Origin of the sequence: Amycolatopsis dendrobii (genome assembly GCF_014145675.1) — a bacterium.
Classification (GTDB): Bacteria; Actinomycetota; Actinomycetes; order Mycobacteriales; family Pseudonocardiaceae; genus Amycolatopsis; species Amycolatopsis dendrobii.
This window is the reverse complement of the sequence record NZ_JACGZW010000025.1, coordinates 1-57500: the sequence shown is the minus strand read 5'-3', so window position 1 is coordinate 57500 and position 57500 is coordinate 1. Positions and strand designations below refer to the sequence as shown.

Sequence of the window (57500 nt, the reverse complement as noted above, 5' to 3'; positions counted from 1 at the left end):
CCCCACCAGGGATCCTAGGCACTTCGGCCGAGCCGCGCCCACCACCTGAGGTCGCTGTCGCGTCCGCCTAAAGTTGCGGGCGCCGCGCGGCACGTAGGATCGGATCCGACATGGCCGACACCACGGGACGCCCAGCGCGCAAGCACCACGGGCTGTCCGCGAAAACCCTGCGCAGCCTGGAGCACGCCTCCGGGCGGCTGGCGAGCGCGAGCGTCGCGGAAATGGAACGCCGCCTGGTGTGGTTCGCGCGGCTGCCCGCCGACCAGCGCGCCAGCGTCCTGCTGATCACGCAGACCGGGGCCAGCGGATTCGTCGCGTGGCTGCGGGATTCGAAGGAAGCGCTGAAGCTCACCACCGAGGCCTTCCGCGACGCGCCGACCGAAGTGTCGCGCTGGATCAGCCTGCGCCAGGCCGTCGCGATGGTGCGGCTCGCGATCGAAGTATTCGAAGAGCAACTCCCCGAATTCGCCGCCTCGGAAGCCGAACGTGCCGCGTTGATCGAAGGAATTCTGCGCTACGGCAGGGAAATCGCTTTCGCCGCGGCCAATTCCTATGCCGCGGCGGCGGAAGCGCGCGGCGCGTGGGACGCCCGGCTCGAAGCGCTCGTGGTCGACGGAATCGTCCGCGGCGACGCCGAAGAATCCGTCCTTTCGCGGGCCGCGGCGCTCGGTTGGGATCCGGCGGCGGCAGCGACTGTGCTGGTGGGAAATCCGCCCTCCGACGACCCGCCGACGGTGGTTTTCGACGTCCGCGCCCGCGCCGCACGGGTCGGCCGCGCGGTACTGCTGTCGGTTCAGGGCTCGCGGCTGGTGATCGTGATCGGCGGCCCCACCGAGGGCGGGCCGAAGGAACGCGAAATCCTCGCCCGGATGTCGACGGTGTTCGCCGACGGCCCGGTCGTGGCCGGTCCGACGGTGCCGACGCTGGCCGAGGCGCACCACAGCGCGGCCGAGGCGTTGTCCGGCCTGCGCGCGGTGGTCGGCTGGCCCGCCGCACCCCGCCCGGTGCGGTCTGACGATTTGCTCCCCGAACGCGCTTTGTCCGGCGACCCCGGCGCGGAGCGGCTGCTGGTCGACCTGGTGGCCCGGCCCCTGGAAGAAGCCGGGGCGGCGTTGCAGCGGACGGTCGAGACCTATCTGGACACTGGCGGGGTGCTGGAACGCTGCGCGCAAACGCTGTTCGTGCACCCGAACACGGTCCGGTACCGGCTGCGCAAAGCCGCCGAACTGACCGGCCGCAACCCGACCGACGCCCGCGACGCGCTGGTGCTGCGGGTCGCGCTCACGGTCGGTCGGCTAGCCCGCGCCCGCGGGCTGTGGTGATCGCCTGGCCGGGCCGCTTGGCTCCCTGCTCCGGCAACCGTCCGCGGCGCGACACCAGTCGAGGACAACTGCACGCGCCCTCGGACACGGCGTCCGCTGCGGAGAAACCCCGACGCCGCGTTGAGTGCGTCCCTGCCCGAATCCGCTCCCGCGTCCGGCGGAGGCGCTGCCGACCTCCGGCCCACACCCGGGCCCGCTCCGCCATCCTCCGAGCCGAGGCGCGAGCACGGCGTGACAGGGGCGTGGCGAGCGCGTGGCGGGTGACAGACTTCACGGCAAGCGCTGGTTGAATCCCACAAGGCGGATGGGTTAAGGACCGGGTTCTCCGGCGGGTCTTTGGAGGTTTCCTCCAATAACGTCGCGCGGACTTGGTGACCGCCCGCAGCCGAAGCGCGAGGGGTCCCGTGGTCTCATAGACAGCGTGACAGTTGCAGTCCTCTCCCCCGGCCAGGGTTCCCAAGCCCCCGGCATGCTCGCTCCGTGGCTCGAACTCGACGGCGCCCGCGCGCGCGTCGAAGAGTGGTCCGCCCGTTCCGGGCTCGACCTGATCCGGCTCGGCACGGAGGCCGGAGCCGAGGAGATCCAGGACACCGCTGTCGCGCAGCCGCTGATCGTCGCGCTGTCCCTGCTGTCCTTCGAGCACCTGCCGGTCGCCGACGACGCGCCGGTCGCCGGCCACTCCGTCGGCGAACTGGCCGCGGCCGCGATCGCCGGCGTGCTCAGCCCGGCCGACGCCGTCGCGCTCGCCGCGGTCCGCGGCGCGGAGATGGCCAAGGCGTGCGCGCTCGAGCCGACGTCGATGGCCGCGGTGATGCTCGGCGACCCCGAGGAAGTCTCCGCGTGGCTGGAAAGCCAGGGCCTCGCCGCCGCGAACCGCAACGGGGCCGGGCAGATCGTCGCCTCCGGGTCCGCCGCCGCGATCGAGCGGATCATCGCCGAGCCGATGGAGGGCACGAAGATCCGCGCCCTCAAGGTCGCCGGCGCCTTCCACACGCCCTACATGGCCCCCGCGGAAGACGCCCTCCGCGAGCACGCCGCCGGTCTCTCCCCGGCCGACCCGACGCGCCCGCTGCTGTCCAATGCCGACGGTCAGGTCGTCACCAGCGGCGCGGAGTACCTGCGCAGGCTCGTCGCCCAGGTGACCCGCCCGGTCCGCTGGGACCTCACCATGGACGGGCTCGTCTCGCTCGGCGTGGACCGCACCGTCGAACTGGCGCCCGCGGGCACCCTGACCGGACTGGTCAAGCGGCAGCTCAAGGGCGTCGTCACCACTACCACCGCGCTGAAGTCGCCCGCCGAGCTGGCGAAGCTGCGCGAGGAGGACGCCCAGTGACCGCCCGCCCCACCCTTCGCCTCGCCCAGGGCGCCCCCGCCGCCCGCATCCTCGGCTTCGGCAGCTACCAGCCGGACCGGATCGTCACGAACGACGACCTGTCGCAGGTCATGGACACCAGCGACCAGTGGATCCGCGACCGCGTCGGCATCATCGAGCGGCGGTTCGGCGAGAAGGACGACGTGCTGGTCGACTACGCCGTCGCCGCCGGGTCCGAAGCGCTCGCCGACGCGGGCATCGACGCGTCCGAAGTGGACACCGTCATCGTGCCCAACTGCACCATGCCGTCCCCGATCCCGAACGCGGCCGGGCAGGTCGCCGCGCGGATCGGCGTCCCGAGCCCCGGCGCGTTCGACCTCAACGCCGCGTGCGCCGGATTCTGCTACGGCCTCGGCGTCGCCTCCGACCTCGTGCGCGCGGGCTCGGCGAAGAAGGTCCTCGTGATCGGCGCGGAGAAACTCACCGACGTCGTGGACCCGACCGACCGCGCGAACGCGATCATCTTCGCCGACGGCGCGGGAGCCGCGGTGGTCGGCGGATCCGACGAGCCGGGCATCGGCCCGGTCGTCTGGGGCAGCGCGGGCGACCTCGTCGACCTCATCTACATGCGCGACCACCAGTGGATCTACCAGGAGGGCCAGTCGGTCTTCCGCTGGGCGACCACGCAGATCGCGCCGATCGCGCTGCGCGCGCTGGAAGCCGCCGGGCTGCAACCGTCCGATGTGGACGTGCTGGCCCCGCACCAGGCGAACCTCCGGATCGTCGAGTCGATCGCCAAGAAGCTGCGCGCCAAGGGGGCGCGCGAGGACATCGTGGTGGCCGACGACATCAAATACTCGGGCAACACCTCGTCCGCCTCGATCCCCATGGCGCTGGACCACATGCGCAAGGCCGGGACGGCGAAAAGCGGCGACGTGGTGCTGGCGGTCGGCTTCGGAGCCGGGCTTTCCTATGCCGCGCAGGCGTTCGTCCTGCCCTGAGCGATACTTCCCCCGCGGGCGCCGTGCCCGCGAGCGGACCTCCAGAAGAACCGAGAAGGGAACAACACCGATGGCTGACAACACTGAGATTCTCGCCGGCCTCGCCGAGATCGTCGAAGAGGTCGCCGGCGTGGCTCAGGACGACGTCACCGAGGAGAAGTCGTTCGTGGACGACCTGGACATCGACTCGCTGTCGATGGTCGAGATCGCCGTGCAGGCCGAGGACAAGTTCGGCGTCAAGATCCCGGACGACGAGCTGGCCAACCTGAAGACCGTCGGCGACGCGGTGAACTACGTGTCCGCCAACTCGAAGTAAGTCCTCTTCGTACCCGGGCCCCGGTCCGGAGCCGACCTTGGGGAGACACCCATGAGCAACATCGACGTCGTGATCACCGGCATGGGCGCGACCACGCCGCTGGGCGGGGACGTCGCGTCCACCTGGGACGGTCTGCTGGCTGGCCGCAGCGGGATCCGCACGATCGAGGCGGACTGGGCGGAGGAGCTGGACCTGCCGGTGCGGATCGCGGCGCAGCTCGCCGTCGAGCCGACCGACATCCTGCCCCGCGTGCAGGCCCGCCGGCTCGACCGGTGCGAGCAGGTGGCGATCATCGCCGCCCGCCAGGCCTGGGCCGACGCCGGGTTCGCCGAGCAGACCGACGAGCACGCCGACGTCGAACCGGAACGCCTCGGCGTCTCGATCGGCACCGGGGTCGGCGGGCCGGTGACCCTGCTGACCCAGAACGATCTGTTGCACCAGCAGGGTCTTCGCAAGGTGTCGCCGCTGACCGTGCCGATGCTGATGCCGAACGGGCCCGCCGCGCACGTGGGCATCGACCTGAAGGCGCGGGCCGGGGTGCACTCGCCCGCGTCGGCGTGCGCGTCCGGGGCCGAGGGCATCGCGAACGGCTTCGAGATGATCCGGTCCGGACGGGCCGACGTGGTGGTCGCGGGCGGTTCCGAGGCCTGCATCCACCCGATCACCGTCGCCGGGTTCGCCCAGGCGCGCACGGTGTCGACCCGCAACGACGACCCGGCCGCGGCGTCGCGTCCGTTCGACGTGAGCCGCGACGGCTTCGTGCTCGGCGAGGGCTCCGGCGTCGTCGTGCTCGAGCGGGCCGACCGCGCGAAGGCCCGCGGCGCGCGGATCTACGCGAAGCTGGCCGGCTACGGCCTGACGTCCGACGCCTACCACATCACGGGCAACCACCCGGAGGGCATCGGGCAGATCGCGGCGATGCGCGCGGCGATGACGATGGCCGGACTGTCCCCTTCGGACATCGGCCACGTGAACGCGCACGCGACGTCCACTGTGGTCGGCGACATCGGCGAGGCGGCCGCGATCCGGTCGGCGATCGGCGAGCACCCGGTGGTCACCGCGCCGAAGGGCGCGCTCGGCCACCTCGTCGGCGGGGCGGGCGCGGTCGAGGGCATCGCGACGATTCTCGCGCTGTACGAGGGCGTCGTGCCCGCGACGCTGAACCTCACCGAACTGGACCCGAAGGTGCAGCTCGACGTCGTGGCCGGGGAGAACCGCAAGGTCGAACTCGCCGCGGCGCTGTCCAACTCGTTCGGTTTCGGCGGGCACAACACCGCGCTGCTGTTCACGCCGGCGAACTGAGTTTCCTTTTCACGCTGAAGGGCCCCGCGGGAATTTCCCGCGGGGCCCTTCAGCGTTTCAGCGGAGTTTTCAGCACTTGTCGTGTTCGGTGGCCGTGCCGTCGACGGTGTCGATCCGGTACGAACCGTGCTCGTACTTCATCGGCAGCACCAGCCGCCAGTGGATGCACTTCTCCTGGAAGTCGACCGGGGCCTCGTTGAGCGACTGCGTGCTGGTGAACCCGACCAGCGCCCGCAGCGTTCCCTGCGCACCCGGTTCGATCCGGTACAGCATGACGTCGACGTCCTTCGTGGACTGGAAGCTCCGGTGGAAGTCGTACTCCGGCATCTTGCTGCGGCGCGCGTCGCTGACGGTCTCCGCCCAGGCGTCGTAGTCCTTCTGGTTCACCGCGGTGAAATACGCCTTGAGCACCGTGCGGACGGCCTCGTCCTGCGGGTGGTTCTGGGCGTCCGGGGTGACCCCGACCTCGATCGCACCGGACTTGTCGGCCGCACCGCCGCTGGTCGTGGCGGACGGCGCCATGGCTTCGCCGTCGGCCGCGCGAGGGGAATCGGGGCGGCGGTACAGCTCGCGGGCGAGCAGACCCCCGGCGACGGTGATGGACAGCACCACCACGAGCACGGGGATCAACCACCGCTGACGGGACGGCGGGGCCGGGTGAACGCTCACCCGGGTGAGGGTACCGCCCTCGCTCACCCGACCTGGTGCAGCCAGGTGACCGGGGCGCCATCGCCCGCGTGCCGGTACGGCTCGAGTGCCTCGTCCCAGGCCGCGGCGAGGAGTTCGTCGAGTTTGTGCGCGAGGGTTTCGCCGCCGCGGGTCATGCTGACGAGCGCGCGCAGCTGGTCCTCGCCCACGACGATGTCGCCGTTGGCGCTGGTCCGGCCGTGCCAGAGCCCGAGTCCGGGCGCGAAGCAGAACCGCTCGCCGTCGACGCCCGCGCTGGGTTCCTCGGTGATCTCGAAGCGCACCATCGGCCACGCCTTGAGGGCACCGGCGAGTTTGCCCGCGGTTCCCGCGGGCGCGCTCCAGCTGCATTCGGCCCGGAGCTGTCCCGGACTGGCCGGCTGGGCCGTCCACTTCAGCTCGACACGGGCACCAAGGGTGCCCGAAATAGCCCACTCGACGTGCGGACATACCGCAGACGGCGACGAGTGGACGTACACCACGCCTCGGGTGCTGCCACGGGTGCTCACTGCTGACCTCCGCTTGTTCGACGAGGGACGTCTTCCCCTACGACCTCTCGAACCTTGCGCAGGTTGCGTAGCCTCCACGGCAGTTCCCGACCTGTGTAGCACATTCTGCACCCCAACCGTGCCGTTTGGCCACATGAACACCACAAGTCGCAGCGGACGACCCATTGTGGTGAGCCACGCCGACGCGAGGGCGCGGAGCACGGTTCCGGCGGCCCGGCACGCTAGCGTGGTGCACCGGAAACGCTGCGGATTCGACAGGAGAATTTCGGTGCGACTGGTCCGTCTCGGGCAGCAGCCCTCGCGCGTCGCGGAAGACGTGCGGGCCGCACTGGCCTCCCTCGGCCGGGGGAGCACGGTGATCGGCGGCGTAGCGCTCGTCGGCGCCCGCCCGACCGGAGACCGTCCGGTCGAGGCGGTGGTCGTGCTGCCCGCGGGCGTGCTGGTCGTGATCGGCGTGGACCTGCCCGACCCGGCCCTGCGCCTCGAAGCCCCGCTGAGCGGCCCGTGGAAAGCGGACGGCTGGCCGCTGGTCCACGGCGACGACGTCAACCCCGCCACCGAAGCGCTCGACCTGTCCCAGGAATGCGAACGCCGCATCGCGGAACTCGGCGGCGGCCCGGTCGGCACGATCGTGGCGGTCGGCCCGTACGTGGAGACTGTCGACCAGCCGCCGGGCGACCTCGCAGGCCCGGTCCGGGTGCTGCACCCGACACCGACGACCATGCTGGCCGCGACGGTGTCTCTGGCCACGGCGCGGCATCCGCGGTCGGTGGACCAGGCACGCGCGTTGATCGCGGCGCTGGCACCGGACGCGCCGGAGCTTTCGGACGAGGTTTTGCGCGGGGAAGGGTTCGTGCGGTTCGCGGACGACGTTCCGGTTCCTCCTGGGCCTCGGTCCGCTGGGGCTGGTTCTGGTGCGGCAGCGAGCCAAGGCGGCAGTGGCCCGGCGAGCAATGGCGCTCCCGTCGCGAACTCCGGTTCCCCGACGGGCCCTGCTTCCCGAGGCAACGCCGGGTCGAGCACAGCCGCCGCCGGCCTGGGAACGGCCGGGGTCTCCGCAGGAGCCGCCAGCGCCGCCGCGGCGATGTCCGGCCCCGCAGGAACCGCTGCCACGGGTTCGGACTCGCCTGGTCCGGGAAACTCCGCTCCAGCCTCGGCCAAGGCCAATGCCGCCGGGCCGGGCACCGCCAGTTCCGGCACAAGCTCCTCCGGCGCGGCCGGATCGAACGCGGCCGAGTCCGGCACCGCTTCCTCCGGTGCCGCCGGATCGGGCGCAGCCACCTCCGCAGCCACCTCCGGAGCCATCGAGGCGAACGCCGCGGCTCCCTCCGCTGCCACCGGACCGGGCGCCGTCGCTCCAGGCGCCGTCGGGGTGAACGTCGCCGGTTCCGGTTCGGCCGAGCCCGGCGCTGCTGGGCCGGGTCCGGCCGGTTTCCTCAGCGCCGGAGCCGATGCCGCGGCTGGACGATCCGCTGGGGATGCCGTCCCCGGCGCCGCGGGGCCGCAAACCCCAGCCGGCACCGCGGATACCCGAGGGCTTCCCGTCTTCCCCGGCGCCAGCAACGGCACCACGGCGCCGAAGGCCGCCGCTTCCCCCAGCAACCCTTCCCCCGCACCGAAATCCGCCGCTTCCCCGGTGCCGCGGCCGAAGATCATCGCGGTGCGGCCGCCTCGGCCGGAGATTCCGTCGATCGAACTGGAGTCGCTTTCCGAAGCGCCTACCGAGTCGGCTGACCCGCCCGAGGCTCCGACCGAGAAGATGCCGTCTCCGGCGAAGCCGCAGCCTGCCGGAGGTCCGCGCGGAGCCGTTCCGCCGGCCGGGCCCGGGCATGTTCCCGGGCCGAGCAGCCCCCCGCGAGGTGCGCCTCAGCCTGCGCGACCGGCTCCTGCCGCGGGCGCGGGAGCCGGATCGAGGACAGTCAGTCCCGGAGCTGGAGCAGGGGCAAACACCGCTGCAGGACCTGGCACCAGGACAGCCGGAACAGGGGCAACCGCGGGTGCGGGAACCGGAGCCGGAGCCGCCGCGGCAGGACCCAGCACCGGGGCAGGCGGAGCAGGAACCGGCGCCGGAGCGGGCCCGAACTCCCCGGCCGGGCCTGGAAAACCGGCCTCCCGGACGGTCAAGTGGGTGCCGATCGCGGCGATCGTCTTGCTGGTCGTCCTGGTGGTGTCGGCGATCGTCGTGGCAACCAGCGGCGGCGACGAGACAACGGCGGCACCGCCCGCCAGCAGTGCGCCGCCGAGCAGCGTTCCGAGTCCGGTGCCGAGCAGCGCGAAGTCGAGCGCCCCGCCGGCCCCGACTCTCGCCTTCGAACCCCGCGCGAGCAGCGCCGACCAGAAGTGCGCCTCGCACGCTTTCGGGGACGTCCAGGCGAGCCTCCAGCAAACCAGCTGCTCCGCGGTCCGCCGCGCGAGCTACACGGCGCTCGTGGACGGGCGGCCGGCCGCGGTCACTGTCGCGGTGGTCGAGTTTCCCGATGCCGGGCAGGCCGATCACCTGAAGCAGATCGCCGACAACCCGGGCGGCGGCGGAATCCTGGACGTCGCCACGGAAACCGGCAAGTGGCCTTCGGGGCCGCCGCAGTTCGACGGCGCCGCCTACGCCAGCAAGATCGACGGGAACGGCGTCCGGATCGTGCAAGCGGTCTGGCAACCCGGACCGTCCACTGCGGACGATCCCGGCCTCGCCCGCGCGGCGAAAGGCGCGCTCGACTTGCAGCTGCCGTCCTGAGGGAACGGCCCACCGGCCGAGACCGCGTTCAGCTCGCCGCTGCCTTGCCGAGCGAACGCCTCACTGCCACCCGTTCTCCAACAGGTCGAACGCCACGTCCACAACCCGCGGCGGATCGTCCGACCGATCGGCCAGCACAGCCGTCTCCAGCGCGAAATGGGCCAGCACCGCACACCGCGAATCCCCCTCCGGCGCGCCGGTTTCCTCCGCGATCACGCGGCTCAGCGTGTGCTCGTGGCCCATCCACATCTTGTGCCAGTACTCGGCTAGCGCGGGCGTCTCCCGCACCAACCGCAGCAGCGGCGCGGCTTCCGCGCGGATGCCGGAGGTCGCCCGCACGTGGATGTGCGCGCGGAGCGCCTCCAGCACCGACGTGCCCTCCGGCCGGTCGCGGACGGCCGAGACCAGCGCCTCGTCCACCTCGGGCTCCCGGTCGAAAACGAGCGCTTCCTTCGTCGGGAAGTGCTTCATCAGCGTGGTGGTGGACACGTCGGCGGCGTCGGCGATCTCGCGCACGGTCACCTGGTCGTAGCCGCGCTCGAGGAACATCCGCAGGGCAGCGTCGGCCAGCGCCTGGCGGGTCGCCGCCTTTTTGCGTTCACGACGGCCGGGAACGGGGGCGCTGGTCATGCCCCGACGTTACCGGACCGGCACCGCCATTCAGAGCCCGTAAGCCTCCAGCAGCCGCAGCCACACCTCGCTGATCGTCGGGAACGCGGGGACCGCGTGCCACAACCGGTCCAGCGGCACCTCGCCGACGACCGCGATCGTCGCCGAGTGCAGCAGTTCCGCCACGTCCTGGCCGACGAACGTGACACCCAGCACGACGCCGCGTTCGGTGTCGACGACCATGCGCGCTTTGCCCTGGTACCCATCAGCGTGCAGGGAGGAACCGGCGACCGCGATGTCGATGTCCACCACCCGGTCCGCGGATCCGTCGCGCGCCTCGGTGAGGCCGACTGACGTCACTTCCGGGTCGGTGAACACCACCTGCGGCACCGCGTGGTGGTCGGCGGTCGCGCTGTAGCGGCTCCACGGTTCGGTGGAGATCTCCTCGCCGCGGGCGCGGGCGGCGACCGAGTCCCCGACGACGCGAGCGGCGTATTTTCCCTGGTGGGTCAGCAAAGCACGACCGGTGACGTCACCCGCGCCGTACAGCCAGCCACCCTCCACAGCAGACACTCGGCCGCTTTCGTCGACCTGGAGCGGACCGTCGGCGGGCAGGCCGAGGACGTCCAGCCCGATTGTGCCGGTCGCGGGCGCGCGACCAGTGGCGACCAGGAGCTCGTCGACGACGATCTCGCCGCCGCCGGACAGTTTCAGCCGAGTTCCACCGTCCACACTGGACACTTCGCTCAAGCCCGAGTTCGGGTGCACGCGGACGCCTGCCTCGCGCAATCCGTCCAGGACCAGGTCTCCGGCGAACTCCGGCAGCCGAGGCAGCGGGCGTTCGCCGGTGATCACGAGGTCGACCTGCGCGCCGAGCCGGGCCCACGCCTGCGCCATTTCGACGCCGACCACGCCGCCGCCGAGCACGCCGAGCCGTCCGGGCACCTCGGTCGCCGACGTCGCTTCCCGCGAGCCCCACGGCTTGATGGTGTCCAGCCCCGGAATCCGCGGCGTGCGCGGGACGCTGCCAGTGCACACGATCACCGCGTGCCGGGCGGAGAAAACGCGGCCGTCGTCGAGTGTGACCTCGCGCTCGCCGGTGATCCGGCCGTAGCCGCGCACGGGTTCGATGCCCGCGCCGCGCGCCCATTCGACCTGTCCGGAGTCGTCGCCCTTGCCGGTGAACCAGTCGCGGCGCGCGAGCACTTTCTCCGCGTCGAGCCCGTCGCCGATCGGCACGCCGGGCATCCGCTTGGCCGCGGCGAGCAGGTTTCCCGGGCGCAGCAACGCCTTGCTCGGGATGCACGCCCAGTACGAACACTCCCCGCCGAACCGTTCGTGTTCGAGGAGCGCCACCTTGAGCCCGCCCTTGGCGGCCCGTTCCGCCGCCACTTCCCCGACCGGACCCGCCCCGATGACCACGACGTCGAAAGTCTCTGCTGCCATGGGCACAGCGCACACCACCGCGCAGGTTCGCGCAAGCCTGCCGGTATTCTCGTACGAGAGCTGCAAGAAACCGGCGGCACCGCGGAATCCGGGTCGTCGCCGTGCCGGTTGCACGCACGACCACGATCGAGCACGGGAGGCTCCCATGGCGAGGAACACTGCTGTCCGCACTCAGGACGACCTGACCGGAGGACGCGCGGCCGAGACCGTCGCGTTCGCGCTGGACGGCGTCGAGTACGACATCGACCTCGGCGCCCGCAACGCGGCCGCGCTCCGGCGGCTGCTGGAGCGGTACGCCAAGGCGGGCCGCCGGACGGGCGGGCGGAAGCTGCGGCCGCGGCTGGTCGCCGGCGCGAAGAAGGCCGAGGCGAAGCCGGTGGCGGAAAAGGCCGCCGCGGCGGGCAAGGCCGGGAAAGCCGTTGCCGGCAAGAAGACCGCTGCCGCCGGTACCGCGAAGGCCGCGGCGAAGACTGCCCGAACGGGTGGCGCGACCGGGACCGCCCGCAAGGCCCCGGCGAAGTCCGCGGCAGCCAAGCCCGCCGCGACCAAGACCACGGCGAAGTCGACGAGCGCCGCGGCAACCAAGACCGCCGCCAAGTCGGCAAAGGCCGCTGCGGTCAAGGCTCCCGCCGCGAAGACCGCGACTGCCAAGGCACCCGCACCCGCGAAGACCGCGACCGCCAAGACCTCCGCAGCCGCGAAGTCCGCCCCGGCGAAGACCGCCGCTCCGGCAACGGCCAAGTCCGCCGCCAAGCCGCGCCGCCGTGCGGCCGGCGCGGTGCCGCAGGTGCTGTTCTCCTCCTCCGGCAACTGATCCGTCCGTGCGGGGAACCCTGCGGGACTCTGATTCCGCAGGGTTCCCCGCACGGACTTTCGGCCAGGGCAAGGCGATTACGAACGCTGCCGTCCCTCGGCATGCCACTCCGGGTACTCGTAACGGCTCCACAGCAATGCCCGCTGCCGTTCCAGCTCTCCCGCCGTCGGTTCGCGCGGCGGGAGCGGACCGAGCAGTCCCGCCGCGGCCGCGCGGACGGTGTCTTCCACTTCCGCCAGCGGCAGCCGTACCCCGTGCTCAAGCAGGGACGCGACCTTGCTCCGGTGCGAATCCAGCGGCTTCGGGTCCGGCGGCGGACCGGTGAGATAAGCGCCGACGCGAGCGGCATCGGTGTCGACCAGCAGCGTCGAATGCGCCAGCAGCACGTCTTTGGTCCGGAACACCGCGAACCCGCACAGTTTCGCGTCGCCGACGAAGATCCCTCGGTCGCCGATCCTGGCCGGGAGACCGAGTTTCTCCACCGCGGCGGACATCACGAGGCCGAGCATTTCCAACGGACGCGGCACCGGGCCGGGCAGCACGAGCGTCACGTTGAGATTGCCCGGGTCGTGGAACACCGTGCCGCCGCCACTGGCTCGCCGCAGCACGGGAACCCCGTCACGAGCGCATTCGGCCACGCGAACTTCGCGCGCGATTCGCTGGCCACGGCCGACCACGACGCACACTGGATTCCGCCACAGCCACACCACCGGGCCCGTCGGGCCCTCGCGCAGCAGTGCTTCGTCGAACGCCAGGTTTTCGGCTGGGTCGGTGAATTCGGCTCGGACTTCCGACCCGCTCGGCATAGCGTTCCTCCACGATCTGCTGGACCCCGGGATCGTAGAACAGGCTCAGGAAGCGGCCGGTCCGAGCAGGTCCCAGCGGTTGCCGGCGATGTCGCGGAACACGACGACCCGGCCGTAGGGCTCGGTCCGCGGTTCGCCGAGGAACTCCACCCCGGCGTCCCGCATCCGCTCGTAGCTGGCCGCGAAGTCGTCCACCCGCAGGAAAAACCCGACCCGGCCGGCGTGCTGGTCGCCGACCGCGCGGGACTGCCGTTCGCCGTCGGCCTGAGCCAGGAGGATGCCGGTTTCGCCGCCGGGCGGGCGGACGACCACCCACCGTTTGGGGCGGCCGTCGTTGGTGAGCGACGGCGAGTCCTCGGCCAGGTCGAAGCCGAGTGCGCGGGTGAAGAAGTCGATCGCCTCGTCGTAGTCGTCGACGATGATCGCGGTCAGCTGCAGGAAGGCCATGCCGCTAAGGCTGCCAGTGCGGCACGCCGAGCAGGATCATCCGGAGCCGTTTTTCGGCCGCGACCAACGTGCGCTCGTCGGCCGCGGTGTCCCCGGGGCGGATTTCCAGCAGTTCGGCGACCGTGCCGAGCATCGCGGTGACGATGAGGTCGGCCAGCAGGTGCAGGTCCTCGGTGGGCCAGGTGCGCAGCGGATCGAAGCGCGCCAGGTCCAGCGCCAGATCGCTGGAGAACATCCGCATCTCGACCGCGATCGCCCGGGACACCGCGCCGGGCCCGGCGTAGCGCTCGCGCGTGATGAACCGGAAGTGGTCCTCGTGCTCGCGGACGTGCCGGTGCAGCGTGTGCACCGAAGCCCGGATCATCCCGCCGTAGCCGCGCTGCTCGGTGCGCGCGCCGCGAAGGAGGCCGCGCAGCGTGCGCGTGGTCTCCTCGACCAGCGCGACGCCCAGCTCCTCCATCGACGAGAAATGCCGGTAGAACGCCGTCGGCACGATGCCCGCGCCTTTCGCGACCTCGCGCAGCGAAAGGCTGGCGAAACTCCGGTCGGCGAGCAGGTCGAGCGCCGCGTCGAGCAGCGCCTGACGGGTGCGCTGTTTGCGCTCCTGCCGGCTCACCGGGCCGGCCGGCTCCTCGGCTGCGGACACGTCGAGCAGCGTACTGGCGATCGCCGCATGGCCCACGTCACATCACCTCGCTTCCGCGTTGACAGGCCCCGGGGCCTTGCCCCCACACTAGTCAGTGTACGACTGTGCACTCAAACTTCTGGAGGGGTGATGACCGCACTGCTCCCGCGCCGCGTGCGCGGACTCGTCTCGCTCGCCGAGGCGCTGCTCACCCCGCACGGCGCGGACCGGTACCTCGAACTGGTCGACCCGATGCTGGTGCGGCGCGAGATCCGCGGCCGCGTCACCGCCGTGCGGCATCAAACGCCGGACACCGTCACCTTCACGGTGCGGCCGAGCCGGGCGTGGCAGGGCTTCCGCGCCGGCCAGTACGTGCGGATGCAGGTGGAGATCGACGGCGTGCGCCGGACCCGCTGCTACTCGCCGTGCGGCGCGCAAGGCAGCGGCGACCTGGAGTTCACCGTGAAAGCCGACCCGAAGGGCCTGGTGTCGCGGCATCTGCAGAACACCGAGGTCGGCGCGGTGGTCGGTCTTTCGCCCGCAGATGGCGAGTTCACCCTGCCGTCGCCGCGGCCGGACCGGATCGTGCTGATGAGCGGCGGCAGCGGGATCACGCCGGTGCTCGCGATGGCCCGGACGCTCGTCGCCGAGGGACACCCCGGCGAGATCGTGTTCCTGCACTACTCGAACACCCCCGCGGACGCGCTCTACCGGGCAGAACTCGCCGAACTCGCTGCCCGGCACCCGGCGTTCCGCGTGGTCCACGCCCACACCCACGCCCGCCGCGGCGGCGACCTGCACGGCCTGTTCTCCGTCGAGCACCTGGAGAAGGCCGCGCCGTGGTTCCGCGAGGCCGAGACGTTCCTCTGCGGCCCCGCTCCGCTGATGGCCGCCGCCCGTGAACTCTTCGGGAACGAGGGGTTGAGTGCACAACTGCACACCGAAGAGTTCACGGCAGCACCGTTGACCTTCGCCGCGGAGGCCGCCGAAGGCCGGGTGCGCTTCGCCCGCAGCGGCCGGGAGTGCGACAACTCCGGCAAGCCGCTGCTCGAACAGGCCGAGGACGCGGGCCTGACGCCGGAACACGGGTGCCGGATGGGCATCTGCTTCTCCTGCACGCAGCTCAAAACCGCCGGACGCGTCCGCAACGCCCGCACCGGCGAGGTCTCCGGCGAGGAGAACGAAGAAATCCAGCTCTGCGTCAGCGTCCCCGTCGGGGACGTCGAAATCGACGCCTGACCACCGGAGGAAGCATCATGACCGGTCTGCAGGACCGCCTGACCCCCGAACAGGTCGAGGAATTCGGCCGCGAACTCGACGCGCTGCGCCAGCGGATCGTCGACGACCTCGGCGAGGAAGACCTCGAGTACATCCGCAAGATCATCAAGACCCAGCGCGCGCTGGAGGTGACCGGCCGGGGCCTGCTGTTCGCCGGCTTCCTGCCGCCCGCGTGGCTGGCGGGCGTCGCGGCGCTGTCGGCGGCGAAAATCCTGGACAACATGGAGATCGGCCACAACGTGATGCACGGCCAGTACGACTGGACGCGCATCCCGGAGCTGAGCTCGCAGCGGTTCGAATGGGACACCGTCGCGCCGTCGGAGAACTGGCGGCATTCGCACAACTACATCCACCACACGTACACCAACATCGTCGACAAGGACCGCGACGTCGGCTACGGAATCCTGCGGATGGACCCGGCGCAGAAGTGGCATCCGTACTACCTGGGCAACCCGGTGTACGCGACGCTGCTCGCGCTGCTGTTCCAGTGGGGCGTCATGCTGCACGACCTGGAGGTCGACCGGGTGGTGAAGGGCGAGCGAACCTGGGCGGAAAACGTCCCGGTGCTGCGCCGGATCGTCCGCAAGGCCTCGCGCCAAATCGGCAAGGACTACGTCCTGTTCCCGCTGCTCACCGGCCCGCTCGCGCCGCTGACGCTGCTGGGCAACGCGAGCGCCAACCTGGTCCGCAACCTGTGGGCGTTCTCGATCATCTTCTGCGGCCACTTCCCGGCGGACGTCGAGAGCTTCACCGAAGAAGAGACCGAGAACGAAACGCGCGGCCAGTGGTACCTGCGCCAGATCCTGGGCTCCGCGAACATCACCGGCGGCCCGCTGTTCCACATTCTGTCCGGGAACCTGTCGCACCAGATCGAGCACCACCTGTTCCCGGACCTGCCCGCGCGCCGCTACCCGCAGATCGCGGGCGAGGTGCGGGAAATCTGCGAACGCTACGGCTTGCCCTACAACACCGGCCCCCTGCACAAGCAGCTGTGGTCGGTGGCCAAGAAGATCGCGCGGCTGGCCCTCCCCGGAACCCCGGCCCCGCCCGCTACCGTGGACCCCGAACGGCAACTCCGAGCAGCCTGAGGAAGCCCATGGTCGGCCCATTCGAAAGTGGCAAGGACACCGTGCAGGAGCTGACGGAGTCCGCGGCCACCCACATCGGCAACATCGCCACGATAATTACGGGCGCGGTCCGCGACATAGCCCGCGAAACCGGCGACTGGTTCACCGACGTCATCGAAATGCGCGAAGCAGCCCAACGCGCCAAAGAAGACGACGCCCGCCTAGACCAATCCCACGAAACAGACTGACCCGCAGCAAGTGCGTGAGGGGAACCCTGCGGAACTCTGATTCCGTCAGGGTTGCCCTCACGACACTCCACCGGCAGTGAGGGGCCCCTTCCCGGACCGCCGCCCGCCAGCCGGATGCGCCCCAATGCGGCATTGGGTGCATCCCACGCACCGAACGCCACATTGGGTGCATCCGACGCACCCAATGCCACATTGGGGCGCAAGCCCGCCCCAGCCACTAACCGCAGCCGACGCACCCACCCATCGAGGCACCCAGCCCCTCCCCCGCACCCCGATACGAAGCCTCCCTGCGGGCGGCGGGTGCTTGTCAAGGCATCTTTCCCGCCTTGACAAGCACCCGCCGCCCGTCAGCACAATCAAGCTTCGGGGTGCCCCACGCAAGCCCGAGCCAATGTCGCCGCCAGGCGACGAGGTAGGGCTATCCCCCACCCCAACCCACCAGCCACCCCGCTACCCCCGCGCGGCACAACCCGGCACACTCACCCCAGTGACCACCACCCCGCCCCGCCCCGCGCGGACCCCAGGTCACCAGATAAACCTCACCGACCTCCGCCGCCTCTGGCCCCCAACCCCTCGCCAGGCCCTCACCGAAGCCGCCTGGACAGCCGCCACCGGCCTCATCCCCCTGCTCTCCGTAATCATCCTCCTGGCGGGAACCACCCTCGGCCTGGCCCTGACGCCGATCTTCCTAGGCCTCCTCATCCTCACCACGGTCCTCAAAACCGCCAAGCTCTTCGGCGGCCTCCACCGCCGCCTGGCCGCGAAACTCCTGAACCTCCCGCTCCCGCCCCCGCCGAGAACCGACCTCAAACCAGGCCTCTGGAACTGGCTGACCGCCCGCCTCTCCGACCGCACAGCCTGGCGATCCGTCGCGTACCTCCTGGTCCGCCTCCCCACCGCGCTGCTGTCTCTCCTGGGCACCGGCACCCTCGGCTTCTACGGCCTGGCCTCCTTCACCTACCCCTTCACCTGGCTCCTCGAGACCAGACCCGGCCACGGCCTCCCGGTCTTCAACATCCAGAGCGACAACTGGATCGGTTCCCTGGCCTGGTGCATCTCCGGCATCCTGATCCTGGCGGTCTGGCCCGCCGTAGTGCACCTCGTCACCGGCGTAGACCGCCTCCTCCTCCGCACCCTGGTCGCCGACCCGGGCCTGCGCGAACGAGTCCGCTTCCTCGAAGAGACGCGCGCCACCGCACTGGACGAAGCAGCGGAACAACTCCGCCGCATCGAACGCGACCTCCACGACGGCGCCCAAGCCCAACTGGTCGCCATGGCCATGAAACTAGGTCTGGCAAAAGAAGAACTGGCCACCGACGTCGTCGACCTCGACCAGATCCGCACCTTGGTCGACGCGGCCCACAGCAACGCCAAACAAGCCCTCACCGAACTACGCGACCTGGCCCGCGGCATCCACCCCGCGGCACTGGACAAGGGCCTGAGCCTCGCACTGTCCACATTGGCCAGCTCTGCCGATTTCTCCGCGACAGTCACCGTGGAACTGAGCCGCCGCCCGCCGCCGTCGCTGGAAACGATCGTCTACTTCGCGGCCGCCGAGCTCATGACCAACGCGTCCAAACACGGCGCCGGACGCTGCACAGTCCTGGTCGAAGACCGCGAAGACGTCTTGCGGCTGACCGTAATCGACCACGGCGCAGGGGGTGCCGCGGTCATCCCCGGCGGCGGACTGGCCGGCATCGCCGAACGCCTCCGCCCGGCCGACGGCGAACTGTCCGTCTCAAGCCCGGCAGGCGGCCCGACCGTTGTCACCGCCACGCTCCCGCTGCCCCGCTAAGCTCGGTGAAATGAGGGGGAAATCGTGCGGATCGTGATCGCGGAGGACTCGGCCATCCTGCGCCAGGGTCTCGTCGAATTGCTGGGCCTGCGCGGCCACGAGGTAGCAGCGGCAGTGAAGAACGCCGACGACCTCCGCACCGCCGTCCGCGAGCATCAGCCCGATGTGTCCATTGTGGACATCAGAATGCCGCCGACCCACACCGACGAAGGCTTGCGCGCGGCAATCGACCTCCGCGCCGAACGGCCCGGCTGCGCGATTCTCGTCTTCTCACAGTACGTCGAGACCAATTACGCCAAGCAACTCCTCGCCGGAGAAGCGGGCGCGGTCGGCTACCTGCTGAAGGACCGCGTCGCCGAGGTGTCGGACTTCCTCACCGCGCTGGAACGTGTCGCCGCCGGAGAGACGGTGCTCGATCCGGAAGTCGTCCGCCAGCTGTTCGCGACCACCGGCCAGACCGGTCCGCTCGCCGAGCTGACGCCGCGCGAACGCGAGATCCTCGGCCTGATGGCGCAGGGCCGGTCGAACTCGGCGATCGCGGCGGAGGCGTTCCTGTCCGCGGGCTCGGTCGAGAAGTACGTGACGAGCATCTTCGGCAAGCTGGGCCTGCCTCCGTCGGACGGGCACAACCGGCGCGTCCTCGCCGTGCTCCGCTATCTCGATTCCTGACGCCTACCCTGGCGGTATGTACTCCACCGAGATCGAGGTGCACACCGGCAACACCGCGGTCGTGCACAACCTGACCCGGGAGGCCGAGAGGTTCCTGCGCGACGCCGACGCCACCGACGGCCTGCTGCACGTGTGGGTGCCGCACGCGACGGCCGGGCTCGCCGTGCTGGAAACCGGCGCGGGCAGCGACGACGACCTCCTCGCCGCACTCGACGACCTGCTCCCCCCAGACAGCCGCTGGCGCCACCAGCACGGCACTGGCGGTCACGGCCGCGACCACGTGCTTCCGGCGTTCCTGCCGCCGTATGCCACCGTGCCGGTGCTCGGCGGCGTGCTGCTGCTCGGCACCTGGCAGTCGGTGTGCCTGGTGGACACGAACGTCGACAACCCCGTCCGCCGGGTCCGCTTCAGCTACCTCACCGGCTGATCCCGCCGTAGCATCGCTGCTGTGACGGCCATTCGCGCGCACCGGCTGGTGCTCTGGGACATCGACCACACGCTCGTCGACTACACCGGGCTCGGGATCGGCTGGTACGGCGCCGCGCTCTCCGCCGCGACCGGCGCGGAGTTCCGCACGCCCCCGGACTTCGGCGGCCGGACCGAACGCGCGATCACCGCCGACGTGCTGACCCTGCACGGGATCGAACCGGACGAGGACACCATCCAGCGGATGTGGCGGGAGCTGATCGCGGCCGTCGAACGCGCCAGGGAAACCTTGCCCGAGGAAGGCCGGGCACTCGACGGCGCGGCGGCCGTGCTGGCCGACTTCGCCGAGACCGACGGCGTCGTGCAGAGCCTCGTCACCGGAAACCTGCCGGAGATCTCGCTGCACAAGCTCGCCGCGCTCGGTCTCGACGAACATCTCGACCTGGAGATCGGCGGCTACGGTTCGCTTTCGGCTCGCCGCGCGGATCTCGTTCCGCACGCCGTCAAAGCGGCGGAAACGAAGCATGACACGGAATTCCCCGCTGAATCCGTAGTGATTCTCGGGGACACGCCCCACGACATCGAGGCCGCGCTCGAGTACGGCGCGGTGGCGATCGGCGTTGCTACTGGCCGGTTTTCCGCCGGGCAACTGGCCGCCGCCGGAGCGAACCTGGTTTTGCCGGACCTCGCCGACCTCTCCGCGGTCCGCGCGGCGGTGCTCGGAGCACCCTGAGGCAAGCGACCGGGATCACTCGTTCGAGCGCATTGGGCGTCAACCCCTGTTCCGGGTCGGATACGCCGCCAATTAGCCGAATGCCAGCCCATTTCCGCTGGTGAGCGTGCTGCCGTACGCCGGGGGTCAGCCTTGGGGCCAGGGTCGGGTCCCCCTGGGGTAGCAGTCCCTTAGGGGGAGAAGTAGGTCCGACGGCCGATGACCGCTTAAGATCGCCGCGCCAAACTTTCCCCATGACGATCGCACAGGGGGGAACCGGCCTCACGGCCGGAGAAGCACGCGGACGGCTAGCAGTGCTGTGGCACCGGATTCCGTTCACGACGACCGTCGTGCTCGCCATCTTGATCGTGGGGGTCGCGACTGGTTCGCTGTGGCACGCCGCCGAGCACCAGCACGCTTTCCACTATTACGCCTACGGCCTTCCCTCGCTCGAACACGGCCGCTGGTGGACGCTGTTCACCGGGCCGTTCTACGCCCTGCGCCCGTGGTTCTACCTGCCGATGGCGGGCAGCTTCGCGCTCATGGCCGGATTCGCCGAATGGCACCTCGGCACCCGGCGGGCGATGGCGGTGACCATCGGCGGGCAATTGGTGTCGACGGTCGTGGCGGTGCAGTTCCTCGAGCTTTCCCGCAATTCCGGCTGGGCGTGGGCCGACCGGATCTCCGGCACGCTCGACGTCGGCTTCTCCGGCGGCGCGCTCGCCGCGATCGCCATCACCAGCGCGACCTTGCGCACGCCATGGCGGCTGCGCCTGCGAGCCGGGCTCTGCGTGTACGCCGGGGTAGCGATCGTCTATGTCGGCACGCTCGCCGATCTCGTGCACTTCTTCGCGCTCGTTCTCGCGCTGCCGCTGGGCCGGCGGCTCGCCGGGCCCGCCGCACGCAACGCCAACAAGCCGTCGCTGCGCGAATGGCGGCTGCTCGCGTCGGCCGGTTTGGTGCTGCTGGTCGTCGCCGAAGTGGTGATGTGGCTGGTCCCCGGCGACGGGCCGTTCGGATCGTCGGATTCGATCTCGTTGTCCGGCAACGAACTTCTCCCGCTGTGCATCGTCGCGGTGCCGATCCTCAACGGGCTGCGCCGCGGTTCGCGGTTCGCCTGGCGGTGCGCGATCGCGCTGTGCGTGCTCGCCGCGTCGCAGATGGCGGTGCTGGCCGGGCTCGTCGCGATCACGCAGCTGATCCGCGAGGACTACGACCTCAGCAGCCCGCCGCTGTTCATCGTGGACAATCTGCTGTGGACAGTCGAACTCGTGTTGCTGATCTCGGCCCGGCGCGCGTTCCGCGTGCCCTCGCGGCGCAGGCGGCGCAAACTCTTCCGCGGCGGGCCGGACCCGGCTTTCGCCCGGCTTCTGCTGGGCCGCAACGGCGGCAGCACCATCTCGTGGATGACGACCTGGCCGCAGAACACCTACTTCGTCGCCTCCGACGGCACGTCGTACCTGGCGTACCAGCGGCACGCCGGCGTCGCGGTGGCGCTCGGCGACCCGGTCGCCCCGGACGGGACGAGCGACCGCACGCTGCGGGAGTTCTCCGCGATGTGCGAGAACACCGGGCTCGTGCCGTGCGTCTTCTCCGCGACCGCGGGGACCGTCGCGCAGACCGAGAAGCTGGGCTGGAAGCACGTGCAGGTCGCCGAAGACACGTTGGTGGACTTGGAAAACCTTCAGTTCCGCGGCAAGGCCTGGCAGGACGTGCGGACCGCGCTGAACCGCGCGAAGAAGGACGGGATCGAGTTCCGGCTGGTGCGGCTGGCCGAACAGCCGTGGTCGATTCGCGAACAGGTGCGGGCGCTGTCCGAGGAATGGATTTGTGACAAGGGCCTTCCGGAAATGGGCTTCACGCTCGGCGGCGTGGACCAGGCGATGGACCCGGCGACGCGGGTCGGCCTCGCGGTCGACGCGGACGGCACGGTGCACGGCGTGACGTCGTGGCTGCCGGTGCACACCGGCGACGGCGAGGTCGGCGGCTGGACGCTCGACGTGATGCGCCGCCGCGCGGGCGGTTTCCGGCCGGTGATGGAATTCCTGATCGCCTCGACGTGCCTGGCGTTCCGTGAGGAGGGCGCGAAGTTCGTGTCGCTCTCGGGCGCGCCGCTGGTCCGCAGCAACGACAGCACGCCGCGGCAGATGGTCGACCGGATGCTGGACGCGCTGGGCTCGATGATGGAGCCGTACTACGGATTCCGTTCCCTGCACGCGTTCAAGGCGAAGTTCCAGCCGCGGCACGAGCCGTTGTACCTCGCTTACCGAGACGAGGCCGATCTGCCGCGGATCGGGATCGCGCTCGGCCGCGCGTATCTGCCGAACGCCGGGCTGATGGACTTCGCGAAGCTGGCGCTGCGGCGTCAGCGCGTGGTCGGCGGCGGCGTGGTCGTGGACCGGTCCGCGGCCGGAACGCCGCGGTAACTGTGCAGGATCCGGACGAGGTCGTCCCGGGACGCGGAGCCCGGGCGGCCTTGTTCGGAATACGCGACCAGCACAGCCGACTTTTCGCCGGCGCCGAGCGCGAGCGCCCCGACCAGCACACTCCGCGGCTGGCACGGCGCGTTGCTCGGCACCACGTCGGCGACCACGAGCGTGCCTTCGCGGCTTTCGTTCTCGATCTTGACTTCGGCCTTCTCCGGCGCACCAGGCGTCACCTTCGCGGCCGGAGCGCCTTCGCCGGTGTACGCGCTGACGCCCAGGTCAGCGACGGCCTTGCGGGCGGCTTCAGCGGCGTCGCTGGTCTTCTCGGTGGTGAAGCCAGCGCCGCCGACCTGGCCGACCGGGTCTTCCTTGCAGCTGCCCTTGCCGAGGAACGCGCTGGTGGACAGGTTGATGCCGGGCGATCCAGCGGCCGGGTCCCAGCCGTGCAGCGTGGTCGGAGCCGGTTCCCAGGACCGCGGCACGTCGTACGCGTAGCTGCCGTCTTTGCTCGCCACTGACTGCCATCCCGCGACCACCGGCGGCACGACGACCCGGGGGTCGGGCTGATAGGTGTACGGGGCGCGCGGAGTGTCGTCCGTGCTGGCGGAATGGTGGCTCTTGCCGGAGAAGGCGTTGTAGCCGAACACCCCGATCAGGATGACGATCGGGACCGCCTTGACCAGGCGGAGGTTGACCTTGCGGGGCGTGGATCGCCGGAGCTGTGCCGGGGTGAGGGTCTGCCGCATGGGGTCCGGTTCAGCCGGAGTTTCCCGCGGCTGCGGGGCTGGTTCGGACGGCCCCGGCACCGGGTCGGTTTTCCCGTACCCGGCGCTGGGGAACTTCGGCGCGTCGGACGGCTCGTACCCGCCGAAGCCGCTCAGCGCGGCGTTGTCCCGGTACCCGCCGTCGTCGCGGCGGTTGCGTCCGAACCAGCCCACCGGCTTCAGCCGCGGACGAGCTTCGCGAGGTGGTCGACGACCGAGTCGACGGCGATTTCCTCGCGTTCGCCAGTGCGCCGGTCCTTGACCTCGACCAGCCCGTTCGCGAGGCCGCGGCCGACGACGAGGATCGTCGGGACGCCGACCAGCTCCGCATCGGCGAACTTCACGCCAGGAGTCGCCTTGCGGTCGTCGAGGATGATTTCGAGACCGGCGGCGTCGAGTTCGGCGGCGATCTTCTCCGCGCCCTCGCGCACCGTCTCGTCCTTGCCCGCGATGACCACGTGCACGTCGAACGGCGACACCTCGCGCGGCCACACGAGGCCCTGCTCATCGTGGTTCTGCTCGGCGAGCACGGCGACCAGGCGGGAGACGCCGACGCCGTAGGAGCCCATGGTGATCCGGACCGGCTTGGAGTCCGGGCCGAGCGCGTCGACCTCGAAGGCGTCGGTGTACTTGCGGCCGAGCTGGAAGATGTGCCCGATCTCGATGCCGCGCGCGGCGACGAGCGTGCCGTGCCCGTCCGGCGACGCGTCGCCCTCGCGAACCTCGGCGGCCTCGATCGTGCCGTCCGGGGTGAAGTCGCGGCCGACGACCAGGTCGAGCACGTGGTGGTCGCGCTGGTCGGCGCCGGTCAGCCAGGCCGTGCCCTCGACCACGCGCGGGTCGACGAGGTAGCGGACCCCGTTCTCCTGCAACGCCTTCGGGCCGATGTACCCCTTGACGAGGAACGGGTTCTTCGCGAAGTCGGCTTCTTCGAGCAGTTCCACCTCGGCGGGTTCGAGTGCCGCTTCGAGCCGCTTGAAGTCCACCTCGCGGTCGCCCGGGACGCCGATGCCGAGCAGCTCCCACTCCTTCGCGCCCGGCTGACGCGTCTTGACCAGGACGTTCTTCAGCGTGTCCGCCGCGGTGAACTCGCGGCCGAGCCCGGCGGCGTTGAAGAACGCGACGAGGGTCTCGATGGTCGGCGTGTCCGGCGTGTGGTGGACCTGCGCCTCGGGCAACCCCTCGAGCGGACGGGCGGCGGGCATCGGCGTGACGACGGCTTCGACGTTCGCCGCGTAACCCGATTCGGTGCTGCGGACGAAGGTGTCCTCGCCGTTCTCCGCGACCGCGAGGAATTCCTCGGACGCCGAACCGCCCATCGCGCCGGACGTGGCGGCCACGATGACGTACTCGAGGCCGAGACGGTCGAACAGCTTGATGTAGGCGTCGCGGTGGGCCTGGTAGGAGCGCTCGAGGCCCTCGTCGTCGAGGTCGAAGGAGTACGAGTCCTTCATGACGAACTCGCGCCCGCGCAGGATGCCCGCCCGGGGACGCGCCTCGTCGCGGTACTTGGTCTGGATTTGGTAGAGCGTGACCGGGAAGTCCTTGTAGGAGCTGTACTCCCCCTTCACGGTGAGCGCGAACAGCTCCTCGTGGGTCGGGCCGAGGAGGTAGTCGGCCCCCTTGCGGTCCTTGAGGCGGAAGAGGTTGTCGCCGTACTCGGTCCAGCGGTTCGTGGCCTCGTAGGGTTCGCGGGGCAGCAGCGCGGGGAACTGGATCTCCTGCGCGCCGATCGCGTTCATTTCCTGGCGCACGGTCTCCTCGACGCGGCGCAGCACGCGCAGCCCGAGCGGCAGCCACGAGTAACCACCCGGGGCGACCCGGCGGACGTAGCCGGCGCGCACCAGCAGCCGGTGGCTGGGCACTTCGGCGTCCGCCGGATCCTCGCGCAGCGTGCGGAGGAACAACGACGACATCCTGGTGATCACTGGGGACTCCCTGCGCTGAGCGGGCTTTAGACGTTTCGCACAGAGTAGTCAACCCCCTGGCCGCGACGCATGCGGGTTATCGGCGGCCGCCGTTTTTGTCGGTGGTCGCGGTTAGCGTGCGGGCATGGGTTTGGAGATGGGCATGATCACCGTCGACTGCGCCGAGCCGCAGCGCCTGGCGGAGTTCTGGACGGCGGCGCTGGGCGTTTCGGTGGCCGCGGACTACGGCGAGTTCGTGATGCTGGAGGGCCCGGCGCCGGGCGGGCCCCGGCTGGGGTTGCAGCGGGTGCCGGAGCCCCGGTCCGGGAAGAACCGCGTCCACGTGGACTTCGGAGCGGACGACCGGGAGGCGGAGGTCCGGCGGCTCGTGGGGCTGGGCGCGGTGGAGCTGGGGAAGCATTCGGCGCCCGGGCTGGAGTGGACGGTGCTGGAGGATCCGGAGGGGAACGTGTTCTGCGTGTCGGAGAAGGGGGCGCATTGAGGACGTGATGAGACGTGCCCGGGCTGGGTGACTGCGGCTGGCTCGGGCTGAGGGCGCGCGGAGCGCGGGTGGGGCGGACGGCGACGTACCCCGCTGGACTCGGCCGAGCGGGGTCAGCCGAGCGGGTCAGGTGAGCCGGGTCAGGTGAGCGGCAGAACGTACCCGTAATTCCGCTCAGCCGTCCGATATCCGCACCGCTCGTACACCGCGAGCGCGCGATGGGTGTTGTCCACGTCCACCGACAGCGACGACCTCTCGAAGCCGGCGGCGCGACCGGCTTCGAGGGTGTGGGCGAGCAGGGCGGACGCCAGTCCTCGCCCGCGGGCCTCCGCCACGGTCCCGACGTAGTTGACGTGCAGCTCCCGCACGCCCGTCGCCAGTGCGTCCGCCTCGTAGAACGACGACATCACGAACGCCACCACCCGGTCGCGTTCCGGAGAAAGGAGGAGGAACGACAAGTCCGGCCGGAAGTCCTTGTTGCCGCGGAACCGGTGCTTCCACTCGTCGGCCGAGAGCCACGTGCTGCCCCAGTGACCAGCGAACGCGGCGTTGCGCGCGTCGAGAACCAAGGCGTCGTAGCGCTCCTCGCAGGCGGCCAGCGGAAGGTCGTCCGGGAGCGGCGGGGCGGCAGGCAGCGAGGTCAGGTCCGCACGCATCTCCACGAAGGTGCGCTCCTGCTTGAACCCGCCGCGTTCAAGCAGCGAGAGGTACCACTGCTCGTTCTCGTGCGCGCCGGCGTGGAGTTCGAGCTCCGCGTCCGGGAAGTGCCGGGCGTGGACGCTGCGGGCCGTGCGCACGAGCCACTCGGTCAGCATCGAGGCGACCTCGTCCGTCCGGTACTCCGGGTCGGTCAGCGACGCCACGTGCGGCTGGTGCACCGGCTCGGCGGCGTCACGCGGGATGACCAGTGCGTAGCTCACCAGGCGCGAACCGTCCCACGCTCCGACGCTCGCGCCAGGCAGATCGACCGACGGGCCCGACATCTCCTGGCGCACGTCGCCCTCGTCCCAATGCTCACCGGTCCGGTCGGTTTCCTCCGCGACCGTGCAGAGCCGGGTGACGGCCTCGACGTCGGCGAGCGTGAGCGGGCGCCAGGTGAGTTCCATGCGAGCCAGAGTAAGGAGCGGCACACGGCCGCCGCACCTGGATTACCCGGCGGTTACGCTCCGGGGGTGCTGGTGCTCCTCCCCCCTTCAGAAACCAAGGCCGACGGCGGCAAAGGCGCGCCGCTGGACCTGGACGCCCTGTCGTTCCCCGAGCTGAACCCGGTGCGCGCCAAACTGGCCGACGCCCTCGTGGAACTCGCGGCCGACGTCCCGGCGAGCCTCGCCGCGCTGGGCATCTCCGCGCGCCAAGCGGACGAGGTCACCCGCAACGCCCAGCTCTGGACCTCCCCGACGATGCCCGCCCTGCGCCGCTACACGGGCGTTCTCTACGACGCGCTCGACATCAAGAGCTTCACCCGCGCCGGACTGGCGAAAGCACAACAGCGGCTGGCCGTGACGTCGTCCCTGTTCGGCGTCGTAGCGGCCACCGACCCCATCCCCGCCTACCGCCTCTCCGGCGGCAACACGGTCCCCGCGCTGGGCACCGTACGAGGCCTGTGGAAGCCAGTCCTGGAACCAGTACTGCAGAACGTCGAAGGCCTGCTAGTAGACCTCCGCTCCGGCACGTACGCCGCCTTCGCGAAGCTGCGCGCAGACGCAGTAACCGTCCGGGTAGTAACCGAAGACGGCGACGGCAACCGCACCACAGTGAGCCACTTCAACAAGGCCTACAAGGGAAAACTGGCCGCAGTGCTGGCGACCTCGCGCACCGAACCGTCCACTGTGGACCAACTAGTACGCGTAATCGCCAAAGCGGGCCTGACCGTAGAACAAACCGGCGACCACGCCCTAGAGCTGCTCACTGACTGACCACGCCCCCAACAGCCGCCGACACACCCGCCGCCCGTCAGCACAATCGTGGCTTCGGGGTGGCGGGGGCGACGAGCCGACCGGGAGAACTCAAGAAAACCTCCCCACCCCAAACCCGGCCAGCAGTTCCCCAGGAACATCCGCCCCCAGTACCAGCTCCGCCACCAACTTCCCCGCAAACGGCCCCAACGTAAGCCCCGCCGGCCCAAACCCGGTCGCCAAATACAGCCCGGGCGCCACCTGCCCCAGCAACGGCAGCCCATCCGGAGACAACGGCCGAAACCCCACCCGGGTCTCCACCAGCCCGGCATCCCCCAACCCCGGCGCGACAGCCAACGCCTGCTCCAGAACCTCCCGCTGCCCAGCCGCGGTCACCCGGTGATCAAACCCGGCCCCGCTCTCCCGCGTAGCCCCCGCGACCACCCGGCCCCCGGGAAACGCCAGCAGGTAATGACTGCTCCGAGGCAACACCACCGGCCAGCCGGCAGTCTCCACCCCAGGCAGATCGAAATGACTGATCTGCCCCCGCTGCGGCACCACCGGCACCGGCACCCCCAGCGCCTCGGCCACCTCCCCCGACCAGGCCCCGGCAGCAAGCACCACCGCGTCCCCCGCCAATTCCTCCGTACCAGCCCGCACTCGCAACCCAGGCTCCAGCGAAGCCTCCGCGGTCACGAACTCAACGCCCCGGTCAATCGCCGCGGAGATCAGCGCACGACGCAGCACCTGCCCGTCCACCCGCCCGGCCCCCGACAGATGGACCGCAGCCAACTCCGGAGCCAACGGCGGAAAAAGCTCCCGAGCCTGTCCCTCGTCAAGCCGCTCAAGAACCCCGGCCTCCGGCGCGTCCGCCACCCGCCCGGCAAGCCGGTCGTAAGCCTCAGTCAGCTCGTCCGCGGAAGCCGACACCACCATCCCGCCGACGACCTCGTACGACGATTCGTGCCCAGCTTCGCTCAATTCCGCCGCCAAAACCGGGTAATACCGTCCAGCAGCAGCCGCGAGCGGATAGACGGCGTCGTCCCAGGAAGACGTCCAAGGGCTGACAATCCCGGCGCCCGCGTCGGTCGCCACCCCGGCCCGATCCGCGTCCGCCACGACGACGTCCGCTCCGCGCAGCGCCAGATGGTAAGCCGTCGAAGCCCCGCCGATTCCGCTGCCGATCACGATCACGCGCATGTCTTCACCCTGCCTGTCCGCCGTCGAAACGTCGACCGAGCACCGCCATCGCCGCGTTGTGCCCGGGAATCCCGCTGACCCCGCCGCCGCGGACCGCGCCAGCCCCGCACAGCAACACCCTCTCGTGCGCGGTCTCGACGCCCCAGGTCCCCGCCGTCTCGTCATCGCCGTACGGCCACGACAGGTCGCGGTGGAAGATGTGCCCGCGTGGCAACCCCAGTTCCGTCTCCAGATCCAGCGGCGTTTTGGCTTCGATGCACGGTTTTCCGTCGCCGTCCGGCAGCAGACAGCCCTCGATCGGCTCCGCGAGCACGCTGTCCAGCGACGCCACCGTGGCCCGCAACGCCTCCGCCCGCGCCCCGTCGTTGTCCGCCTCGAACAGCCGGGCAGGCATGTGCAGGCCGAACAACGTCAGCGTCTGCACCCCCGCGGCTCGCTCGGCCGGGCCGAGGATCGACGGATCAGTCAGCGAATGGCAATAGATCTCGCACGGAGGCATCGTCGGGATCCGGCCCGCCGCGGCCTCCCGGTAAGCAGTTTCGAGCTGGGCGAACGATTCGTTGACGTGGAAAGTCCCGCCGAACGCGTCGCGCGGATCAACTGCCTCGTCCCGCAACCGAGGCAGTCGGCGCAGCACCATGTTCACCTTCAGCTGCGCGCCTTCCGGCGACTCCGCGGGGTCCTCGCCGAGCAACCGGGCGAGCGTGCGCGGCGCGACATTCGCCAGCACATGCCCGCCAACCACGACGCGTTCGGTATCGCCTTCGCGGTAACGAACTTCTCCGTCCGGCGTCACCGACAACACCTCGGCGCCGGTGACCAGCGTCGCCCCAGCACGATGGGCGGCGTCGGCGAGCGCACCGGTGACCGCGCCCATTCCGCCGACGGGAACGTCCCAGTCGCCAGTCCCGTTGCCGATGAGGTGATAGAGCAGGCAACGGTTCTGCCGAAGCTGTTCGTCGTCCGCAGCGGCGAAGGTTCCGATCAACGCGTCAGTGAGCACGACCCCGCGCACCACGTCGTCCTCGAACAACTCGCGCAGCGTTTCTCCCGCCGGACGCTCGAAAAACGTCGTCCACGCCTCGTCGTCGCCGATCCGCCGACGCAACTCGGCACGCGTCGGCAACGGCTCGGTCAGCGAATCGAAGGTCGCCTCCGCCACCCGTGCCGCCGAGGCGTAGAACCGTCGCCAGGCCGCGTAGTCCTTTGTGGACCCGGTGACCGCGCGGAACGACGCGCCGGTCCGCTCGTCGTCGCCCGTGTCGACAAGGAGACCTGTCTCGCCGGCCGGGGTGTAGGACGACATCCGCCGCCTCCGCAGCTGGACGGCCAAACCCAGCTCGGCCGCGATCCGCTGGGGCAGCAAGCTGACCAGGTACGAGTAGCGCGAGAGCCGGACGTCCACGCCAGGGAAAGCGCGGAACGAAACCGCCGCGCCGCCGATCTCCGCACGCCGTTCCAGCACCAGCACCGACTGGCCTGCCCGGGCCAGATAGGCAGCGGCGACGAGCCCGTTGTGCCCGCCGCCGACGATCACCGCGTCGTAGTCCACCGCCGCGAGCCTAATGCTTGACCCGGAGCGCGCTCCAGGCTTTAGCGTCGCCACAGACAGGATCCAGCGCAGAAGGAGCGACCATGACCGACGTCCCGACCCGGAACCTCGGCGGACTGGCGGTTTCCGCACAGGGCTTGGGCTGCATGGGAATGAGCCACGGCTACGGCGCGACCGACGACGCGCAGTCGATCGGGACGCTGCGCCACGCCATCGACCTCGGGGTGAATTTCCTTGACACCTCTGACTTCTACGGCTCCGGCCACAACGAGGAACTGATCGGCCGCGCGATCGCCGACCGCCGCGACGAGGTCGTGCTCGCCACGAAATTCGGCATCGCGAACCGCCTCGGCGAACCGACCCAGGTCCGCGGCGACGCCGCCTACGTGCACCAGTCCTGCGACGCCTCGCTCCGCCGGCTCGGCATCGACCACATCGACCTGTACTACCTGCACCGAGTCGATCCGGACGTGCCGATCGAGGAAACCGTCGGCGCGATGGCGGAGCTGGTTCAAGCCGGAAAAGTCCGCCACCTCGGTCTTTCCGAGGCGAGCGCGCAGACCGTCCGGCGCGCGCACGCGGTCCATCCGATCGCGGCGCTGGAGAGCGAATGGTCCCTGTGGACCCGCGGTCTGGAAGCCGAAATCGTGCCGGCCTGCCGCGAACTGGGCATCGGCATCGTCCCGTTCTCCCCGCTCGGCCGCGGCTTCCTGACCGGCCGCTACCGCACCACCGAAACGATGGCGGACAACGACGTGCGCCGCTACCAGCCCCGCTTCGCCGACGGCAACCTCGACCGGAACCTCGCGATCGTGGCGAAACTGGAGGAACTGGCCGCCGTGAAGGAGGTCACGACCGGCCAGCTGGCACTCGCGTGGGTGCAGGCGCGCGGCGAGGACGTGGTGCCGATCCCGGGCACGCGGCGGAAGCAGTACCTGGAGGAAAACCTCGCGGCCTTGAGCGTAGACCTCACCACCGACGATCTCGCCGCGATCGAAGCCGTAGCCGCACCGGAGAACTTCGCGGGCGAGCGCTACGACGCGGCACACCTCGCGTTCGTCAACGGCTGAGTCTCTGAGGCGGCGCTGGACTCCGGAGAGCTAGCGTCGCCTCAGGTGCTCGCCGAGCGATCGAACGCGTACGGCGAACCGCGCTCTTCCGTGTTGTCTCCGAGCCGGTGCGACCGGGGCCGTCTCCCGCACCGGCTTCTCCCGTCCGAACCTGCCCGCAGCCGGATCCCCCGCCGAGGCGAGACCTGGTCTCAGCCGCTGGCCAACCGGTCCACCACATCGAACGCGCGCGTCAACCGCTCCCGGTGCGACACCCCCAGCTCAGCCAGATCCTCCCCCTCCAGCCGCCGCCGGATCGTCTCCACCGCCACGGTCCGGTAAGCCGCCACCACCAACGCCGCGACCAGCGCCGCGTCCCCGGAAAACCGGGCGTCCGCGCTGAGTTCCGCAGCCAGTTCGGCTTCCATCTCGTACCCGAACGCCCGCAGCCGCGCGATCAGCGCGGGCGACTCCGCGACCGTCCGCATCAGCGGCTCGATGTCGCCGCCCACGCCGGACAGCACATGCCCCTCTTCCTGCAGCGTCAACGCGAGCTGCCGGAGCGCGTCCACCACCTCGCCAGTCCGTTCGCGGACCGCTGACCGCACCAGTTCGATCGCCTCCGGCAGCCGGTCCAGTAGCAGGTCCTCCTTGCGCTCGAAGTGCGAAAACACCGTCACCTTGGACACCCCGGCCGCGGCGGCGACCTCGGCGATCGTGACCTCGTCGAACCCGCGTTCCAGGAACAGCCCGGTCGCGACCTCGGCGATCCGCGCCCGCGTCTTGGCCCCGCCTCGATCGCCGCGATTGGGCATGAGTCCACCCTTCCGTGTTACGTTTACCTGATAAGCTTACTCGGTAAGCACACTTGGTTAAGCCGTCGGACAAGGGTAGAGGGGAGAACGACATGGAGCGGACTGAGGTGATCGTCGCGGGGGCCGGGCCCACCGGGCTGTTCCTCGCCGGGGAGCTGGCGCTGCGCGGCGTGGCGGTGACAGTGCTGGACCGGTTGGCGGAGCCGGATCCGACCATCAAGGCCGGATCGGTCAACGTCGCCAGCGCCGAGCTGCTCGACCGGCGCGGTCTGCTGCCCGCGGCGGAGGCGGCGCAGCGGCGGTTCCTCGCGTCGGTCGGCAAATTCGGCCCGACAGTCGAGGCCGCCAAACGAGGCGGCCGCCGGTTCCTCGCCGCCGGGCACTTCGCCGGTTTCCTGTTCGACAACGACCTGATCGACCAGAGCGACCCTGTGCTCGCCGCGCACCGAGCAGTGTCGAACGGCCTCGGCGTGCCGCAGCAGGAAGTCGAGCGGATACTCGGCGAACACTGCGCCACGCTCGGCGTCGACCTCCGGCGCGGCGTCGAAGTACAAGGCGTGCGGGCCACCGACGAGTCCGTGACGGTCGAAACGAGCGCGGGCGAGTTCACCGCGGGCTGGCTCGTCGCGGCCGACGGCGGGCGGAGCGTCATCCGCAAGCGACTCGGCATCGAGTTCGACGGCACAGATCCGGAAATGACCGGCTACCAGGCCATCGCCGATTTCGAAGACGCGAGCGGCCTGCGCCCAGGCTGGACCTGGACCCCGCGCGGGGTCTACGCGTACGGCCCGGTCCCCGGCCGCATCTTCCTCAGCCGCTTCCGCCAGCCGCCGGAAGACCGCGACGCCCCGGTGTCAGTCGAAGAGCTGCAAGAAGCCGTCCGCGACGTCACCGGCGTCCCGGTCGCCATCACCGGAATCCAGGGCCGGGCAACGCGCTTCACCGACAACGCACGCCAGGCTCGGCACTACCGGCACGGCCGCGTCTTCCTGGCCGGCGACGCGGCACACGTCCACTCCCCGCTCGGCGGCCAAGGCCTCAACCTCGGCCTCGGCGACGCGGCGAACCTCGGCTGGAAACTCGCCGCCACCGTTCAGGGCTGGGCGCCGGCAGGACTGCTCGACACCTACGAAACCGAACGCCGCCCGATCGGCGCAGCAGTGCTCGACTGGACCCGTGCCCAAGTCGCCCTCCTGCGCGGCGACGAACGCACCGAACAACTCCGCACCATCGTCGGCGGCGAACTGCTCCGGGTGCCCGCAGCGATGAACCGCATCGTCGCGCTGTCGTCCGGAATCCTGCAGCACTACGACGTCGCCGACGACGCCACCGCCCCGGTCGGCTCGATCGCCGGAGACGTCGAACTGACCTCCGGAACCCGCCTGGCCGACCACGCCCACGACGGCCGCTTCGTACTCATCGACCGCTCCCCCGACAGCCGGTTCACCGTGTCCGGCTTGGACGACCGGCTCGCATACGTGGCCGATCCAGCCGACGAACCGAGCCTCCTCGTCCGCCCGGACGGCGTGATCGTGTGGGCCAGTTCCGGATGCGACGACCAGAAGCTCCTCGACGCCGCGCTCGCACGCTGGGCAGGCGCGAAATGACCAGTCACGCGGCCCGGCCGGCAAGCTGAGCCCCCTGGCCCGCCTGGCCGAAGCAATCACGCGGGCCAGTTCCGGACGCGACAACCAGAAGTCCCGCGACACCATCCGCGCACGCTGGACCGGGCGAAAAGATCAGTCAGGCGGTCCGGCCGACGAGCCAAGCCCTTCGCCCGCCCGGACCGCGGGTCCGAGTCTTAGGACCGACGGCCAGAAGCTCCTCGACACCACACTCACATGGCAGACGGGCGCGCGAAAGATTAGCCACGCGGTCCGGCCGACCGTCCGTCCAGACGGAGCGATCGCGTGGACAAGTTCCGGAAGCGACAACCAGAAGCCCGTAACTCCGTGCTCGCACGCCAGGCGGGATGCACCCGACAGCCGACGAACCAAACCCCTCGTCCGCCCCGGATCGCGTGATCGCGCAGACGAGTCCGGGAAGACGACCAGAAGCTCCCCAACACCGCACTCACACGATGGGCAGGTACGAGATAGATCAGTCACGCGGTCAGGCGGACCGGTCCACCCAGACGGAGCGACCGCACGGGCAAGGTCCGCACGCTCCCCGGCACCACACCCGCGCGGTGGACGGGCACGAATTAAATCAGTTGCGCGGGTCCGAGGCAGGCGGCAAGGTGGTCGGCGTCCGGCGGGTTGCCGTCGGCTGCCGGAAGCAAGGGAGGTGCGTCGTGGAGTTTGTCCGGGCGCTGTCCTGCCCTCTTCCGCCCGCCCGCCTCGGCTAGAGCACGCGCTCGCCCGGTGGGCACCCTGATCTAGGAGAACCCACCAGTGCGCGAGCACGATTTCGACGAATTTTCCGACGCCTCCGATTACACCGACCGCCGGATGCGCCGTCGCCCCCGCTACGACGACGGGCCCGCCCCCGCTCGCCGGGGACGGCTCACCGAAGCCGAGCGAGTCCGCCTCGCCCAGCTTCGCGAAGACGCCTACACCGAAACCGCACTGCCCGACGGCGCCGACCGATGGACCAACTGGGACGACGCCGACCAAGGTCCGCATCCGCGGCCCGATTGGGTGGTCACCGAACTCGCCGCGGTCGACACCGACCTCGGCGTGCTCAAGACCGGCAAGGAAGCTGACGTGCATCTGCTGCGCCGCAACCTTCCCGGAGAAGACGGAGTTCTGCTGGCAGCCAAGCGATACCGCTCAGACGAGCACAAACTGTTCCACCGCGACGCGGGCTATCTCGAGGGCAGGCGGATGCGCCGGTCCCGCGAAATGCGGGCGATGGCCGGACGGACCTCGTTCGGCCGCAACCTGATCGCCGAACAGTGGGCGGTGGCGGAGTTCGCCGTCCTCAGTCGCTTGTGGACGATCGGCGCGCCGGTGCCGTATCCGGTGCAGCGGCACGGCACCGAGATCCTGCTGGAGTTCCTCGGCGAATCCGATGGCACCGCCGCGCCGCGGCTGGCGCAGCTGCGGCCCGGGCCGGACGAGTTGGCCGACCTGTGGGAGCAGGCCGTGTCGGCGCTGGAACTCCTGGCGGGGCAAGGACTCGCGCACGGCGACCTTTCCGCGTACAACCTCCTGCTGCACGAAGGCCACCTGATGGTGATCGACCTGCCCCAGGCGGTCGACGTGATCGCGAACCCGCGCGGCCGGGAATTCCTCGCCCGCGACGTCGCGAATCTCGCCGGCTGGTTCCACAGCCGCGGCCTGTCCGAACAGGTCACCGGCACCGATGACCTGGTGCGGGAACTGGAAAACGCGGCCGGTCTCGGCTGAGGCTCGCAGCGGGGCCGCGGGTGTGCGACAGGCCACACCTGCGACCCCGCCCACAACCGCGCACCTGGGTGCGGGGCAACCGCGATCTCTCAGGTAGAGTGTGTCAAGACCGCAACGGCGGCGTGGATGAGTTGGTGTCCGTCGCCTCCACAGTCCGCAGAAGGACTCGCGGCCATCCGAAGCAATTTCCGTCGGTGTGCCACGCCATGGCTCGGCGCACCGGGTCCGTCCCTGTGAACGCCCATCGCCACACCATCTTGCCCTGCCTGCGCGCGGGCAGCCCGGGCCTCCCTTGCGACGTGCCACGTCCGAGAGGCATTTGTGACAGTCACGTACGAACCCGGCCAGTCCTCCCGCTCCCGCGGGGACCGCCCCGAGCGCAAGCCGAGGCACCGGCCGGCCGGTGGAGACGTTCTCCACGACGACACGGTGGAAACCCCCGCCGTGAAGACCTTCGCCCAGCTGGGCCTGCCCGAGCCGCTGCTGCGGGCGCTCGCCGAGGCGGGCATCGACGCTCCGTTCCCCATCCAGTCCGCGACCATCCCGGACGCGCTGGCCGGCCGCGACGTGCTGGGCCGCGCCCAGACCGGCTCCGGCAAGACGCTGGCCTTCGGCCTGGCGATCCTGGCCCGGCTCGACGGCGGCAAGGCCCGCCCGAAGCGCCCCCGCGCGCTCGTGCTGGTGCCGACCCGCGAGCTGGCCATGCAGGTGGCCGACTCGCTGACCCCGCTCGCCAAGTCCCTCGGCCTGTGGTGCCGCACCGCGGTCGGCGGCATGTCCTTCGGCCGCCAGGCGGAATCGCTCGCCCGCGGCGTCGACCTGCTGATCGCCACCCCGGGACGGCTGTCGGACCACGTCCGCCAAGGCACCGCCTCGCTCGGCGACTGCAACTTCATCGCGCTCGACGAGGCCGACCAGATGGCCGACATGGGCTTCATGCCGCAGGTCCGCGAGATCATGGACCTCACCCCTCCCGGCGGGCAGCGGCTGCTGTTCTCCGCGACGCTCGACGGCGACGTCGACAAGCTGGTCCGGCAGTACCTGGCCGACCCGGTCACGCACTCGGTCGCGCCGTCGACCGCGAGCGTCACCACCATGGACCACCACCTGTTCCAGGTGTCGCACTCCGACAAGCAGGACATCATCACCCGGATCGGCGCCCGCGAGGGCCGCACGATCATGTTCGTGCGCACCAAGCACCACGTGGACCGGCTCACCGAGCGGCTGCGCGAGAGCGGCGTGCACGCGGTCGCCCTGCACGGCGGCAAGACCCAGGGGCAGCGCAACCGCGTCCTCGCCGATTTCAAGGAAGGCCACGCGGCGGTCCTGGTGGCCACCGACGTCGCCGCGCGCGGCATCCACGTCGACGACATCTCCCTGGTGCTGCACGTCGACCCGGCCGCGGACCACAAGGACTACCTGCACCGCGCGGGCCGCACCGCGCGGGCGGGCGCGTCCGGCATCGTCGTCACCCTGGTGACGCACGACCAGCGGCGCACCGTCCGCCGGATGACCGACCGGGCCGGCGTGCGCGCCGAGACCACGATGATCCGCGCGCACGACGAGGACCTGTCGCGCATCACCGGCGCCCGCGAGCCGAGCGGCGAGCCGGTCGTGGAGCGTCGCCGGGAATCCCCGCGCCGCTCCGGCGGCCGCGGCTTCGGCGGCGACCGCGGCGGCTTCCGAGGCTCGCGCGAGGGCGGCGGCTACCGCGGCGGACGCGAAGGCGGCCGCGGCGGCTATGGCGGCTCTCGCGAAGACCGCGGCGGTTACGGCTCGCGCGAGGACCGCGGTCCCCGCGAAGGCGGCTACAACCGCGGCTCGTACGAAGGCCGTGGCTCCCGCGAAGGCGGCTACGCACGCGAGGGCGGCTACTCGCGCGAGGGTGGTCGCGAAGGCGGCTACGCACGCGAAGGTGGCTACGGCTCCCGCGAGAACCGCGGCGGTGGCGGTTACAGCCGCAGCCGCCAGCAGTCCCGCTCCGGCAGCGGCGGCTTCGGCCGCCCGCAGCGCCCGAGCCGCGGCCCGCGCCGCGGCCACGACGCCTGATCGATCCCTGGAGAACGGCCCCGCTTCGGCGGGGCCGTTCTTCGTTTCCGGGCAGGTTTCGCCTGCTGAGCCGGGTCGCGCACCGCAGCAGCCGGACCTGGGTTCGCCCTCGGGCCGCAGCGTCGCCGCACCTCGACAGCCGGCACCCAACGGTCGGGGACCCGACGCAGCGACCACCGCCGAGCAGGAGCCTCACACACCAGCCCGCGCCCCGACACTGCGGCCGTCGCCGACGATCTCGTCCACCGCACCACCTCCCGCCAGCCCCACCCCAGCACAGCGATCGCAACCGAACAGATGCCTCGCGTGCCAGCTGGCCCCGCGCCCCGACACAGCAGCCGCCGGGGGGCAGATCTCGCTCACCGGACCGCGCTCCCCAGCCCACCCTGAGTGGAGCGTCCAGGCGCAGAGATCGTCACCGAGCAGGTGCCTCGCGCGGCAGCCAGCCCACGCCCAGACAAAGCAGCCGCCGACCACGAGTCGTCGCGTGCCGGACCACGCTCCGCCAGCCCGCACCCGGCACAGCGACCATCGCCGAGCACGCGCCCCGCACCCGAGCCACACCCCGACCGTGCCCGCCAAGAGGCCGCCCCAGCCAGGCCCGAGCCCGCCGCACCAGCCTCTTTCCGTTGCCCCGCCCCGCTTCCCGGTCCTGCCGAGGCGGGGGTGGGAAACGCGGCACCCGGCCGGATGCGACACTGCCTCCGTGACTGACACTCCGCCGCTGCCGCCTGAGAACGTCTTCGACTGGCTTGAAGCCGAAGGCCAGCGGCGCGCGGAGGCCGGTCTCTCCCGGCGGATGAACCCGCGGCCCGCGCAGCACTCGACGCTCGACCTCGCGGGCAACGACTACCTCGGCCTCGCCCGCGACAAGCGCGTCGCCGGGGCAGCCGCCGCGGCCGCGTTGCGGTGGGGGGCTGGGGCTACCGGATCGCGGCTGCTCACCGGGTCCACCGAGCTTCACGCGGAACTCGAACACGAGCTTGCCCGCTTCTGCGGAGCCCAGGCCGCGCTCGTTTTCTCCGCCGGGTTCACCGCCAACCTCGGCGCGGTGACGGCGCTCTCCGGGTCCGAGTCGGCGATCGTCACCGACAAGTACGTTCACACGTCGCTGGTCGAAGGCTGCCGGCTGTCGCGCGCGGACATCGCGGCCGTCGAGCACTCGACGCCGTCGGCGATCAAACACGCGTTGGCTACCCGGCGCAAACCGCGCGCGATCGTGGTCACTGATTCAGTGTTCTCCGCTGACGGCGAACTCGCGCCGTTGGGCGAACTCGCCGAAATTTGCCGTGCGCACAGCGCTGCGCTGGTCGTCAACGACGCGCACGGTTTCGGTGTCCTCGGCGAAGGCGGCCGGGGTGCGGTGCACGCCGCGGGATTGTCGTCCGCGCCGGACGTCGTCACTACGCTCACGCTTTCCAACGCCCTCGGCGCACAAGGCGGCGCGGTGGTCGGTCCACGCCGTGTGATCCGGCACCTCGTCGACACGGCGCGCAGCTTCATCTTCGACACGGCCCTCGCCCCGGCCAGCGCCGCTGCCGCGCTGACGGCGTTGCAGGTGCTCAAGTCTGAACCGGAGCTGCCGGCGAAGGTCATCGAGAACGCCGGGAACCTCGCGATGGGGCTGAAGAACGCCGGGCTGCCGGTCGATCTCCCGGAGGCTGCCGTGGTCGCGGTGCGGACGCAGTCGCCGCAGGCGGCGACTGCGTGGACGGAAGCCTGTGCGGAGCAAGGGATCCAGGTCGGCTGCTTCCGGCCGCCCGCCGTGCCGGACGGCGTTTCCCGGCTGCGGCTCACCGTCCGCGCGGACTTGTCCGAGGCGGACGTCGACCGTGCGGTGAAGGTGATCGCGGCGACCGCGCCCCGCGGTTAAGCCGGGCGGCGCATGGTGATGTGCGGGATTCCGTCCTCGAGGTATTCCTCGCCCTCAGCCACGAAACCGAACTGCGCGTAAAGCTTCTGCGCATAGGTTTGCGCGTCCAGCACGAATTCGCCGGTGGCACCATCCAGCGCGGCCGCCATCAGCTGCGCTGCCAAACCCTGGCCGCGCGCGGACTTCGCCGTCACCACCCGGCCGATCCGCCGTCCGCCGCTCGGCTCGGCCAGGACGCGCAGGCACGCGAGGATCTCGGTGCCGGAAGCCAGCCACAAATGCTCCGTCTCCGGAAGCAGATCGAGCCCGTCGATATCGGCATACACGCAGTCTTGTTCCACCACGAACACGTCCGACCGCAGCCGGAGGATCGCGTACAGATCGGCAGCGGCGAGGTCGGGCCCGGCGGCGCGGTGCAGAGTCGTCACATCGCCTTGCTTAACACAGCTCAGCCGAACAGCCGCGCCTGGGACTGCGCCGCGATGTCGTCGGAGAACTGCGAAACCCGCGTGTACACCCCGGGCTTGCCCGGTTTCCCGCAGCCGTCGCCGAAGGACACGATGCCGATCAGGGTGTCGCCTTCGACGAGCGGGCCGCCGGAGTCGCCTTGGCAGGCGTCCTGGCCGCCCTGCGGGTAGCCGGCGCACACCATGCTCGCCGGGTCGTAGGTGTCGTAGGCCGTTTTGCACGTGGAGTCGCTGACCAGCGGCACCTGGGCGCTGCGCAGCACGTCCGACCGCTGCCCGCCTTCGGAAAGCCGTCCCCAGCCGAGCACGGTCGCCTGCGTGCCTTCCGCGTACAGCGACTGGTCGCTCTTGTCCGCGACCTTCGCGGCGCGGTACGGCAGCCGTCCGCGCACGGTGAGGACCGCGATGTCGTCGCCCTTCGTCGGATCGCTGTAGTCCGGGTTGACCCAGACCCGCGAGACGCCGAGTTCCACGCCGTCGTCGCCGCGCTTGTCCTGGCGGCCCGCGACCACGTGGACCGACGACTTCGGCAGGGCTTTCGCGCAGTGCGCGGCGGTCGCCACCGCGGACGGGCTCACGATCACCGCGCCGCAGAACTGCGAGCCGCTCTGGTCGGTGAGATACACCGCGTACGGGTGGTCGGCGAGCGAAGCTTCGCTGCCGCCGACGATCCGGGGCTGCGCGTGCGAGCCCGGGTCGGACGGCGCCGCCGCCCAGGCCGAGCCGACCGGGACCGCGATCGCGGCGGCGAGCAGCGAGCCCGCCGCGAGCAGGACCGGACGACGGAGCTTCGCGGGCATGGGCTTTCCCTTCATCGGCACTACGACAGCACAGCCTGGACGCGCACGGGAATCGGCCGACTCCGGCGCGTGCACACACGGCCGCGATTACCCTAAACGGGCCAAGCCCAAAACGGTGTCACTGGAACGGGTGGACTCTCTATACACCGAGCGCATTCGCTTAGCTGGAGTCATGCGACGGAAAACAGCCGCGACGGCCGGCGCGCTGACGGCCTTTCTGCTGGCCGGATGTGCCACCGGAACCCCCGCGGCTCCCCCGCCGAGCCCGTTCACCGCGCCGTCGGCACCTGCCAGCCCGACACTTCCGGCAACTCGGACAGCGACGAGCGCGCCCGCCGTCACCTGGCAGGTGGGTGCCCGTCCGCTGCCGCTGCGCCCGGACGGCTTCGGCCAGATCCTGCCGACTCCACCCGAACTGGTGAACCGTTCGCTGCCGACCCAGGACTTCCTCCCGCCGCCAGCGAGCACGACGTACACCGCCAAGATCGCCGACGTCCCGGACGCCGTGCTCAAGCGCAGCACTTGGCAGGCCGCCTGTCCGGTGCCGTCGGCCGACCTTCGTTACGTCACGCTTTCCTTCCGGGGCTTCGATCATCGCGCGCACACCGGCGAACTGCTCGTGCACAAGGACGCGGCTCCAGCGGTGGTCAAGGCGTTCGGCGAGTTGTACGCGCAGCAGTTCCCCATCGAGGAAATGCGCATCACCTCCCCCGCCGAACTCGACGCTCCGCCGACCGGCGACGGCAACGACACCAGCGCGTTCGTCTGCCGTCCGGTGCGCGGGCAGAAGAACTGGTCCGCGCACGCGCACGGGCTCGCCGTGGACGTCAACCCGTTCTGCAACCCGTACACCAAGGACGACCTCGTCCTCCCCGAACTGGCGTCCGCCTACGTCGACCGCGCGAACGTGCGGCCGGGGATGGTCACCGCCGGCGGCCCGGTCGTGCGCGCGTTCGCCGGGGCGGGCTGGCAGTGGGGCGGGGCGTGGAAGTCGCCGGTCGACCGGATGCATTTCACAGCCAACGGCGAGTGATCCGGGAACACCGGGACGGGCCTGCGGGGTTGACTAGGCTGGCAGCAGACCGCTTTTCGGGAAGGACCGCCGTGCCGCACTACGACCTGGTGATCATCGGGACCGGATCGGGAAACTCGATCCTCGGGCCGGAGTTCGCCGACCTCCGGACGGCCATCGTCGAGAAGGGCGTGTTCGGCGGGACCTGCCTGAACGTCGGCTGCATTCCGACGAAGATGTTCGTCTACGCCGCCGACGTCGCCGCGACGCCCGCGGGCAGCTCGCGCTTCGGCGTGGACGAAGAGCTCACCGCGGTGCGCTGGCCGGACATCCGCGACCGGATCTTCGGCCGGATCGACCCGATCGCCGAGGGCGGCGCGGAGTACCGCGAGAACCACGAGGACAACCGCAACGTCGACGTCTACCGCGGCGAAGGCCGGTTCACCGGCATGAAGGAGCTGCGCGTCCGCTTCTCCGACGGCCGTCCGGACGAGGTCGTCACCGCGGACCGGTTCGTGCTTGCCGCGGGCGGGCGGCCGGTGCTCCCGGATGTGCCGGGGCTGGCCGAAACCGGCTACTACACCTCCGACACGATCATGCGGCTCGACGCACTGCCGGAGCGGATCGTCATCCTCGGCGGCGGATACATCGCGGCGGAGTTCGCGCACGTCTTCGCGTCGTTCGGCGTCGCGGTCACGATGGTGAACCGTTCCGGCGCACTGCTGCGGCAAGAGGACGCGGACATCAGCGCGCGGTTCACCGAGCTGGCTTCGCAGCGGTTCGACGTCCGGCTGGACCGCAAGACGGTTCGCGCGCGCACCACGGACAACGGGGTCGCACTGGATCTCGAAGGCCCGCAGGGCGCGGAGACCGTCGAGGCCGACCTGATCCTGGTCGCCACCGGCCGCAAGCCGAACTCGGACCTGCTCGACGTGGCCGCCACCGGCGTCGCCACCACCGAACGCGGGCACGTCGTGGTGGACGACTACCAGCAGACGTCCGTCGAAGGCATCTACGCGCTCGGCGACATCTCGTCGCCGCTGGAGCTGAAGCACGTCGCGAACCACGAAGCCCGTGTGGTGCAACACAATCTCGCGCATCCGGACGACCGCATCAAGGCCGACCACCGGTTCGTGCCGCACGCGGTGTTCACCTCCCCGCAGGTGGCGTCGGTCGGGCTGACCGAGGCGGAGGCGACGGAACGCGGACTGTCCTTTGTGGTCTCGAAGCAGGACTACGCGGGCATCGCCTACGGCTGGGCGATGGAGGACACCACCGGTTTCGCGAAGCTGCTGGCCGATCCGGCGACCGGGCAGCTGCTGGGCGCGCACATCATCGGCCCGCAGGCGTCGACAGTGATCCAGCCGCTGATCCAGGCGATGAGCTTCGGCCTCGACGCGCGGTCGATGGCGCGCGGACAGTACTGGATCCACCCGGCCATGCCGGAACTGGTGGAGAACGCGCTGCTGAATCTGCCGCTGGACTGACCCCGGGGATACCGAGAGTTGATCGATTCCCGAATCGGGTAACAAGGATCTCGCGTTGTTAGGGTTCCCCGCGGAGGTGCGGGGACTGACATGACCGACATGATCGCCGGGGAAATCGTTGCGGCCGCGGAGAATCTGGCCGCTCGCTGGACCGACGTGACGGATCTCGAGCTGGTGTTCGCCGTGCGGCGGGCCGAACTCGGGACGACAGCCGCGACGCTCGCGTTGCTGGAGGAGCTCCGGGCGAAGCCGTCCGAGTGGACCGCGGAATGCCTCGCGGTGGCGGTGGCCGCGCTCGACGATGTGCGGCGCACCGGCCAGCTTCCCGAATCAGCGCTGGCCAGTTAGCTCGTGAGTGGCGGTGCCGGTTCTCGCCGGCACCGCCACTCACGAGGTCTCACACGAAGCGCCGCCGCCCGGACAGCGCCCCGAACACCATCTGCGTCACCATCACCACGAGCAGCACGATCAACGACACCGTCCAGCTGCCCGTCGCGTCGTGCAGCAGGCCGAACACGAACGGCCCCACCGCTGCCAGCAGGTAGCCGAAGCCCTGCGCCATTCCCGAAAGCCGCGCCGTTTCGGCTCCGGTACGGGCTCGCAGCGCGATCACCGTCAGGGCCAGCGAGAACACGCTCATCCCGATGCCGAGCAGGATGCTCCACAGCAGCGGCGAGAACCCGGGCGCGATGACGAGGCCGAGCATGCCTGCCGCGCCGAAGACGCCCATTCCGACGATCCACGGGCTCTGGCTCTTCTGCCGCGCCGCGATCGGCGGGATCACCAGGCTGATCGGCACCGCGATCACCGAGATCAGGCCGAGCAGCAGACCGGCGTCGGCCTTGCTGACGCCCGCGTCGATGAACACCTGCGGCAGCCAGCCCATCACGACGTAGGCGATGAACGACTGCAGGCCGAAGAAGATCGTGACGATCCACGCCAGCGGGCTGCGCATCAGCGACCGGGCGGGAGCGGAGCCCGCGGCCGGGCGCGGCGGACGGCCCGTGCCGCGCGAGGCGATCAGCCACGCGACCAAAGCGATCGCCGACAGGACGCCCCACGAACCGAGCGCGGCGCGCCAGCCGCCGAGGGCGGATTCCAGCGGCGGGCTCAGCGCGGAACCCGCCGCGCCGCCGCCCTGCAGCGCCGCGGTGTAGACGCCGGTCATGAGCCCGACGCGAGCCGGGAACGAATCCTTGATGACCACCGGGATCAGTACGTTGACCAGCGCGATTCCGGCGGTGGCGACGAGCGTGCCGCCGAGCACCACGTACGGTCCGTCGAGCACCCGCACCGCCAGGCCCGCGGTCAGCACCGCCAGCGCCAGGCCGATCGCCGGGCCGATGCCCAGGCGGCGCGACAGCACCGGCGCGGCCAGGCCGGCTCCGGCGAAACAGAGGCCGGGCAGAGTCGTGAGGATGCTCGCCCACACCGCGGACGCGCCGAGGCTGCCGCGCATTTCCGCGAGCAGCGGGCCGACGCTCGTGATCGCCGGCCGCAGGTTCATCGCCGTCAGCACCACCGCGATCGCCAGCAGCACGCCGCCCGCCACCACGCCCGGACGGCGACCGGCGGGCACCTCTTCCTCAAGGCTGCCTTCCAGTTCGAGTTCGAGCCGGTCGGAGTAGGTGGCGGTGGACACGGCTGCAGAGTCTCGGGAATCGGCGGACATGTGCGCTACTATCGCATACGTAGGATGATTGGATGAAGGGATCAGGCTGTGCCGTTGGCCACCACCCGCCGCGCCGGACTCGTCGACCAGGTCATCGATCAGCTGCGCGAGGCGGTCACCGCCGGAGAATGGCCGATCGGGCACCGGATCCCGACCGAGCCGGAGTTGTCCGCGCAGCTGGGCGTCGGGCGCAACACGGTGCGCGAGGCCGTGCGCGCGCTGGCGCACACCGGGATCTTGGAAGTCCGCCAGGGTGACGGCACGTACGTGCGCGCGACGAGCGAGGTGTCCGGCGCGATCCGCCGCCTGTGCGGGACGGAACTGCGCGAGGTGCTGCACGTCCGGCGGCTGCTGGAGGTCGAGGGCGCCCGGCTGGCCGCGACCGCGCGCACCGAGGAAGACCTGGCCGAACTGCGCGTCCTGCTCAACCGGCGCGACACCGACTGGGACGAGGGCCGCCTCGACGATTTCGCCCGCAGCGACGCGGAATTCCACCAGGTCGTGGTCCGGTGCGGGCACAACGGGCTGCTGCTGGAGCTGTACCGCGGCCTGATGGAGGCGATCACCGCGAGCGTGGCGTCCACTTCGGACAATCCGGAGCACGCGGAGATGATCCGGCACCGGGAGCTGGTGGAAGCGATCGAGGCGCGCGATGCCGGGCGGGCTGCCGATGAGGCGGCTGGGTTCCTGGACGAGTTGATCGCGCGGGCCGAGGACTTGTGATCAGTCTTTCCGCGGCGGGCTGAGGACCGGGGTGAAGCTGGCGAGATCGGCGGCCAGGAGGTCCGCGCCTCGGCGGGTCCGCTCGTCCGCGTCTCTGCTCAGCGCCTGGCACTCCCGCACAGCGGCGTCCCGTTCGGTGGCGTACACGATGAACACGTCGCGCACTGCGGTGTAGATCCAGTCAGCGTGGTTGGGGTCGGCGTCGGCAAGAGCGGCGGCGACCACAGCCAGCCCCGCCGAGTCGTGACGGCGGAGCAATGCCTCCGCCGTCATCCGGGTGACGAACGTGTCCCCGGTGTCCAGCACGAGTCCCAGCAGCGGGCCCTTGGCCTCGGCCATCTCGGCAAAGACGGCGAGGCTGCGGCCCGCGTCCGTTCGATCGCGACAGTCGGGGCTTTCCGCTAGCGGGATCAGGGCCGCCACCGCGGCGCGCCTCGCCTCGTTGTTCACCGCCGCATTCTGCCTCGGCCGGAGCGCGCCGCCTATCGAGTTTTCCCAGCCGGGAATGCCCTACGGCAGTGTGAGGATTTCCGCGCCGTCAGCCGTCACCACGAGGGTGTGCTCGAACTGCGCAGTCCACTTCTTGTCCTTCGTGGTGACCGTCCAGTCGTCGGCCCACACGTCGTAGTCGATGGTGCCGAGCGTGATCATCGGCTCGATCGTGAAGGTCATGCCTTCTTCGATCAGCGTCTGCACCGAGGGCTCTTCGTAGTGCAGCACCGTCGGCGCGGTGTGGAACGCCGGGCCGACGCCGTGGCCGGTGAAGTCGCGGACCACGCCGTAGCCGAACCGCTTCGCGTACGCCTCGATCACGCGGCCGATCACGTTCAACTGCCGGCCGGGGCGGACCGCCTTGATCGCGCGCGCGGTCGCCTCGCGGGTGCGCTCGACCAGGAGCCGCACCTCCTCGGAGACGTCGCCGGCGAGGAAGGTCGCGTTGGTGTCGCCGTGCACGCCGCCGATGAAGGCCGTGACGTCGATGTTGCAGATGTCGCCGTCCTCGATCACGGTCGAGTCCGGGATGCCGTGGCAGATCACCTCGTTCAACGAGGTGCAGCACGACTTCGGGTAGCCGCGGTAGCCGAGCGTGGACGGGTACGCGTGGTGGTCGAGCAGGAACTCGTGCACGACCTTGTCGATGTCGTCGGTGGTCGCGCCCGGTTTGACCGCCTTGCCGCCCTCCTCGAGCGCCTGCGCGGCGATCTTCGACGCGACCCGCATCGCCTCGATGACCTCGGGCGTGCGCACTCCGTTGCCGGTGTCCCGTTTCGGCGCCGGCCGGTCCACGTACTCGGGGCGGGCGATGTCGGCGGGGACGGCACGGCGCGGCGTCTGGACACCGGGCTTCAACGGGGCGCGAACGGACATGTCCCCAGCCTACGACCTCGTCCGGCCGCGGCGCAGCCAGCTCAGAACAGCACCGTCGCGTACTGCCCGACCTGCTGGAACCCGATCCGGCGGTACGCCGCGAGCGCGGGCGCGTTGAACCCGTTCACGTACAGGCTCGCGGTCCGGCCGAGGCCGTGGACCAGGCGGTTCACCACCGCCGCGGTGCCCGCGGTGCCGAGCCCGCCGCCGCGCCGGTCCGGATGCACCCACACGCCCTGGATCTGGCCGACCCGCGCGGACATCGCGCCGATCTCGGCCTTGAACACGACCTCGCCGTCCTCGAACCGGGCGAACGCGCGGCCGGTGGAGATCAGCTCGCTGACCCGGGCGCGGTAGCTGGCTCCGCCGTCGCCCGCGCGCGGGTCGACGCCGACCTCCTCGATGAACATCGCCACCGCCGCGGGCAGGTAGCGGTCCAATTCGTGCGGGCGGACGGTGCGGACCTGCGGATCGGCGGGCACCAGCGGATCGCCTTCGAGCGCCATCAGCGGCTGGTCGCCCCGCACCTCGCGGGCCGGCCCCCATTCCGACGACAGCTCGTCCCAGAGCCCGAGCACCTGCGGCGCGGGTCCGACGAGCGAGGAGCAGGTGCGCTGGCGGCGCAGAGCGCGGTCGGCGAAGGACCGCAGCGCCGAAGCGTTGCCGCGCAAGGGGATCAGGTTGGGTCCGGCGAAGCACAAACCGGTGAGCCGTCCGGCGCGCACCGGACGGGAGTCGGCCGCCCACAGCTCGCCACCAAGACGCCACGGGTCGAGACCGGCCGCCTCGACCCGGGCGCTGACCATGCAGCTGCCCACCGGGTCGGCGGCGAGTGCAGCGCGCACCGCCGGATAGTCCCGATCATCGAGCAGCCGTGCACCTGCAAGCCGCAACACGGGGTCCAGAGTGCCAGATGAACCGGGTGAACGGAACGCGAGCCGGCCGACACGCTGAGATGAACGGCCCTCGCACCCGAACGGCGGCGCCCCGGCGGGCTCCGGCACCGACAGTGCTCGAACCCGCGCCGCACCTCCGAGCCTGCCCGCCGGGCGGTGCGGGACGCGCCCCAATGTGGCATTGGGTGCGTCCCACGCACCGAACGCCACATTGGGTGCGTCTGACGCACCCAATGTGGCATTGGGGCACGGACGGCTCAGTGATGGCGCGGAACCAGGTGCAGCAGCCGGGAAGCGTGCGGCGCCAGCGTCGCGGTGAAACTGTCGCGGCTCACTCCGAGGTTCCGGTGCGTCCACAGGTCCCGCACCGCCGCCGGACCGCGCAGCCCCAGGTCCTGCCAGGACGCGGTCACCGGGGCCTCCGTCGAGCCCAGGTTGAACAGCGCGACCGTCATCCCGCCGTGGCCGTCCGGGCTGAACCACACCTGTTGCTGGGTCGCCTGCGAAACCGGACGCGCCGGCCGTCCTGCCTGGTCAACGGCGAGCACCTCGCGGTTGGTGAGCAGCTTGAGGTCGTCCGGGTCGAGTTTGGTCAGGTCGGCGCCGAGCAGCAGCGGCGAGGCTTCGATCGCCCACAGCGTCATGACGCTCTGCCGCTCGTCCGGGGTGATGCCGTTCGCGTCGCCGTTGCCGATCTCGATCGAGTCCAGGTCGTTCCAGTGGCCGGGACCCGCGAAGCCAGTCCACTTGGGAGCGTCGGCGAAGCGCAGTTTGACCCGCACGTCCCAGTTGGTGAGGCCGACGCAGTGCGAGTAGCACTCGATGTCGCCTTCGATCCGCCAGCCGTTGCTGTAGCGCTGCCAGGTCGCGGCCTCGGCGATGCTGAGCGAGTTCGACAGTTCCAAGTGGATCGGACGGCCGGCGGCCTGGATCGCCGCGTGCCATTGCCGGATGTCCTCGCGGTTGTCCGCGGGGATCTTGCCGCCGCCGGGTCCGACGAAGTCCATTTTGATGTAGTCGACGCCCCACGACGCCAGCTGCCGAGCCTGCGAACGGACGTACTCGGCCGCGCCGGGCTTGCTGAAGTCGAGTTTCGCGGATTTGTCGTCCGCGGTGTTTCCCGCGCCCGCCATGACGATGTCGTGCACCCGGTACGGCGTGCCCTCGATCGGCGAATCGGCCGCGACCGCTTGCGCCGGGACGCCGGGCACCAGGTAGATGCCGAATTTCAGACCGCGCTGGTGCAGGTACCGGGCCAGCGAGGCGATGCCGTTCGGGAACTTGTTCGGGTCCGGCGCGACCCGGCCGAACTCGTCGACGTGGTCGTTCCAGCCGGCGTCGATGTTGATATAGCGGTAGCCGTACGCGGCGAGCCGATCGTGCATGACGTCGGCCTGCGCCTTGATCGTTTCCTCGGTGAACTTCCGGCGCAGCGCGCTCCAGCTGCTCCAGCCCATCGGCGGCGTTCTCGCCACCGGTGTCCAGGACTCGATCGGCTGACTGTCCGCCGCCGCTGTTCCGGCCAGCGATCCGAAGAGCACCGCTACCGCCGCGGCCAGCACACCGATCCGACTTCGCTTCATCGCGACCACCTCTCCCGGGGATCGCTTCGTTGTACGCGCGCCGAACCGAGGACAGCAATGATTCATCGGATCACTGACCGCTAACCGGGACAACACCCGCCGACCGGATCAACCTCGTTCACCACTGTGAATGCTGGGAATATCCCGCGAAGACCTCTCGACACGGTGGCGAATAGATCCTATCTTTCTTGCGGCGCGCCCCAGCGTCGTTCACTGGCGAACACGGAGGTCCCGGATGAAGTTCAGACCAGCGCGCACCCTCGGGCTCGCCGTAGCGGCGTTGACCGCGACCGCGCTGCTGCCCGCCGGTGCGGCCGCGGCGTGGCCGGGCAGCCAGGACGTCTACGTCTCGCCGTGGGGCAACGATTCCGGGTCCGGGGCCGTCTGGTCGCCAGTGCGCACGCTCCCGCGCGCCCAGCAGCTGGTCCGGCAGCGCGCCGGGCACCTGAATTCCGACTTGACCGTGCACGTCGCCGCCGGCACCTACCGGCTCGACAAACCGCTGGAACTCGACGCGGCGGATTCCGGCACGAACGGCCACCGGGTCGTCTGGCAGGGCTCGCCGGGCACCGTGGTCAGCGGCGGCAAGCAGGTCACCGGCTGGCGTCCGGTCGCCGGACGCCCCGGTCTCTACTCCGCTCCCGCGCCCGCCGGACTGGACAACACTCGCCAGCTGTACGTCGACGGCGTCCGCGCGCAGCGAGCGTCCGGACGGCTTCCGGTGACGGTGAAGGCGACCGACACCGGGTATACCGCGTCCGCGGACACGATGGCGCACTGGCGGAATCCGAGCGACCTCGAACTGGTGTACACCAGCGGCGAGGAGCTGTGGAACGTCGAGCGCAACGGCCTCGGCCAGTGGACCGAGCCGCGCTGCCCGATCGCCTCGGCGCAGGGCACGACGATCACCATGGCCCAGCCGTGCTGGGACAACTCGACCCGGCGCGTGATGTTCGCCGACATCCCCGGCCGTTCGGTCAACATGGTCGGCCCCGGCGATCTCACCAACGGGCGGCAGCCGTCCTATGCGGAGAATGCGTTCGAGCTACTGGACACTCCCGGCGAGTGGTACCTCGACCGCTCCGCGCACACCGTCTATTACCTGCCGCGCAAGGGCGAAAACCTGCACTGGGCCGACGTCGAGATGCCCGCGCTGGAGAAGCTCGTGGACGGCCGCGGCACGGCCGAAGCGCCGATCCACGACATCTCGTTCCGCGGCATCCAGTTCTCCTACGCGACCTGGCTCGAACCGTCGTCGCCGGAAGGCTTTTCCGAAATCCAGGCCGGCTACCGGATCACCGGCGAACGCGGCTGGGCCACGCAAGGCCTGTGCCAGTTCACGCCCGGCGGCACCTGCCCGTACGCGGACTGGACGAAGGAACCCGGCAACGTCTCGATGTCGCACGGGCACCGGATCGAGTTCCAGGACACCGTGTTCGCACACCTCGGCGCCGCCGGGCTCGATCTCGGCGAAGGCGCGCAGGACAGCAGCGTGTCCGACAGCGTGTTCACCGACATCTCCGGCAACGGCGTCGAAATCGGCGGGGTCAGCAAACCCACCGCCGCTGGCGCGGACCTGACCGCGCGGGTCAAGGTGACCAACAACCACCTGTACGGCATGCCGCGTGAATTCACCGGCGGAGTGCCGATCGTCAACGGGTACTCGCAGGACAATGTCGTGTCGCACAACCAGATCGACCATGTCGCGTACTCCGGCATCTCGATGGGCTGGGGCGGCTGGCCGGACAAGATCAAGCAGGCCGCGACGCCGAACGTCTCGCGCAACAACGTGGTGTCCAACAACCTGATCCACGACTACATGCTTTCGCTGGACGACGGCGGCGGCGTCTACACCCAAGGCATCACCGGCCCGTCGCAGGCCGAGGGCGAGAAGGTGACCGGGAACGTCATCTACGACCAGTGGGGCCTCGGCAAGTCGGTTTACACCGACAACGGCTGCACCTACGAAACCGTTTCCGGCAACGTGCTCTACCACGCTGCGTACGCCAACGTCGCCTCCACGCACGTCGACTACCGCGACTCGCTCGGCAACAACGACCCGACCGTCATCTCCGGGAACTACTGGGAACAGGGCGATCCGGACGGCGACAAGAAGGGCGTCATCACGTCGGGCAACCACCTGCTGAACAATCCGGCCGCCGCACCTAAGTCCATTGTGGACAAGGCGGGAATCGAACCGAGCCACCGTTCGGTGCTCAACCGCCGGATCGACGGCGCGTCCGCCCCGCAGGCTCCGACGCGGATCGGCACCTTCTCGGTGTCCGGCCAGCTGTACGCGACCTGGAACCCGACTGTCGCAGAAAACGGTGCGCCAGTGCAGGATTACCTGCTGACCGCTTCGGACGGCAAACACAGTGTCACGAGTTCGGTGTCTGCCAAGGACTTCGCACGCACTGGATACACGGTGATCCCGAAACTGACTGATGGCCAGACGTACACGGTCACCGTCGCCGCGCGCAACCGGTACGGGGTTGGCCTGCCGTCGCTGCCGTCGGCACCGGTCACCGTCGCGCAGCCGGGTACCCAACTCGCTGCCGTCCCGACCGGGGCGAAGGCGCTGCCGAGCACCGACGCGGCGAGCATCCGCTGGACGCCGCCGAAGGAAACCGGGTCGACCCCGGTGATCGGCTACCGGATCACCGTGTCCGACGGCCGCACCATCGAGGTCGTCGGCCGCGACACGATCGTCAGCCAGCCCACGCAGAAAGGCCTGACCCGCGTCGTGGACGGGCTGAAGCCCGGGACCGCGTACACGTTCACCATCGCCGCCGTCACCGGAAACGGCGTCGGCCCCGCGGTGACGGTGCAAACCACCACCGCGTAACCGGTGATCGGCGCGTACCGGACCTCCCTGCCGGTGCGCGCCGATCACCCTATTCGGAAGGCCCTTCGATACGCCCCCGGCGTCGTCCCCACCTGCGCCCGGAACCGACGCCGCAAGTTCACCGCCGACACCAGCCCGACCCGCACCGCGATCGCGTCCACCGGCAGATCCGTCTCCTCCAGCAGCCTCCGCGCCTCCGCCACCCGCCTCGACAGCAGCCACGCACCCGGGCTCGTCCCGAGCTGATCAGCGAACCGGCGAGCCAGCGTCCGCGGCGAAATCCTCAAGCGGGCAGCCAAATCCTCGACCGACAGCGGCGTGCCCAACCGCTCCCCCGCCCAGTCGAGCAGCCCGTCCAACGAGGCATCCGCCGAGACCTGCCGCGGCACGTACTGCACCTGGCCGCCCTCGCGATGCGTCGGCATCACCATGTGCCGCGAGATGAGCGCCGCGTGCGCCGCCCCGTGATCGCGCCGGACCAGGTGCAGGCACAGGTCGATGCCCGCTCCCGCACCCGCGCTGGTGGCGACGTCGCCGTGGTCCACGTAAAGCACGTCCGGTTCCACCCGCACTTCCGGGAAATCCCGCTGCAACTGCTCGAGCCGAGCCCAGTGCGTCGTCGCCGTCCTTCCGTTCAGCAGCCCCGTCTGGGCCAGCGCGAAGGAACCCGAGCAGATCGTGACCAGCCGCGCCCCTCGTTCGTGCGCGCGCAGCAACGCCCGGCGCACCTTCGGCGAGAGCGGCGTCTCGACCGGCGTCCACCCCGGGATCAGCACCGTGTCCGCCTTCGAGAGCGCCGGCAGCCCGCTGGAGACGTGGATCTCGTATCCGGCCGTGGTCGGCACCGGGCCGGGATTTTCCGTGCACACCTCGAATTCGTAGTGCTGCGGCACGCCGCCTCTGGGCGTGCCGAACACCTCCACGCCGCAGCCGAGTTCGAACGTCGACTGCACCGGCTGGACGAGAGCCACCACGCGATGCATGGCAAGAAAGTACCCGATGACGTCTTTCCTGACACTGTCCTGCCTGCGCCGGGGCAGCCAAGCTGGGGTCCATGCACTCGGAAATCCTTGCCCAGCCGGGCTACACCTCGGTCCCGGTCGACGAAGCCCCGGTGAAGGACCTGTTCCCCGGCATCCGCCTCCGCCCGCTGTGGAAGGGCGAAAACGGCGCGCACGCCAACGTGGTGGAATTCGATCCCGGCAGCACGTGGCCCGAACGCGACGTGCACGAGCCCGGTCCCGAAGAGGTCTTCGTCGTGTCCGGGACTTTCAACGACGGCGCCCGCGACTACCCGGCAGGCACGTTCATTCATGCGCCGGCGGGATCGTGGCATGTTCCGGCGACGGAGAGCGGCTGCACGTTGTTCGTCTTTTATCCCGAGGGGTAGTCCGTGCGCGGCAATGCCGGTTCTAACCGGCATTGCCGCGCACGAGCCCCGTCTCGTCTTGGAGAAACGGGAGTTCCTCAGCCATCCAAGTCCGCGGCGAACACCCCGCCAAGGCGCGCCACTCGTTCGAGAAGTGCGCCTGGTCGTAATACCCTGCGGCATAAGCGATCCCGGCCAGATCGCGATGCCCGGTACGCAACAACCGAACCGCCCGCTCGAACCGCAGCACGCGGGCCGCCTGCTTCGGGCCCAATCCCAGCTCGGCGCGGAACCGCTCCCCCAGATGCCGGCGGCTCCAGCCGACCTCGTCAGCCAGTTCGCCGACCCGCAGCAAACCGCCGCTGCGGCGCAACGCGTGCCACGCGCGGTCCAGCTCCGGTGGTTGTTCGGCGCGCTCGACCGCACGCGCGGCCAGCACCTCGTCGATGATCGCGAACCGGGTGCGCCAATCCTTCGCGGCGGCCAGCCGCTCCGGCAAACGGGCCAGGTCGCCGCCGAAGTCGGCGAGGTCGGTCACCCGGCCGGTCAGTTCCGCGGCGGTGACGCCGAGCAGCGTTCGCGCCCCCAGCGGATCCAGCTCCAGTTGCACGCCGCGCTGCACCCGGTCCTGGGTGATCAGCGCGGGTTCGGTGTGCAGGCCGCCGACCGCGCTCTGCAATGCTCCCGACCCGGCCGGCCCGGCGTACCGGATCGGGTCTTCGAGGCTGATCACGAGCGTGATGTGCCGAGAGGGCAAGCCGCGGTGCACTTCGAGGGTGACGTTCTCCTGCGCGTATCCGACGTAGCGCGTGACCAGGCCCCGCAGCACCGGATGCGGCGGACGGGCGGCCCAGCTGTGACTCACGCGACCAGGCTAGCCCCGGACCCGGGCGAATTCTGCTACCACGGGAGGGCGGTCCCCACGATGAGGAGAAGCCCGATGACGATCCAGGAACAGGCGCAGCAGCTCGAACTGCTCGCCGACCAGGTGCCGACCGGAATCGCCCTGGCCACCAAGGGCGAATTGGAAGATCTGCAGGCCCAGGTGCTCGGCCTGCTCGGCGAAACCGGCTCCGCGACCGCGATCCAGGGTTCGGTGCAGATCGCGATCCGGCAGATCGACGAGGTCGCGGCCTCGCTGGAGAACGTCCGGATCCAGATCCGCGAAGCCGCCCAGCATCACCTGCGCGGCTGACGTGGCCGGGCTGCTGGCCGCGCACGCCGGCGAGTTCGCGGAGGTCGCGCTGACCAACGTCGTGCGCGAGTATCCGCACTACGAGAGCCACTGGCGCGTCGACGAAACTCCCGTCCCGGCGATCCGCGAGCTGCATCCGTGCTTCTACGGCAGCTTCGACTGGCATTCGTGCGTGGAAATGTTCTGGGTGCTGGCCCATTTGCTGCGCCGGTACCCGTCGCTCGTCCCGGCCGGCGAGATCCGCGCTGTGCTGAACGCGCATCTGACTGAGCCTGCGCTGGCCGCCGAAGCCGCGTACTTCGCGCCGGAGCATCACCGCACGACCCAGCGGCGCTGGTCCGCTGCGCTGCAACCGTTGAGCAGGCTTTTCGTGACCCGCTTCCTCGACTGGCTGCCGAAGGTCGGCTACCCGATCCGATACGGCCTCCACGAGAACGGGGCCTTCGGGCTTTCTCGCACGCTGCCCTACGCCGACTACCTGGTGTCCCGCGGCGAGCCGCAGCTGCGAGAGGTGATCACCGAGACGGCGTGGCGCTGGTTCGGCTCAGACCGCGATTACCCCGGTGCCTGGGAGCCGTCCGGAGCTGACTTCCTCACCCCCGCCCTCGCCGAAGCCGAGCTGATGAGCCGTCTGATGCCCGCCGCCGATTTCGGGGCTTGGCTGGAGGCTTTCCTGCCCGGAATCGCCGATCGGAACCCGGCGGCGCTGTTCACCCCGGCGGTGGTGACCGACGCTTCCGACGGGTTGATCGCCCATTTGCACGGGCTCAACCTCCATCGCGCGTGGTGCTGGCAGCGGATCGCGGCGGCATTGCCGGAGGGGGACGACCGGGGCGCGGTTATCGAGGCGGCTTCGCGGGAGCATGCGGATGCCTCGTTGACGCAGGTGACCGAGGGGCCGTATGCGGTGGAGCATTTCCTGGCCTACTACGCGCTTCTTCTGCTGAGCGACGCCGAATAGTGTCGGACCCCTGGCTGCTCATCGAAGTGCTCGACGGAGAAACCCCGGCGAGCGATTGGCGGCGCACCTACTCCGACGCGTTGCTCACAGCCGCGATCACCGACCGCGCCGTGCGATGGTCCTGGCGGCCGCACGAACGCGGCGTCGTCTTCGAGATCGCGTTCAGGACTGAGGCCATTCGCGACGAGTTCTGCGGCCAGCCCCCAGTGAAGGCAGCGCTCGAAGCCGTGCCGGACCCGCGCCACGGGCTCTCCGTCACTCCAGGCGGTGGCGATTAGCTTTCCGGCAACGGCTCCCGATGCTCCGCCCGCAACCCGTCCAGCGAGATCAGCAGCAACCGGTTCCACATGTGCGGACGGCGCTCATCGGTGCACTGCGCCGCGTACCCCAGCGAAATCAGCAGCAGCACCAGATCGTCCGTCGTGACCCCAGGCCGCAATGACTCCGCCGCACGGACCCGCAGTTCCTCGAGAACCGCACGGAGCTGCGGGATTCCCGTCGGATCGGGGTCCGTCCAGGTCAGCGCGAAGCTCTCCATGAGCGCGCGGTGCCGGGCACAGCCGGACAACGCCTGCCGGTAGAAATCCGTCAGCGCCGCCCACGGGTCCTCCGCCTCGACCGCCGCCTGGCGCGCGGACTCGGCCCACCGGGAGAAGTCCTGGTCCAGGACCGTCCGGACGAGGTCTTCCTTCTTCGGGAAATGCCGGTACAGCGTCCCCATGCCGACCCCGCTGCGCCGGGCGATCTCGCGTACGTCGACCGCGGCTCCCTGCTCCGCCATCACCTCGGCGGCGGCTTCGACGATCGCCTCCCGGTTGCGGATCGCGTCCGCGCGCGGGGCGCGACGGCGGACGGGGGTGTGCGGTTCAGCCACGGCCATGCGCCGAGCATACTCGCTTACCCGGAGCACATGCTCCGCCTAGTGTGCTACTTTGCGGAGCAAGTGCTCCGCCTAGTGAAGGAGATCCCGTGCCCACTCTTGCCGACTGGAATGTCCGGATCCTCGCCGAATTCCGGGAGAACGCGGGATACGTCGCCTGGAGCAGTCCGGAGGAAGCCGCGGCGGGCCGTCCGATACCGCCGCGTATGCCGGGGTTTCCGGATAAGGGGATGCCGCTGATCCTCGTGCACCACGTCGGGGCGAAAACCGGGAAAGCCCGGATCAGCCCGCTGTTCTACCAGCCGGTCGGCGAGAACTGGGCTGTGTTCGGGACGCACGGCGGCAGCCCGCGCGACCCGGCGTGGTACCGCAATCTCATGGCGAATCCACGGACCGTCGTCGAGACTGGCGCGGGAGAAATCCCGGTTGAAGCGCGACTGGCCGCCGGGGAGGAACGCGCCAGGATCTGGGCAGACCAGATCGCGCAGGTCCCGGCATTCGCCGAATTCGAGGCCGCTTCCGGGCGGCAGGTCCCGGTCGTCCTGCTGGAACGCCGCTGAACAGGAAAAGGCTCCCCGGCCGAGACCGGGGAGCCCTTTCGCGGAGAAAACTCAGCCGACGGTGACGCTCGGCGCGCCCTCGCCGATCGACTCGCCGGATTCCTCGGCGATGCGCATGGCCTCTTCGATCAGGGTCTCCACGATCGCGTGCTCGGGCACGGTTTTGATGACTTCGCCC

General features: G+C 70.4%; 55 protein-coding genes and 1 pseudogene. 32 read left to right on the top strand and 24 right to left on the bottom strand.

Annotated elements, in window-relative coordinates:
- Window positions 1-110: 110 nt before the first annotated feature.
- From H4281_RS43415 to H4281_RS43395, 5 genes are all read left to right on the top strand, one after another.
- Complete coding sequence (locus tag H4281_RS43415) at window positions 111-1322, top strand: PucR family transcriptional regulator (RefSeq protein ID WP_037820487.1); 1212 nt, start codon at window positions 111-113, stop codon at window positions 1320-1322.
- Between the two features lie 421 nt (window positions 1323-1743).
- Window positions 1744-2655 (top strand): ACP S-malonyltransferase, encoded by a 912-nt coding sequence (locus H4281_RS43410; protein ID WP_182896677.1) that lies wholly within the window; start codon window positions 1744-1746, stop codon window positions 2653-2655.
- Window positions 2652-3635, top strand: coding sequence for a beta-ketoacyl-ACP synthase III (locus tag H4281_RS43405; RefSeq protein WP_182896676.1), 984 nt, complete (start codon window positions 2652-2654; stop codon window positions 3633-3635). Before H4281_RS43410 ends, H4281_RS43405 begins: the two co-directional genes overlap by 4 nt.
- A 70-nt stretch (window positions 3636-3705) precedes the next feature.
- The gene (locus H4281_RS43400; protein ID WP_009074690.1) at window positions 3706-3951 is read left to right on the top strand and encodes an acyl carrier protein; all 246 of its coding nucleotides are present in this window, start codon (window positions 3706-3708) and stop codon (window positions 3949-3951) included.
- 51 nt (window positions 3952-4002) lie between these two features.
- Window positions 4003-5253 carry a beta-ketoacyl-[acyl-carrier-protein] synthase family protein gene (locus H4281_RS43395; RefSeq protein WP_182896675.1) on the top strand — a complete coding sequence of 417 codons (1251 nt, stop codon included), beginning with the start codon at window positions 4003-4005 and terminating at the stop codon, window positions 5251-5253.
- 69 nt (window positions 5254-5322) lie between these two features.
- Here H4281_RS43395 and H4281_RS43390 read toward each other — a convergent pair whose 3' ends face one another.
- Together H4281_RS43390 and H4281_RS43385 are read right to left on the bottom strand one after the other, a co-directional pair.
- Window positions 5323-5922, bottom strand: a complete 600-nt coding sequence (locus H4281_RS43390; RefSeq protein WP_237598581.1) for a hypothetical protein — start codon at window positions 5920-5922, stop codon at window positions 5323-5325.
- Window positions 5923-5945: 23 nt separating this feature from the next.
- Window positions 5946-6449 carry a DUF3145 domain-containing protein gene (locus tag H4281_RS43385; protein WP_093576929.1) on the bottom strand — a complete coding sequence of 168 codons (504 nt, stop codon included), beginning with the start codon at window positions 6447-6449 and terminating at the stop codon, window positions 5946-5948.
- A gap of 268 nt (window positions 6450-6717) precedes the next feature.
- On the opposite strand from H4281_RS43385, the gene H4281_RS45300 reads away from it, so the two are divergent.
- Window positions 6718-9180, top strand: coding sequence for a hypothetical protein (locus H4281_RS45300; RefSeq protein WP_246412776.1), 2463 nt, complete (start codon window positions 6718-6720; stop codon window positions 9178-9180).
- A gap of 60 nt (window positions 9181-9240) precedes the next feature.
- Here the strand turns inward: H4281_RS45300 and H4281_RS43375 are convergent, their stop codons facing one another.
- Window positions 9241-9810 carry a TetR/AcrR family transcriptional regulator gene (locus H4281_RS43375; protein WP_182896674.1) on the bottom strand — a complete coding sequence of 190 codons (570 nt, stop codon included), beginning with the start codon at window positions 9808-9810 and terminating at the stop codon, window positions 9241-9243.
- A 30-nt stretch (window positions 9811-9840) separates the two neighbouring features.
- Window positions 9841-11235, bottom strand: coding sequence for a dihydrolipoyl dehydrogenase family protein (locus H4281_RS43370; RefSeq protein ID WP_182896673.1), 1395 nt, complete (start codon window positions 11233-11235; stop codon window positions 9841-9843).
- 145 nt (window positions 11236-11380) lie between these two features.
- On the opposite strand from H4281_RS43370, the gene H4281_RS43365 reads away from it, so the two are divergent.
- Window positions 11381-12049, top strand: a complete 669-nt coding sequence (locus H4281_RS43365) for an Lsr2 dimerization domain-containing protein (RefSeq protein ID WP_182896672.1) — start codon at window positions 11381-11383, stop codon at window positions 12047-12049.
- Between the two features lie 77 nt (window positions 12050-12126).
- Here H4281_RS43365 and H4281_RS43360 read toward each other — a convergent pair whose 3' ends face one another.
- The 3 genes from H4281_RS43360 to H4281_RS43350 are packed head-to-tail and all read right to left on the bottom strand — an operon-like array spanning window position 12127 to window position 13984.
- Complete coding sequence (locus H4281_RS43360; RefSeq protein WP_182896671.1) at window positions 12127-12855, bottom strand: lipoate--protein ligase family protein; 729 nt, start codon at window positions 12853-12855, stop codon at window positions 12127-12129.
- 45 nt (window positions 12856-12900) lie between these two features.
- Window positions 12901-13302: a VOC family protein gene (locus tag H4281_RS43355; protein WP_182896670.1), complete on the bottom strand. Its 402-nt coding sequence runs from the start codon at window positions 13300-13302 to the stop codon at window positions 12901-12903.
- Between the two features lie 4 nt (window positions 13303-13306).
- Complete coding sequence (locus tag H4281_RS43350; protein ID WP_182896669.1) at window positions 13307-13984, bottom strand: TetR family transcriptional regulator; 678 nt, start codon at window positions 13982-13984, stop codon at window positions 13307-13309.
- Between the two features lie 93 nt (window positions 13985-14077).
- On the opposite strand from H4281_RS43350, the gene H4281_RS43345 reads away from it, so the two are divergent.
- The 8 genes from H4281_RS43345 to H4281_RS43310 all read left to right on the top strand — a co-directional run bounded on the left by H4281_RS43345 (window position 14078) and on the right by H4281_RS43310 (window position 22548).
- On the top strand, window positions 14078-15166 hold the full coding sequence (locus H4281_RS43345) for a ferredoxin reductase (RefSeq protein WP_182896668.1): 1089 nt from the start codon (window positions 14078-14080) through the stop codon (window positions 15164-15166).
- A gap of 17 nt (window positions 15167-15183) precedes the next feature.
- Window positions 15184-16293, top strand: coding sequence for a fatty acid desaturase family protein (locus H4281_RS43340; protein WP_182896667.1), 1110 nt, complete (start codon window positions 15184-15186; stop codon window positions 16291-16293).
- Window positions 16294-16301: 8 nt separating this feature from the next.
- Window positions 16302-16520, top strand: a complete 219-nt coding sequence (locus tag H4281_RS43335) for a hypothetical protein (protein ID WP_182896666.1) — start codon at window positions 16302-16304, stop codon at window positions 16518-16520.
- 487 nt (window positions 16521-17007) lie between these two features.
- Window positions 17008-18315: a sensor histidine kinase gene (locus tag H4281_RS43330; protein ID WP_312872290.1), complete on the top strand. Its 1308-nt coding sequence runs from the start codon at window positions 17008-17010 to the stop codon at window positions 18313-18315.
- Window positions 18316-18339: 24 nt separating this feature from the next.
- Window positions 18340-18984 (top strand): response regulator transcription factor, encoded by a 645-nt coding sequence (locus tag H4281_RS43325; RefSeq protein WP_182896664.1) that lies wholly within the window; start codon window positions 18340-18342, stop codon window positions 18982-18984.
- Between the two features lie 16 nt (window positions 18985-19000).
- Window positions 19001-19411 carry a YjbQ family protein gene (locus H4281_RS43320; protein ID WP_182896663.1) on the top strand — a complete coding sequence of 137 codons (411 nt, stop codon included), beginning with the start codon at window positions 19001-19003 and terminating at the stop codon, window positions 19409-19411.
- Between the two features lie 30 nt (window positions 19412-19441).
- Window positions 19442-20143: a haloacid dehalogenase-like hydrolase gene (locus H4281_RS43315; protein WP_312872292.1), complete on the top strand. Its 702-nt coding sequence runs from the start codon at window positions 19442-19444 to the stop codon at window positions 20141-20143.
- Window positions 20144-20376: 233 nt separating this feature from the next.
- Window positions 20377-22548: an MprF family protein gene (locus H4281_RS43310; protein ID WP_182896661.1), complete on the top strand. Its 2172-nt coding sequence runs from the start codon at window positions 20377-20379 to the stop codon at window positions 22546-22548.
- On the opposite strand, the gene H4281_RS43305 is transcribed toward H4281_RS43310, so the two are convergent.
- The gene (locus H4281_RS43305; protein WP_182896660.1) at window positions 22488-23486 is read right to left on the bottom strand and encodes a DUF8017 domain-containing protein; all 999 of its coding nucleotides are present in this window, start codon (window positions 23484-23486) and stop codon (window positions 22488-22490) included. The two genes, H4281_RS43310 and H4281_RS43305, sit on opposite strands and share 61 nt — an antisense overlap.
- A 5-nt stretch (window positions 23487-23491) precedes the next feature.
- Entirely contained in the window at window positions 23492-25240 is a 1749-nt protein-coding gene (locus H4281_RS43300) for a proline--tRNA ligase (protein ID WP_182896659.1), read from the bottom strand.
- A gap of 124 nt (window positions 25241-25364) precedes the next feature.
- Between H4281_RS43300 and H4281_RS43295 the strand changes: the two genes are divergently transcribed.
- The gene (locus H4281_RS43295; RefSeq protein ID WP_182896658.1) at window positions 25365-25721 is read left to right on the top strand and encodes a VOC family protein; all 357 of its coding nucleotides are present in this window, start codon (window positions 25365-25367) and stop codon (window positions 25719-25721) included.
- A 140-nt stretch (window positions 25722-25861) separates the two neighbouring features.
- On the opposite strand, the gene H4281_RS43290 is transcribed toward H4281_RS43295, so the two are convergent.
- Entirely contained in the window at window positions 25862-26827 is a 966-nt protein-coding gene (locus H4281_RS43290) for a GNAT family N-acetyltransferase (protein WP_182896657.1), read from the bottom strand.
- A 66-nt stretch (window positions 26828-26893) separates the two neighbouring features.
- On the opposite strand from H4281_RS43290, the gene yaaA reads away from it, so the two are divergent.
- Entirely contained in the window at window positions 26894-27637 is a 744-nt protein-coding gene (gene yaaA / locus H4281_RS43285; protein ID WP_182896656.1) for a peroxide stress protein YaaA, read from the top strand.
- Window positions 27638-27727: 90 nt separating this feature from the next.
- Here the strand turns inward: yaaA and H4281_RS43280 are convergent, their stop codons facing one another.
- Both H4281_RS43280 and H4281_RS43275 read right to left on the bottom strand, forming a co-directional pair.
- Window positions 27728-28816 (bottom strand): NAD(P)/FAD-dependent oxidoreductase, encoded by a 1089-nt coding sequence (locus H4281_RS43280; protein WP_182896655.1) that lies wholly within the window; start codon window positions 28814-28816, stop codon window positions 27728-27730.
- Between the two features lie 4 nt (window positions 28817-28820).
- A complete protein-coding gene (locus H4281_RS43275; protein ID WP_182896654.1) occupies window positions 28821-30368 on the bottom strand; it encodes a phytoene desaturase family protein in 1548 nt (515 codons plus the stop codon).
- An 83-nt stretch (window positions 30369-30451) separates the two neighbouring features.
- Between H4281_RS43275 and H4281_RS43270 the strand changes: the two genes are divergently transcribed.
- Window positions 30452-31438 carry an aldo/keto reductase gene (locus tag H4281_RS43270; protein ID WP_182896653.1) on the top strand — a complete coding sequence of 329 codons (987 nt, stop codon included), beginning with the start codon at window positions 30452-30454 and terminating at the stop codon, window positions 31436-31438.
- 191 nt (window positions 31439-31629) lie between these two features.
- On the opposite strand, the gene H4281_RS43265 is transcribed toward H4281_RS43270, so the two are convergent.
- Window positions 31630-32232: a TetR/AcrR family transcriptional regulator gene (locus tag H4281_RS43265; protein ID WP_182896652.1), complete on the bottom strand. Its 603-nt coding sequence runs from the start codon at window positions 32230-32232 to the stop codon at window positions 31630-31632.
- Window positions 32233-32324: 92 nt separating this feature from the next.
- On the opposite strand from H4281_RS43265, the gene H4281_RS43260 reads away from it, so the two are divergent.
- The 4 genes from H4281_RS43260 (at window position 32325) to H4281_RS43245 (ending at window position 39504) form a co-directional block, all read left to right on the top strand.
- Window positions 32325-33839 carry an FAD-dependent monooxygenase gene (locus H4281_RS43260; protein WP_182896651.1) on the top strand — a complete coding sequence of 505 codons (1515 nt, stop codon included), beginning with the start codon at window positions 32325-32327 and terminating at the stop codon, window positions 33837-33839.
- 786 nt (window positions 33840-34625) lie between these two features.
- Window positions 34626-35582: a serine protein kinase RIO gene (locus H4281_RS43255; RefSeq protein ID WP_182896650.1), complete on the top strand. Its 957-nt coding sequence runs from the start codon at window positions 34626-34628 to the stop codon at window positions 35580-35582.
- A 321-nt stretch (window positions 35583-35903) separates the two neighbouring features.
- On the top strand, window positions 35904-37631 hold the full coding sequence (locus tag H4281_RS43250) for a DEAD/DEAH box helicase (RefSeq protein ID WP_182896649.1): 1728 nt from the start codon (window positions 35904-35906) through the stop codon (window positions 37629-37631).
- Between the two features lie 706 nt (window positions 37632-38337).
- Window positions 38338-39504 (top strand): 8-amino-7-oxononanoate synthase, encoded by a 1167-nt coding sequence (locus H4281_RS43245; RefSeq protein ID WP_182896648.1) that lies wholly within the window; start codon window positions 38338-38340, stop codon window positions 39502-39504.
- On the opposite strand, the gene H4281_RS43240 is transcribed toward H4281_RS43245, so the two are convergent.
- Together H4281_RS43240 and H4281_RS43235 are read right to left on the bottom strand one after the other, a co-directional pair.
- On the bottom strand, window positions 39501-39932 hold the full coding sequence (locus H4281_RS43240) for a GNAT family N-acetyltransferase (protein ID WP_182896647.1): 432 nt from the start codon (window positions 39930-39932) through the stop codon (window positions 39501-39503). The genes H4281_RS43245 and H4281_RS43240 overlap by 4 nt on opposite strands.
- 20 nt (window positions 39933-39952) lie before the next feature.
- Complete coding sequence (locus tag H4281_RS43235) at window positions 39953-40771, bottom strand: S1 family peptidase (protein WP_182896646.1); 819 nt, start codon at window positions 40769-40771, stop codon at window positions 39953-39955.
- Window positions 40772-40943: 172 nt separating this feature from the next.
- On the opposite strand from H4281_RS43235, the gene H4281_RS43230 reads away from it, so the two are divergent.
- The 3 genes from H4281_RS43230 to H4281_RS43220 all read left to right on the top strand — a co-directional run bounded on the left by H4281_RS43230 (window position 40944) and on the right by H4281_RS43220 (window position 43618).
- The gene (locus H4281_RS43230; protein WP_220508728.1) at window positions 40944-41804 is read left to right on the top strand and encodes a M15 family metallopeptidase; all 861 of its coding nucleotides are present in this window, start codon (window positions 40944-40946) and stop codon (window positions 41802-41804) included.
- Between the two features lie 71 nt (window positions 41805-41875).
- Window positions 41876-43270 (top strand): mycothione reductase, encoded by a 1395-nt coding sequence (locus tag H4281_RS43225; protein ID WP_182896645.1) that lies wholly within the window; start codon window positions 41876-41878, stop codon window positions 43268-43270.
- 90 nt (window positions 43271-43360) lie between these two features.
- A complete protein-coding gene (locus H4281_RS43220; protein ID WP_182896644.1) occupies window positions 43361-43618 on the top strand; it encodes a hypothetical protein in 258 nt (85 codons plus the stop codon).
- Between the two features lie 49 nt (window positions 43619-43667).
- Here the strand turns inward: H4281_RS43220 and H4281_RS43215 are convergent, their stop codons facing one another.
- Window positions 43668-44942: a CynX/NimT family MFS transporter gene (locus H4281_RS43215; protein ID WP_246412774.1), complete on the bottom strand. Its 1275-nt coding sequence runs from the start codon at window positions 44940-44942 to the stop codon at window positions 43668-43670.
- Window positions 44943-44990: 48 nt separating this feature from the next.
- Between H4281_RS43215 and H4281_RS43210 the strand changes: the two genes are divergently transcribed.
- Window positions 44991-45665, top strand: coding sequence for a FadR/GntR family transcriptional regulator (locus H4281_RS43210; RefSeq protein ID WP_182896643.1), 675 nt, complete (start codon window positions 44991-44993; stop codon window positions 45663-45665).
- Here the strand turns inward: H4281_RS43210 and H4281_RS43205 are convergent, their stop codons facing one another.
- The 4 genes from H4281_RS43205 to H4281_RS43190 form a co-directional block, all read right to left on the bottom strand.
- Complete coding sequence (locus H4281_RS43205) at window positions 45666-46115, bottom strand: hypothetical protein (protein ID WP_182896642.1); 450 nt, start codon at window positions 46113-46115, stop codon at window positions 45666-45668.
- A gap of 60 nt (window positions 46116-46175) precedes the next feature.
- Window positions 46176-47033 (bottom strand): type I methionyl aminopeptidase, encoded by an 858-nt coding sequence (gene map / locus H4281_RS43200; RefSeq protein ID WP_182896641.1) that lies wholly within the window; start codon window positions 47031-47033, stop codon window positions 46176-46178.
- A 41-nt stretch (window positions 47034-47074) separates the two neighbouring features.
- Entirely contained in the window at window positions 47075-47929 is an 855-nt protein-coding gene (locus tag H4281_RS43195) for a GNAT family N-acetyltransferase (protein ID WP_182896640.1), read from the bottom strand.
- Between the two features lie 257 nt (window positions 47930-48186).
- Complete coding sequence (locus tag H4281_RS43190) at window positions 48187-49512, bottom strand: glycoside hydrolase family 27 protein (RefSeq protein WP_246412772.1); 1326 nt, start codon at window positions 49510-49512, stop codon at window positions 48187-48189.
- A gap of 235 nt (window positions 49513-49747) precedes the next feature.
- Between H4281_RS43190 and H4281_RS43185 the strand changes: the two genes are divergently transcribed.
- Window positions 49748-52357: a fibronectin type III domain-containing protein gene (locus H4281_RS43185; RefSeq protein WP_182896638.1), complete on the top strand. Its 2610-nt coding sequence runs from the start codon at window positions 49748-49750 to the stop codon at window positions 52355-52357.
- A 44-nt stretch (window positions 52358-52401) separates the two neighbouring features.
- On the opposite strand, the gene H4281_RS43180 is transcribed toward H4281_RS43185, so the two are convergent.
- A complete protein-coding gene (locus H4281_RS43180) occupies window positions 52402-53340 on the bottom strand; it encodes a GlxA family transcriptional regulator (RefSeq protein WP_182896637.1) in 939 nt (312 codons plus the stop codon).
- Between the two features lie 71 nt (window positions 53341-53411).
- On the opposite strand from H4281_RS43180, the gene H4281_RS43175 reads away from it, so the two are divergent.
- A complete protein-coding gene (locus H4281_RS43175) occupies window positions 53412-53747 on the top strand; it encodes a cupin domain-containing protein (RefSeq protein WP_182896636.1) in 336 nt (111 codons plus the stop codon).
- A 22-nt stretch (window positions 53748-53769) separates the two neighbouring features.
- Here H4281_RS43175 and H4281_RS43170 read toward each other — a convergent pair whose 3' ends face one another.
- Complete coding sequence (locus H4281_RS43170) at window positions 53770-54591, bottom strand: helix-turn-helix domain-containing protein (protein ID WP_182896635.1); 822 nt, start codon at window positions 54589-54591, stop codon at window positions 53770-53772.
- Window positions 54592-54666: 75 nt separating this feature from the next.
- Here H4281_RS43170 and H4281_RS43165 point away from each other — a divergent pair, with 75 nt between their 5' ends.
- Genes H4281_RS43165 through H4281_RS43155 form a run of 3 tightly spaced genes read left to right on the top strand, consistent with a single transcriptional unit; the run spans window position 54667 to window position 56160 of the window.
- Window positions 54667-54921: a hypothetical protein gene (locus H4281_RS43165; RefSeq protein WP_037820327.1), complete on the top strand. Its 255-nt coding sequence runs from the start codon at window positions 54667-54669 to the stop codon at window positions 54919-54921.
- Between the two features lies 1 nt (window position 54922).
- Window positions 54923-55882, top strand: coding sequence for a DUF2891 domain-containing protein (locus H4281_RS43160; RefSeq protein ID WP_312872288.1), 960 nt, complete (start codon window positions 54923-54925; stop codon window positions 55880-55882).
- Complete coding sequence (locus H4281_RS43155) at window positions 55882-56160, top strand: hypothetical protein (protein ID WP_182896634.1); 279 nt, start codon at window positions 55882-55884, stop codon at window positions 56158-56160. Before H4281_RS43160 ends, H4281_RS43155 begins: the two co-directional genes overlap by 1 nt.
- Here the strand turns inward: H4281_RS43155 and H4281_RS43150 are convergent.
- Window positions 56157-56762, bottom strand: a complete 606-nt coding sequence (locus H4281_RS43150) for a TetR/AcrR family transcriptional regulator (RefSeq protein WP_182896633.1) — start codon at window positions 56760-56762, stop codon at window positions 56157-56159. The genes H4281_RS43155 and H4281_RS43150 overlap by 4 nt on opposite strands.
- 89 nt (window positions 56763-56851) lie before the next feature.
- On the opposite strand from H4281_RS43150, the gene H4281_RS43145 reads away from it, so the two are divergent.
- On the top strand, window positions 56852-57322 hold the full coding sequence (locus tag H4281_RS43145; RefSeq protein WP_182896632.1) for a nitroreductase/quinone reductase family protein: 471 nt from the start codon (window positions 56852-56854) through the stop codon (window positions 57320-57322).
- Between the two features lie 51 nt (window positions 57323-57373).
- Here H4281_RS43145 and H4281_RS46040 read toward each other — a convergent pair.
- Window positions 57374-57500: pseudogene (locus H4281_RS46040) on the bottom strand (flavodoxin-dependent (E)-4-hydroxy-3-methylbut-2-enyl-diphosphate synthase); the annotation flags it as partial.

Coding starts and splice junctions, on each gene's coding strand:
- H4281_RS43260 (WP_182896651.1), top strand. CDS start 32,325: ATGGAGCGGACTGAGGTGATCGTCGCGGGGGCCGGGCCCACCGGGCTG.
- H4281_RS43185 (WP_182896638.1), top strand. CDS start 49,748: ATGAAGTTCAGACCAGCGCGCACCCTCGGGCTCGCCGTAGCGGCGTTG.
- H4281_RS43295 (WP_182896658.1), top strand. CDS start 25,365: ATGGGTTTGGAGATGGGCATGATCACCGTCGACTGCGCCGAGCCGCAG.
- H4281_RS43180 (WP_182896637.1), bottom strand. CDS start 53,340: ATGCATCGCGTGGTGGCTCTCGTCCAGCCGGTGCAGTCGACGTTCGAA.
- H4281_RS43290 (WP_182896657.1), bottom strand. CDS start 26,827: ATGGAACTCACCTGGCGCCCGCTCACGCTCGCCGACGTCGAGGCCGTC.
- H4281_RS43400 (WP_009074690.1), top strand. CDS start 3,706: ATGGCTGACAACACTGAGATTCTCGCCGGCCTCGCCGAGATCGTCGAA.
- H4281_RS43220 (WP_182896644.1), top strand. CDS start 43,361: ATGACCGACATGATCGCCGGGGAAATCGTTGCGGCCGCGGAGAATCTG.
- H4281_RS43340 (WP_182896667.1), top strand. CDS start 15,184: ATGACCGGTCTGCAGGACCGCCTGACCCCCGAACAGGTCGAGGAATTC.
- H4281_RS43265 (WP_182896652.1), bottom strand. CDS start 32,232: ATGCCCAATCGCGGCGATCGAGGCGGGGCCAAGACGCGGGCGCGGATC.
- H4281_RS43360 (WP_182896671.1), bottom strand. CDS start 12,855: ATGCCGAGCGGGTCGGAAGTCCGAGCCGAATTCACCGACCCAGCCGAA.
- H4281_RS43320 (WP_182896663.1), top strand. CDS start 19,001: ATGTACTCCACCGAGATCGAGGTGCACACCGGCAACACCGCGGTCGTG.
- H4281_RS43355 (WP_182896670.1), bottom strand. CDS start 13,302: ATGGCCTTCCTGCAGCTGACCGCGATCATCGTCGACGACTACGACGAG.
- H4281_RS43270 (WP_182896653.1), top strand. CDS start 30,452: ATGACCGACGTCCCGACCCGGAACCTCGGCGGACTGGCGGTTTCCGCA.
- H4281_RS43365 (WP_182896672.1), top strand. CDS start 11,381: ATGGCGAGGAACACTGCTGTCCGCACTCAGGACGACCTGACCGGAGGA.
- H4281_RS43190 (WP_246412772.1), bottom strand. CDS start 49,512: ATGAAGCGAAGTCGGATCGGTGTGCTGGCCGCGGCGGTAGCGGTGCTC.
- H4281_RS43375 (WP_182896674.1), bottom strand. CDS start 9,810: ATGACCAGCGCCCCCGTTCCCGGCCGTCGTGAACGCAAAAAGGCGGCG.
- map (WP_182896641.1), bottom strand. CDS start 47,033: ATGTCCGTTCGCGCCCCGTTGAAGCCCGGTGTCCAGACGCCGCGCCGT.
- H4281_RS43395 (WP_182896675.1), top strand. CDS start 4,003: ATGAGCAACATCGACGTCGTGATCACCGGCATGGGCGCGACCACGCCG.
- H4281_RS43235 (WP_182896646.1), bottom strand. CDS start 40,771: ATGCCCGCGAAGCTCCGTCGTCCGGTCCTGCTCGCGGCGGGCTCGCTG.
- H4281_RS43175 (WP_182896636.1), top strand. CDS start 53,412: ATGCACTCGGAAATCCTTGCCCAGCCGGGCTACACCTCGGTCCCGGTC.
- H4281_RS43165 (WP_037820327.1), top strand. CDS start 54,667: ATGACGATCCAGGAACAGGCGCAGCAGCTCGAACTGCTCGCCGACCAG.
- H4281_RS43150 (WP_182896633.1), bottom strand. CDS start 56,762: ATGGCCGTGGCTGAACCGCACACCCCCGTCCGCCGTCGCGCCCCGCGC.
- H4281_RS43370 (WP_182896673.1), bottom strand. CDS start 11,235: ATGGCAGCAGAGACTTTCGACGTCGTGGTCATCGGGGCGGGTCCGGTC.
- H4281_RS43335 (WP_182896666.1), top strand. CDS start 16,302: ATGGTCGGCCCATTCGAAAGTGGCAAGGACACCGTGCAGGAGCTGACG.
- H4281_RS43280 (WP_182896655.1), bottom strand. CDS start 28,816: ATGCGCGTGATCGTGATCGGCAGCGGAATCGGCGGGGCTTCGACGGCT.
- H4281_RS43415 (WP_037820487.1), top strand. CDS start 111: ATGGCCGACACCACGGGACGCCCAGCGCGCAAGCACCACGGGCTGTCC.
- H4281_RS43215 (WP_246412774.1), bottom strand. CDS start 44,942: ATGTCCGCCGATTCCCGAGACTCTGCAGCCGTGTCCACCGCCACCTAC.
- H4281_RS43310 (WP_182896661.1), top strand. CDS start 20,377: ATGACGATCGCACAGGGGGGAACCGGCCTCACGGCCGGAGAAGCACGC.
- H4281_RS43230 (WP_220508728.1), top strand. CDS start 40,944: ATGCGACGGAAAACAGCCGCGACGGCCGGCGCGCTGACGGCCTTTCTG.
- H4281_RS43345 (WP_182896668.1), top strand. CDS start 14,078: ATGACCGCACTGCTCCCGCGCCGCGTGCGCGGACTCGTCTCGCTCGCC.